The following is a 55,882-nucleotide window of genomic DNA, read 5'->3' on the forward strand; positions in this document are numbered from 1 at the left end:
TCAATGCCCTCGGCACCGCCGAGATCGTCCGCGTGGCCTGAACCGGAAGGGGCAAGGGGAAGTCATGCCTCAAGCCACCTTTATGCAACAACGCCTCCCACGGGCCATCGGCCTTGACCGCCTCCATGAAGGCGTCGCTCACCAGCACCGAGAGGTTGAAGTTGCGCAGCCGCGCCGGATCCTGCTTGGCAGTGATGAAGGCCTCGATATCCGGATGGTCGCAGCGCATCGTGGCCATCATCGCGCCCCGGCGGCTGCCCGCGGACATGATGGTGCGGCACATCGCGTCCCACACGTCCATGAAGGACAGCGGCCCCGAGGCGTCGGCCCCCACCCCCAGCACGTCCGCCCCCCTGGGACGGATCGTCGAGAAGTCGTAGCCGATGCCACCGCCTTGCTGCATCGTCAGCGCGGCTTCCTTCAGCGCCTCGAAGATGCCGCCCATGCTGTCGGGAATCGTCCCCATGACGAAGCAGTTGAACAGCGTCACCGCACGGCCCGTGCCCGCCCCGGCGGTGATCCGGCCCGCGGGGAGGAAGCGGAAATCCTCAAGCGCGGAATAGAACCGCTCTTCCCAGCCGGCCTTGTCCTGCTCCGGCTCTGCCAGCGCGCGCGCGATGCGGCGCCAGGTGTCTTCCACCGTCAGATCCACCGGCGTGCCGTCGGCCTTCTTCAGGCGGTACTTCATGTCCCAGATCTGGTCGGCGATGGGGGCGGAGAAACGGCTCATCTTGGGTGTCCTCGGGGGCTCGGGGAAGGGTGTCAAGAATAGGATGTCGCCTTGAACTCCGCAACAACTAGACTAAGCTTGACGTCCATCAACAGGATCTTGGGGCACAGCATGGCGGGCGGCCACGTCAATCTGGTGAAGCTCTGCGTCGGGGCCGAGCGGGTCGAGGACCTGATCGACTGGCAGAAGACGGCGCGCGCCAAGGGCCCTGACGGGCTGCCCCGCCACGTCACCCGGATGTGGCCGAAACGGGTGGACGAGCTCTTGGCGGGCGGCTCGCTCTACTGGGTGTTCAAGGGCGTGATCCTCGCGCGCCAGCGGATCGTCCGGCTTGACCAGGTGACCGGGGCGGATGGAATCGACCGCTGCGGGATCGTGCTGGACCCGGCGGTCCTGCGGACCGAGGCTATGCCGAAACGGCCCTTCCAGGGCTGGCGCTACCTGCGGGCGGCGGACGCGCCGCGCGACCTGCCCGAGGGCCGCGCGCAGGAGGACGACCTGCCGCCCCGCCTGATGGCGGCGCTGGCCGAGATCGGGGTAAGGTAAGGCGCAGGGGCCGGGCGCCACGTCTTGGGCACCATGCCCCGTCGAAAATGCCCGGCGTCCCTCAGGCGTCCAGCCCCAGACGCGCGGCCAGCGCGCGAAAACTGTCACGCGCCGCATCGTCCCACATGGCCTCGCGCGACTTGAACAGCGTCGCCTGGCTGCGGTGGATCAGCCCGTCCGACAGGATTTTCAGGTGGTTGGCGCGCAGCGTCTCGCCGGTCGAGGTGATGTCGGCGATCGCCTCGGCGGTCAGGTTCTTCACCGTGCCCTCGGTCGCGCCCTGGCTGTCGACCAGCTGGTAATCGGCCACACCGGCCTCGCGCAGGAAATCCCGCACCAGCCGGTGGTATTTCGTGGCGACCCGCAGCCGGTGCCCGTGCGCCGCCCGGAACGCCGCCGCCGCCGCGTCGAGATCGTCCAGCGTGTCGACATCGGCCCAGCAGCGCGGCACCGCGATCACCAGGTCGGCAAAGCCGAAGCCCATCGGCTCCAGCGCCACGACCCGGCTTTCCCAGTCGGCGATCCGTTCCTGCACCAGGTCCGACCCCGTGACGCCAAGGTGAATCCGCCCCGCCGCCAGTTCGCGCGGGATCTCACCCGCCGACAGCAGCACGAGTTCCATGCCCTCGACGCCCTCGACCGCGCCCGAATATTCGCGCTCGGACCCGGTGCGGCGGATGTTGACCCCGTGACCGGCGAACCAGTCGAAGGTCTTTTCCATCAGCCGCCCCTTGGACGGCACCCCCAGCTTCAGCGTCATTGCCCGCCCTCCCGGGTCAGCGCCAGCACCAGTTCGGGGCGGATCACGCCGCCGACCGCGGGCACCGCGCGGCCCTGCCCCAGGATGCGGGTCAGCGCGTCATAGCGCCCGCCCGAGGCCACCGGCGGCAGGTCGGGCCGGGTCTCGGCGAAAAAGCCGAAGACGAAGCCGTCGTAGTATTCCATCGTGGTGCGCCCGTAGCTGGCCTCGAACTCCAGCAGGTCCACGTCGATCCCCAGCGCCGCAAGCGCGTCCAGCCGCGCCTCCATCAGGTCGAGGGCGGGGGCGATGGCGGGCAGGTCCACGGCGATGTCGCGCATGTGGGCCAGCGCGTTCGGGCAGGTTTCGCGGATCGACAGCATGTCGTCCAGCAGTTCGACCTCGGCGGGCGAGATCGGCGGCTCGGCCGCGTCCTGCGCCAGGGCATCAAGCCGCGCGGCCACATCCGCGCGCGAGCGCAGGCCGATCTCGGGACCGGCGGCATCCAGGATCGCCTCGGCCCCCTTCGCCTCCATCTCGGCCAGCAGGCGCCTGCGGGGCTCGGGCACCGGGGCGCGGCCGCCGAACCGGTCAAGCAGCGCCCGGAACCGGCGCGGCCGCCAGACATGGCGCCGCAGCGCCGCCTTGCGCCGGGGCGTCATCGAAAGCCCCCCGACAGCCGCCAGCAAGAGCCCGATATCACCGGTCGCCGCGCGCAGCCCCAGCGGCGACAACACCTCGGAGAACAGCGCAAAGACCTCGGCATCGGCCTCGGCCGGATTCTCGCTGCCGAAAAGCTCGTAGCCCACCTGGATATATTCGTTCGGACGGCTCGGATCGCGTTCCTGCCGGCGGAAGACCTCGCCGCAATAGGTATAACGCGCCGGGTCGCCGCCGGCCTCCATGTGCATCTGCACCACGGGCACGGTAAAGTCCGGGCGCAGCATCTGTTCGCCCCTGAGCGCGTCCGAGGTCACATAGGCGCGCGCGCGGATATCCTCGCCGTAAAGGTCAAGCAGCGTCCCGGCCGGCTGCAGGATCGCGGTCTGCACCGGCGCGGCGCCCGCATCGCGAAAGAAGGCGTGCAGCCGTTCGGCCTGCGCCAGCACCTCGGCCTTGGACGCCATGCGTTCAGTCCCCGTTCTGGGCCAGCAGCCGTTTCACCTGCGCCACCAGTTCGGCGCGCGGGGCCTCGAACTGGGCGGGCTGGGATTTCCATTCCTCGAGGCTGGCGCTTTCGGCGATCCGGGCGCCGAGGACCAGGTCCTTGATCTGCACGACACCGCGCGCGGCCTCGTCCCCGCCCTGGATGACGGCGATGGGTGAATTGCGCTTGTCGGCGTATTTCAACTGGTTGCCGAAATTCTTGGGGTTGCCCAGGTAGACCTCGGCGCGGACGCCCGCGGCGCGCAACTCGCCCACCATCGTCTGATAGTCGGCCATGCGGTCGCGGTCCATCACGGTGACAATGACGGGGCCCTGCAAGCTCTGCCCCGCCCGGCCCTTCGCGCGCAGCGCGGCGAGCAGCCGGTCGACGCCGATGGACACACCCGTCGCGGGCACCTTCTGGCCGGTAAAGCGTTCCACGAGGCCATCGTACCGCCCGCCCCCCGCGACCGAGCCGAACTGCCGCGGCCGGCCCTTTTCGTCGAGGATCTCGAAGGTCAGTTCGGCCTCGTAGACCGGGCCGGTGTAATAGCCGAGGCCGCGGACAACGGAGGGGTCGATCACGATACGGTCGGGGCCGTAGCCTTGGGCGGCTAACTGGCTGCCGACTTCCAGCAGTTCGGCAACTCCGTCTTGGCCAGTTTTCGATCCAGTTACGAGGTCACCCAGATACTCAACTACCGCGTCATTCCACAGACCATATTCGGGCCATTCAGTAAAATCTTTGCCCAGAACCTGCTGAAACTGACGATCTGTTGCATCGGCGGCAATCAGAAACTTCGCCGTACTATTTTTGTCGACGCGCCCGGCCCAGCGCGCGAAGTTGTCTTTGACACTTCGCTTTGCCGAGACGAAGCGCATCACAACCTCGGCCTGCGCGTTCGATAGCTTGGCCCCTTGTGTGAAATCCCCAGAATCGTCTTTGCGGCCTTCGCCCAAGAGCTCCCGAATGCCATCCTCACCAAGCCGGTCCAGCTTGTCGATGGCGCGCAGGACGATGCCGCGTTCGTGCTCGTGTTTCTCGGGGTCGGCGGGATCGAGGATGCCCGCGACCTCCATCACGCCGTTCAGGACCTTGCGGTTGTTCACCCGCACGATGTAGTCGCCGCGCGGGATGCCGACCTCTTCCAGCGCGTCGGCCAGCATCGCGCAGATCTCGGCGTCGGCGGCCACCGAGGCCGCGCCCACCGTGTCGGCATCGCATTGATAGAACTGGCGGAACCGGCCCGGGCCGGGTTTCTCGTTGCGCCAGACCGGCCCCATCGCGTAGCGCCGATAGGGCGTGGGCAACTCGTTGCGGTATTGCGCGGCGACGCGGGCGAGCGGCGCGGTCAGGTCATAGCGCAGCGCCAGCCAGTCGCCGTCCTCCTCCTGCCAGCCGAAGACGCCGGCATTGGGGCGGTCGACATCGGGCAGGTACTTGCCCAGCGCGTCCAGCGTTTCGACCGCCGAGGTTTCCAGCGGATCGAAGCCGTAGCGGTCATAGACCGCGGCGATCCTGTCCAGCATCGCCTTGCGCTCGGTCACGTCTGCGCCGAAATAGTCGCGAAAGCCCTTGGGCGTTTCGGCCCGGGGGCGCCGGGGTTTGGTATCCTTGGCCATGCGCGTCTCGCCGCCTGCCTCTCGCTGTCCGCGCGGGGTCTAGCGGATGGGGGGACGCGGGGCAAGGTGGCGCGGGAGAGCAGGCATGACCATGGACACGGAACTGACGGCGCTGGAAGAGCGGATCGCCCGGCTGATCGCCGAGGCCGAAGACCTGTCCGACGAGGTCGCGCGGCAGGGCCGCGAGATCGCGGTGCTGCGCCGCCAGGTGGACATGCTGCTGGGGCGCGAGGCCCAGCGGGAATACGAGGATGGCGGATCGGTGCCGCTGGCCGATCAGAAACCGCCGCACTGGTAGCGTCGGGCGCGACGGTCAGAAATCGTCTACCATCGCCACGCCCGGCAGCGACTTGATCGCGCCCTTGACCTGCGGCGTGACCGGATAGCGGCCGCCCAGCCCGAGGCAGCAATCGCGCACCTGCATCGCGCCATCCACGTCAAGTTCAAGGTTCAGCACCCGCAGCCGGATCGGCCCGCCCGTCCGGCCGCGCGGCACCGCGCCGATCTGGTCCAGCAGCTTGCGCACGCCCTGCACCGCCTCTGGCGTCTCGACCGTGATCTCCAGCCCGGCGGGACCGGCATCTGCGATCGAGGCATCCATCGGAACGATCCCGCGAATCATCGGGTCGAACTGCCCTTCGTTGAAGCGCCCCTCGATCGTCGCCACCACCTTGTCGGTCGTCTCGAAGACCTTGCGGGCCGCGATCAGGTCGGCCTCTTCGCGCGGGAACATGGCGACGCCGGACAACTGGCCGGTGGGGTCGGACAGCTCCATGCGGAAATAGCGGGTGCCCTTGGCGCTTTTCATCTCGCGCAGGCCCGAGACGAGAACGCCCACCTTCATCACCGCCGCGCCGCTGCGTTCGGCCGCCTCGCGCGCCCCCGCGATGCTGAGCACGCCCTTGCGTTTCAGCGCCGAAAGGTAGTCGTCCAGCGGATGGCCCGAAAGGTAGAAGCCGATCGCCTTGTGCTCTTCGGCCAGCCGCTCGGCCGGCAGCCAGTCGGCGGCGGGGGCAAGCCGCGGCTCGGGCAGGTCGTCGCCCGCCTCGCCGAACAGCGACACCTGCGCCGAGGCACGTTGTTCGTGGACCGCGGCCGACCATGCGGCCAGCGCGTCGAGGCTGGCCATCACCCGCGCCCGGTTCGGATCGAGCTGATCGAAGGCGCCGGCGCGGGCCAGCATTTCCAGCGGCCGCTTGCCGATCCGCTTGAGGTCCACCCGCCGGGCAAGATCGAACAGCGTGGCGAAGGGGCGATCCCCCCTGCCCTCGACGATCAGCCGCATCGCCTCGACTCCGACATTCTTGAGCGCGCCCAGCGCATAGACCAGCTTGCCGTCCCTGACGTCGAAAGCGGCCTGCGAGCGGTTCACGCAGGGGGGCACGATCTCGATCTCCAGCCCGCGCCGCACCTCTTCGGCATAGATCGCCAGCTTGTCGGTCAGGTGGATATCGCAGTTCATCACACCGGCCATGAACTCGACCGGGTGATTGGCCTTGAGCCAGGCAGTCTGGTAGCTGACCACCGCATAGGCCGCTGCGTGCGACTTGTTGAAACCGTAATTGGCGAATTTCTCCAGCAGGTCGAAGACCTCGCCCGCCTTCTTCGCGTCGACGCCATGGGTGGCCTTGGCGCCCTCGATGAACTTGGGCCGTTCCTTGGCCATTTCCTCGGCGATCTTCTTGCCCATGGCCCGGCGCAACAGGTCCGCGCCGCCCAAGGAATAGCCCGCCATAACCTGCGCGATCTGCATCACCTGTTCCTGGTAGACGATGATGCCCTGGGTCTCGGCCAGGATGTGGTCGATCGTGGGGTGGATCGATTCCAGCGGCTTCAGCCCGTGTTTCACCTCGCAATAGGTCGGGATGTTCTCCATCGGCCCGGGGCGATACAGCGCCACCAGCGCCACGATGTCCTCGATGCAGGTCGGTTTCATGCGGCGCAGCGCATCCATCATGCCCGAGCTTTCCACCTGGAACACCGCGACCGTGCGCGCGCTGGCGTAAAGGTCATAGGTCCTGGCGTCGTCCAGCGGGATATGCCCGATGTCGTTCGCCGCGCCGGGCGCGGGATCGTAAAGCCGCGTGCCGTCCGCCGCCTCGTGCAGCTGACGCCCGCCCGCGCGGATCAGGTCGATCGCGTTCTGGATCACCGTCAGCGTCTTGAGGCCGAGGAAGTCGAACTTGACCAAGCCCGCCGCCTCGACCCATTTCATGTTGAACTGGGTGGCGGGCATGTCGGACCGCGGATCCTGGTAAAGCGGCACCAGCTCGTCCAAGGGCCGGTCGCCGATCACCACCCCCGCGGCATGGGTGGAGGCGTTGCGCAGCAGCCCCTCGACCTGCTGGCCATAGGTCAGCAGACGGTCCACCACCTCTTCGGCCCGGGCGGCGTCGCGCAGGCGCGGCTCGTCGGCCAGCGCCTTCTCGATCGAGACGGGCTTGACCCCCTCGACCGGGATCAGCTTCGACAGCTTGTCGACCTGACCATAGGGCATCTGAAGCACCCGGCCCACGTCGCGCACCGCGGCCTTGGACAACAGCGCGCCGAAGGTGATGATCTGCGCCACCTTCTCGCGGCCATAACGCTCCTGCACGTAGTGGATCACCTCTTCGCGGCGGTCCATGCAGAAGTCGATGTCGAAGTCGGGCATCGACACCCGCTCGGGGTTCAGGAAGCGTTCGAACAGCAGCGAATAGCGCAAGGGATCGAGGTCGGTGATCGTCAGCGCATAGGCCACGAGGCTGCCCGCCCCCGAGCCCCGCCCCGGCCCCACGGGGATGCCGTGATCCTTGGCCCATTTGATGAAATCGGCGACGATCAGGAAATAGCCGGGGAAGCCCATCCCCTCGATGATCCCGAGTTCGAAATCGAGCCTTTTCTCGTACTCCTCCACCGAGGCGGCATGCGGAATGACGGCCAGCCGCGCGGCCAGCCCCTCGCGCGCCTGACGGCGCAGTTCCTCCACCTCGTCCTCGGCAAAGCGCGGCAGGATGGGTTTCCGCTTCTCGGCCTTGACCGCGCAGCGCCGGGCGATCTCGACGGTGTTCTCGACGGCCTCGGGCAGGTCGGCGAACAGCGCGGCCATCTCCTCGGGCGACTTGAAGTAATGCTGCGGCGTCAGGCGGCGGCGGCCCTGCGCTTGGTCGACATAGGCGCCCTCGGCGATGCAGATCAGCGCGTCATGCGCCTCGTACATGTCGGACTTGGGAAAGTAGACGTCGTTGGTGGCAACAAGCGGCAGGTCCATCCCATAGGCGATCTCGACATGGCCGCGTTCCGTCGCGGCTTCGGCCTCGGTGACCTGCCCGCCCTCACCCGGGTGGCGCTGCAACTCGACGTAAAGCCGGGCCGGAAAGGCCGCGGCGAGCCGCGCGACCAGCGCCTCGGCCTTCGCCCGCTGGCCCGACTGCAACAGCCGGCCCACCGGCCCGTCGGGCCCGCCGGTCAGGCAGATCAGCCCCTCGGCATGGGCCTCCAGTTCCTCGGGCGTGACCTGCGGCAGTTGCCCCTCCTTGCCCAGGTAGAGGCAGGAGTTGAGTTTCATCAGGTTACCGTAGCCCGCAGCGTTCTGCGCCAGCAGGACCACCGGCGCAGGTTGGCGCGGGCGTTCACCGGGCGCGGCGGGATCGTAGGCCAGATCCAGTTGGCAACCGATGATCGGCTGCACCCCCGCCCCTGCCGCCAGAACCGAAAATTCCAGCGCGCAGAACATGTTGTTGGTGTCGGTCACGGCCACGGCGGGAACGCCGGCCGCGCGGCACAGATCGGGCAGTTTCTTGACCCGCACCGCCCCTTCGAGCAGCGAGTATTCGGTGTGCAGGCGAAGATGGATGAATCGGGGCGCGGCCATGGCGCCGACTCTAGCCCGGCACGCGGACCGGGGGAAAGGGCCTGATGGCCGCCCGAACCGCGCGGGCGAACTGCCCCCTTTTCGGGCAGATGCCCGCAGACCGGGCGCAATCTGCCCCTGCATCCGCCCGAGACCGTTGCAGCTTGCCGCGGCACCGGGCTACTAAGCAGGGAATCCACGAACAGGCCGCGGGGGACGCCGCCGGGTGACAGCACTTTTGACAGTCGAGGGCCTGACCAAGGCCTATCCCGGGGTGGTCGCCAACGATCGCGTCAGCTTTGATATCGCCGAGGGCGAGGTCCATGCACTGTTGGGCGAGAACGGCGCCGGCAAGTCCACGCTGGTCAAGATGATCTACGGGCTGGTGCAGCCCGATGCGGGCCAGATGACGCTGCGGGGCACGGCCTATGCGCCTTCCGAGCCCAGCGCTGCGCGGGCTGCGGGCGTTGCGATGGTTTTCCAGCATTTCTCGCTGTTCGACGCGCTGAACGTGGCCGAGAACATCGCGCTGGGAATGGAGCACCCGCCGCCGATGCGCCGTCTCGCCGCCCGCATCCGCGAGGTCAGCGAGACCTATGGCCTGCCGCTGAAGCCCGGCCGCCTGGTGGGCGATCTCTCGGCCGGAGAACGCCAGAGGGTCGAGATCATCCGCTGCCTGCTGCAGGATCCGAAACTCCTGATCATGGACGAGCCGACCTCGGTGCTGACGCCCCAGGAGGTCGGCATCCTCTTCGCCACATTGCGGAAACTGGCGGCCGAGGGCACCGCGATCCTCTACATCTCGCACAAGCTGGAAGAGATCCGCACGCTCTGCGACCGCGCGACGATCCTGCGCCGGGGCCGCGTCGTCGACAGCTGCAACCCGCGCGAAAAGTCCGCCGCGGAACTGGCCGAGATGATGGTGGGCGCAAAACTGACCGCCCCTTCCCGGGCAGGCGTCAGCCCGGGCGAGGTGGTGCTTGAGGTGTCGGAACTGTCCCTGCCATCGGCCAACCCCTTCGGCACCTCGCTGCGCGACATCTCGTTCTCCGTGCGGGCGGGCGAAATCCTGGGGGTGGGCGGCGTCGCGGGGAACGGACAGGACGAGTTGCTGGCCGCGCTGTCGGGCGAGGCGCCTGTGGCGCCCGGCGCGGTCAGGCTCAAGGGCCAGCCCATCGGGTCGCTGGGCCCCAGCCCGCGGCGGCGCATCGCGGTGCTGGCCGCGCCCGAGGAACGGCTGGGCCACGCCGCCGCCCCGGACATGAGCCTGACCGAAAACGCCCTGCTGACCGCCGCGATCCGCGAGGGGCTGGCGGCGCGCGGCTTCCTGAAATGGCCCGCGGCGAAAGCCTTTGCCGAGAAGGTGATCGAGGCCTTCGACGTGCGCACCCCCGGCCCAGGCAATGCCGCGCGTTCGCTTTCGGGCGGAAACCTGCAGAAATTCGTCATCGGCCGCGAGGTGCTGCAACGCCCCGAGGTACTGGTGGTGAACCAACCGACTTGGGGCGTCGACGCGTCCGCCGCCGCGTCGATCCGGCAGGCGCTGCTGGACCTTGCGGAATCAGGCACGGCGGTCATCGTCATCAGCCAGGATCTGGACGAACTGATGGAAATCTCGGACCGCTTCGCCGCGCTGAACGAGGGCCGCCTGTCGTCCCCGCGCCCCGCCAAGGGGCTGACGCTGGAAGAGATCGGGCTGATGATGGGCGGGGCCCATGACATGGAGGTCGCCCATGTGGCCGAGTGAGGGGCGCCCATGATCCGACTTGAAAAACGCCCCCAGCCCTCGCGCGCCTGGACCGTTGCGGCGCCCCTGCTCGCTGTGGCGTTGACCATGGTGGCGGGCGGGCTGATGTTTGCCCTGCTAGGCAAGAACCCGGTCGACGCAATCCGCACCATCTTCTGGGATCCGCTCTTCAACCAACAGTTCGCCAGCTATTCGCGCCCGCAATTGCTTGTGAAGGCGGGGCCCTTGATCCTGATCGCGATCGGCCTGTCGCTGGGCTTCCGCGCCGGCATCTGGAACATCGGCGCGGAAGGCCAGTACATCATGGGCGCTCTGGCGGGCGCAGGCGTGGCGCTGGCGCTTTACCCGCTGGATACGTGGATCCTGTTCCCGCTGATGGTTCTGGCCGGGGCGCTCGGCGGCTGGGCCTGGGCAATGATCCCGGCGCTGTTGAAAACGCGGTTCCGAACCAACGAGATCCTCGTTTCGCTGCTGCTCGTCTATGTCGCGCAACAGGTTCTGGCCTCGATGTCGCTGGGACTGATGCGCAACCCCGAGGGGGGCGGCTTTCCGGGCAGCCGGAACCTGCAGCAATACCCCGCCGCCGCCAATCCCGAGCTTTTCGAGGGCACCGGCATGCATTGGGGCGTGGTCGCAGCCTTCATCGCGGTGATCGCGGCCTATGTCCTTCTGAACCGCCACATGCTGGGCTTTCAGATCCGGCTGACCGGCCAGTCGCCCCGGGCCGCGCGATTCGCCGGCGTCGACACGAACGCCCTGGTCCTGTTCTGTCTCGGCACGTCCGGGGCGCTGGCGGGCCTTGCGGGACTGTTCGAGGTCTCGGGCCCCGCCGGTCAGGTCAATATCGACTTCAATGTCGGCTACGGCTTCACCGCGATCATCGTGGCGTTTCTCGGCCGACTGCATCCGGTTGGAATCCTGCTGGCGGGGCTCTTGATGGCGCTGACCTATATCGGTGGCGAACTTGCACAATTCATGCTTGGCATCCCGGCAGCCGCCATCCAGGCCTTTCAGGGCATGCTGCTTTTCTTCCTGCTGGGGGTCGACGTCTTGTCCAATTACAACATTCGGCTTGGCCGGAGGGAGATCGCCTGATGGATTTCGGCGCGATCAACCCTGTGGTGCTGTTCGCCTCGTTGATGGTGGCGTCGACACCAATCCTGCTGGCTGCGATCGGGGAACTGGTGGTCGAGAAATCCGGCGTTCTGAACCTTGGCGTCGAGGGGATGATGATCACCGGCGCGATCTGCGGCTTTGCCATCGCGGTCGAGACCGGCAGCCCCACGCTGGGGTTCATCGCGGCCATGGCGGGCGGCGCGGCGCTGTCCCTGGTCTTCGGCTTTCTCACGCAGGTACTGATGTCGAACCAGGTGGCAACAGGGCTGGCACTGACGCTGTTCGGACTCGGTTTCTCGGCACTCATCGGGCAAGGCTATGTCGGCACAAAGCCGCCCGCGACGGACCGGCTGAACCTCGGGGTCCTTTCGGACATCCCCATCCTCGGGCGCATGCTGTTTTCCCACGACCTGATCGTCTATCTCAGCCTCGCGCTGGTCGCCACGGTCTGGGCCTTCCTGCGCTTCACGCGGGCGGGGCTGATCCTGCGCGCGGTGGGCGAGAACCACGACGCGGCGCATGCGCTGGGCTACAAGGTCGTGCGCATCCGTCTTGCGGCCATCGCCTTTGGCGGCGCCTGCGCAGGGCTGGGTGGGGCCTATCTCAGCCTGGTGCGCGTGCCGCAATGGACCGAGGGCATGACCTCGGGTGCGGGCTGGATCGCGCTGGCCATCGTGGTCTTTGCCAGCTGGCGCGCGGGGCGGGTCTTGCTGGGTGCCTATCTTTTCGGCGGGGTCGCGGTGCTGCAGTTGAACCTGCAGGCCGCGGGGCTTGCCGTTCCGGTCGAGCTCTTGTCGGCCTCGCCCTATCTGGTAACGATCCTCGTGCTCGTCATCATGTCGGCCGACCGGGGCCGCGCCGCGCTGAACGCGCCCGCCTCGCTCGGCCGGGTCTTCCACGCCTCGACCTGAGGCTCTGCCAACCGGCGGCCATGCGGCCCGCCACCAACAGGGGATAGAACCATGAACCGCAGAACGCTTCTCGCCTCCGCCGCGCTGGCGCTGGGCCTGGCCGGGACCGCCCTTGCCCAGGACAAGACCAAGGTCGGCTTCGTCTTCGTCGGGCCGATCGGCGATGGCGGCTGGACCTATGAACACAACCAGGGCCGGCTCGCCGTGGAAGAACATTTCGGCGACGCGGTCGAGACCGTCTACCAGGAAAGCGTGCCCGAGGGCGCGGATGCCGAACGCGTCCTGACGCAGATGGCGCTGTCCGGCGCCGACCTGATCTTCACCACGTCCTTCGGCTACATGGATCCCACGATCAACGTCGCCCAGAAATTCCCGAACGTGAAATTCGAGCACGCCACCGGCTACAAGCGCGCGGACAATGTCGGCACCTATTCCGCCCGCTTCTACGAGGGCCGCGCGGTGCAGGGGCTGATCGCCGGGCACATGACGGAATCGAACATCATCGGCTATATCGCCTCCTACCCGATCCCCGAGGTCATCCGCGGCATCAACTCGGCCTATATCCATGCAAGAAAGGTGAATCCGGACGTCCAGTTCAAGGTGATCTGGGCCTATACCTGGTTCGACCCGGCCAAGGAAGCAGACGCCGCAACAGCACTTATCGAACAAGGCGCCGATGTGATCCTGCAGCACACGGATTCGACCGCGCCGCAAGCCGCGGCCGAGAAGGCGGGAAATGTCTATACCTTCGGGCAGGCCTCGGACATGGCGGAATACGCCCCGAAGCCGCGGATTTCCTCGATCATCGACAACTGGACGCCCTACTACATCGACCGGGTGCAGGCGGTGATCGACGGCGCCTGGACAAGCGACGACACCTGGGATGGGATCGGCGCGGGCATGGTCAAGATCGGCGAGATCACCGACGCGGTGCCCGCCGAGGTCAAGGCCGAGGCCGAGGCGCTGATCGAGGCGATCGGGAGCGGGGCCTATCATCCGTTCACCGGCCCCTTGAACAAGCAGGATGGCTCGGTCTGGCTGGCCGAGGGCGAGACCGCCGATGACGGCACGCTCCTGGGCATGAACTTCTATGTCGAGGGGTTGACCGGCGAGATTCCGCAATAACGCAGGCCGGGGTCGGGGCGCGGCGCCGCCCCGGCGTCGCACGGACAGGAAATGGGCGCGCGGCGGGGCTTTCCCTTGGCCGCGCGCTCTGGTTATGTCGGGCGCATGGAGACGGATTTTCTGGTCATCGGTGGCGGCATCGCCGGGGTCTCGGTCGGGGCAAGACTGTCGCATCTGGGGCGGGTCGCACTGCTGGAGGCCGAGGCGGGGCTTGGCTACCATGCCTCGGGGCGGTCGGCGGCGCTGTTCGACGAGTGTCTCGGCGCGGCGCCCATCGTGGAACTGAACCGGGCCAGCCATGCCTATCATGCGACGGCGAATGGCGGCGTGCTGTCGCCGCGCGGGCTGATGGTGGTAGGGCGCGCCGAGGATGCGGCGGCCTTCGAGCATGACGTCGCGCATATGCGGCTGTCCCGCCTGACGGTCGACGAGGCGCGGGCGCGGATGCCCATCCTGAACCCCGATGCCGTCGCCTTTGCGGGCTATCATGGCGACGCCTGGGATCTCGACACTGACCGGCTGATCCAGGACTTCGCCCGCGACATCCGGGCCAATGGCGGCACGGTCGCGACCGGCACGCGGGTCACGGCAATTACCCGAACCGGGACAGGCTGGCGGGTCGAGACCGGCAGAGAAACCGTCGCGGCGCGGGTGCTGGTCAATGCCGCGGGGGCCTGGGCCGACGAGGTGGCGCGGATGGCCGGGGTGGCGCCCCTGGGGATGACACCGATGCGGCGGTCGATGGCGCGGCTACCCGCACCGGGGGGGCAGGATATCCGGGCCTGGCCGATGGCCGTGGGCGCAGGCGAGCGGTGGTATTGCAAACCCGATGCCGGCAAGCTGCTGGTCTCTCCCGCCGAGGAACATCCGATGCCGCCGCACGACGCCTTTGCCGACGACATGGTGCTGGCCGAGGGGCTTGCCCGCTACGAGGAGATGGTGACCGAGCCGGTCACCCGGGTCGAGACGAACTGGGCGGGGCTGAGGACCTTTGCGCCGGACCGTCTGCTGGTCATCGGGTTCGATCCGCTTGACCCCGCCTTCTTCTGGCATGCCGGTCAGGGGGGCGTGGGGTTTCAGACCGCGCCAGCCGCAAGCCAGCTGGCCGCCGACATCGTCGCCGGGCGGCCGCCCGAGATCGGCGCGGCGCTGGCTGCCGCGTTTTCGCCTGCGAGGTTCGCGACATGTCCCGCCGCCTGAGCTTGCCGGACACCGCCTCGGTGGCGATCCCCGGCGCAGACGGGCGGATGCACGCGCCCTCGGCGCTGCGCAATGCCGAAGCGATCTGCGCGGTCATCCGCGAACGGGGCCCGGCGGCCGGTCGCGCACTGGAGATCGCGTCGGGCACCGGCGAACACGCGGTCCGTATCGCGGCCTGCCAGCCCGGGCTGGACTGGCAACCCTCGGACATCGACGCGGACCGGCGCGCCAGCATCGACGCCTGGACCGCGCATGCGGGCCTGCCCAACATCCGGCCCGCGATCGCGCTTGATGCCTGCGCACCCGGCTGGGGGGCGGTACAGGACGGCTATGACCTGATCTTTGCCAGCAACATCCTGCATCTGGTGAGTGTCGACGAGGCACAGACGCTGATCCGCGAGGCGGCGCGCGCGCTCGCCCCCGCAGGGGTGTTGATGATCTACGGACCGTTCCGGCGCGGCGACAGGTTTGCCAGCGAGGGCGACGCGACATTCCACACCAGCCTCGTCGCACAGGATTCCGCGATCGGCTACAAATCGGCCGAAGAGGTCGAAGGCTGGATGCGCGCAGCCGGCCTGGTCGCCGAACCGCCAGCGGAGATGCCCGCGAACAACCTGACCGTGGTTGCCCGAAAGCCCGCCGCACCTTGACCCGCATCAAGGCAGGCACCCAAGAAAACTGGTGTTTCCGACTCGAATTTCGATCTCAAAGGAGAAAAGAATGGACTGGACCGCGAAACGTGACGCGACCAAGGATCAGCTGCGGCGCCTGAACAAGGCGATCCCCGAGCCGGCCAAGGCGTTCAGCGGCCTCGGCAAGGCCGTGAAGGAGGGCGGCGAGCTTGACTTCAAGACCAAGGAGCTGATCGCGATGGGCATGGCGATCACCCTGCGCTGCGAGGCCTGCATCGTGCTGCACATGGAGGCGCTGGTGCGCGTCGGCGCCACCCGCGAAGAGGTCGGCGACGTGCTGGCAATGTCGATCCAGATGGGCGGCGGGCCCGCGATGATGTATGCCGCCGCGGCGATGGAATGCTACGATCAACTGATGGAAGAGAAGGCGGCCGCGGCCGAGTAACGCGGCCCCCGGGCGTGCCGTCCCGCGGCGGCACGCGCTTCCGCGGCCAAAGGCTGTGCGGCATGGGCAGAGGCCCGCTGTTGCCTGAATCGCGCCACCGTCCTATTCCTTGTGGGCTGAACGCCCTCGAAGGATCTGTCCCATGCTCCGTATCGTCCCGGCTGCCCTTGTCCTTGCCCTTCTGGCCACCGCCGCCCACGCGGGCAGCTATTCGGGTATGCCCGGCAGCGTCTTCGAGGAACGGTTCGTTGCCGAATGGGACCGGAACGGTGATGGCGTCATCACCCGAGCCGAGATCATGCGCATGCCCGAGGCGGTCTTTGCCCGGTTCGACCGCGACGGCGATGGCCTTCTCGACCCGCACGAAACGGCCCGCTTCGATGCAGCGCGGCAGGCCGACCTGCGCAATCTGGGCGGCCGGTATCGCGCCGAGGTCGCGCGGATGGCCGGGGGCGTGACGCTCCGGCGCAATGACATCGACGGCAACGGGCGGATCAGCCGGGCGGAATTCCGGCTGGGCGGCGCCGACTGGCTGGCGCTGCTGGACCGCGACGGGAACGGCGCGGTCAGTGCCGTGGATTTCGCCGCCCGCTGACGGCTCAACCGTCCGCGCGGATGCGGGCGTTCGTGGGGTCGTGCGGGCTCTCCTCGACGATCTCGGCGGGCCAGCGCCGGTCCAGCATCTTGACCTGGAGTTTCGTGCCCGGGACAGCGAGTTCGGGCCGGACATAGCCCATGCCGATCGACCGGCCAAAGACCACCGAATACCCGCCCGAGGTCAGCCGCCCGACCCGCGTCTCGCCATCATAAAGCGCCTCGCGGCCCCAGGGATCGGCATCCTCGGGCCCATCGATCAAGAGCGTCACGCATTTGCTGCGGATACCGGTCTGCTCCATCGCCGCCTTGCCGTGGAAGTCCTTGGACAGGTCGACGAACCGGTCCAGCCCGGCCTCCAGCGGCGTCGCGTCGCGGCCAAGTTCCGTGCCGAAGGCGCGATAGGATTTCTCCTGCCTGAGCCAGTTCTGCGCCCGGGCGCCGACCAGTGCCATACCGTGCCGTTCGCCCGCGCCCATCAGCAGATCCCACAGGTAGGTCTGCATCTCGATCGGGTGATGCAGCTCCCAGCCAAGTTCCCCGGTATAGGCCACGCGCAGGGCGCGCACCGGGCACATGCCCAGCTCGATGTCGCGCGCGGACAGCCACGGGAAGCGCTTGTTGGACAGCACCGTCGCCGGGTCGGCGTCCTTGACCACATCGTTCAGGATCGCGCGCGCGTTCGGCCCCGCCAACGCGAACACACCCCATTGGGTCGAGACGTCGTGGATGTCGATCCAGCCGAATTCTTCGCGCTTGTCCTCGGCGGCCTTGACCAGGAAATCGTGGTCATAGGCCGCCCACGCCCCGGCCGAGACAAGGTAGTATTCGTGCTCGGCCAGCCGCACGATGGTGTATTCCGTGCGCACCGTGCCCGCCGAGCTCAGCGCATAGGTCAGGTTGACCCGGCCGACCTTGGGCAGCGCGTTGCAGGTGAACCAGTCGAGGAACGCGGTCGCCCCCGGCCCCCGAACAAGATGCTTGGTGAAGGCGGTTGCGTCGATCAGCCCGGCGCGTTCGCGGATCGCACGGGCCTCGTATTCCGCATGCGGCCACCAGCCGCCCCGGCGGAAGCTGCGCGCATCGTGGTCGAAACTGTCGGGCGCGTCCTCGGGGCCGTAATAGTTCGGCCGCTCCCACCCGTTCACCTGCCCGAACTGCGCGCCAAGCCGCCGCTGCCGGTCATAGGCCGGCGAGGTCCGCAGCGGGCGGCAGGCGGGACGCTCCTCGTCGGGGTGGTGCAGGATGTAGACGTGTTCATAGGCCTCCTCGTTCTTGCGGGCGGCGTATTCGGTCGTCATCCAGTCGCCATAGCGGCGGGGGTCGAGCGAGCCCATGTCGATCTCGGCCTCGCCGTCCACCATCAGTTGCGCAAGGTAATGTCCGGTGCCCCCGGCCGCCGTGATGCCGAAGCTGAACCCCTCGGCCAGCCACATGTTCCTTAGGCCCGGCGCAGGACCGAGCAGCGGGTTGCCGTCGGGCGTGTAGCAGATCGGACCGTTGAAATCGTCCTTCAGACCCACCTGTTCCGAAGACGGGATCCGGTGGATCATGCTCATGTATTCCTCTTCGATCCGCTCCAGATCCAGCGGGAAGAGGTCGGCGCGGAAGCTGTCGGGGCAGCCATACTCGAACCGCGCGGGCGCGCCGCGCTCATAGGGGCCAAGGATCCAGCCGCCGCGTTCCTCGCGGACATACCACTTGGCGTCGGCGTCGCGCAGGACCGGGTGCTGGGGATTGCCCGCGTCGCGCCACGCGACCAGCGCGGGGTCGGGCTCGGTCACGATGAACTGGTGCTCGACCGGGATCGCCGGGATCTTGATGCCCAGCAGCCGCGCGGTGCGCTGGGCGTGGTTGCCTGTGGCGGTGACGACATGTTCGGCGGTGATGACGGCCTGCTCGTCGGTGGCGACGAGGTTCCCGCCCTTCTCGGCCATCTTCGTGACCGTGACGCGCCATTCGGACCCGGTCCATTCGTAGCCGTCCACCTGCCACTTGCGTTCGATGGTCGCACCGAACTGGCGCGCGCCCTTGGCCATCGCCTGCGTGACGTCGGCGGGGTTGATATAGCCGTCGGTCGGGTGGAACAGCGCGCCCTTCAGGTCGTCGGTCCGAACCAGCGGCCAGCGCGCCTTGATCTCGTCGGGGGTCAGCCATTCGTAGGGCACGCCGCAGGTCTCGGCGGTTGTGGCGTAAAGCCGGTATTCGTCCATCCGCGCGTCGGTCTGCGCCATCCGCAGGTTGCCCACCACGAAGAAGCCGGGGTTCAATCCCGTCTCGGCCTCAAGCCCCTTGTAGAACCTGATCGAGTAGTCGTGGATGTGGGTCGTGGCGTAGGACATGTTGAAATAGGGCAAAAGGCCCGCCGCATGCCATGTGCTGCCCGAGGTCAACTCGTCGCGTTCCAGCAGCATCGTGTCCCATCCGCGCTTCGCCAGGTGATAGGCGATCGAGGTGCCGACGGCACCGCCGCCGACGACAAGGGCTTTGACATGGGTCTTCATGGGCCGCGACTCCGCGTTGAGCGTCCGTTTCGCGCCCAGTTACGCAAAATCGGCCACGCGGGGCGAGGGTCATCCGACTTCACGTGACACGAAAGCGACCTCTGGCCGCTGAGCCCGAAGCCACCGACACCCCGGAAGCCGCAGGATTTCAGGACGCGATGAGGGCGGCGATCTGCGTCAACCTCGGCAGCATCGGCATCGGGCAGGTCTTCGGCGCGCGGGGCTCGCCCGTGCCCACCCCGTCACAGCATCGCCGGTACCACCAGATCGGGCGGCCGGTGGCCGTCGGCGAAGGTCTTGATGTTGATGATGACCTTCTCGCCCATCTCGACCCGACCCTCCACCGTGGCCGAGCCCATATGCGGCAGCAGCACCACGTTCGGCAGTTCGCGCAGGCGGGGGTTGATCTCGTGGCCATGCTCGAACACGTCAAGCCCCGCGCCGCCCAGTTCGCCCGCCCGCAGCATCCGGGTAAGCGCATTCTCGTCGATCACCTCGCCGCGCGAGGTATTCACGATCACGGCGTCGGGCTTCATCAGCTTCAGCCGCCTTGCGTTCATCAGGTGGAAGGTCGAGGGCGTGTGCGGGCAGTTGATGGACAGGACATCCATGCGCGACACCATCTGGTCAAGACTGTCCCACCAGGTCGCTTCCAGGTCCTCCTCGATCTCGGGGCGCAGACGCTTGCGGTTGTGATAGTGGATCTGCATGCCGAAGACACGCGCCCGCCGCGCCACCGCCTGTCCGATCCGTCCCATCCCGAGGATCCCCAGCCGCCGCCCGCCGATCCGCCCGCCCATGAAGGCCGTGGGCGCCCAGCCCTTCCAATGGCCCGTCTGCATGACATGCAACCCTTCGGGGATGCGGCGCGTGACCGCCAGCATCAGCGCGATGGTCATGTCGGCGGTGTCCTCGGTCACCACGCCCGGCGTGTTCGACACCAGAATCCCCCGCTGCCGCGCTGTCTGGATGTCCAGATGGTCGATCCCGGCCCCGTAATTCGCGATCAGCTTCAGCCGGTCGCCTGCGGCGGCCAGCATCGCCTGGTCGATCTGGTCGGTCACGCAGGGCACGATCACGTCGGCCCGCTGCATCGCGTCGACCAGTTCCTCCCGGCTCATCTTGACGTCGGCTTCGTTCAGCTCGACGTTGAAAAGCTCCTTCATCCGGGTCTCGACCGGCTCGGGCAGGCGTCGCGTCACGACAACACTCAGGCGTTGAGCGGGCATCCCGGGGCCTCCTCCTGCTTTCCAACCCGTTCCGTCAGTGGCAAACTGTCCGAGATCGGGGCGCGGCACAAGACCCCGGGGCGTGAACGGGCAGAACAGAGATGGCGCAACGGGCAGCCGGGCGGACCGCAAGGATGGCCTTGGCGTTTTTTCTTTGCATGGCGACACTTTCCGCGCCCCTCCACGGGGCCGAGCGGGGGCAGGTCACGAACCTGCCGCTGCCGCGTTACGTGTCGCTCAAGGCCGCCGAGGGCAATGTGCGCCGCGGCCCCAGCCTCAGCCACCGGGTGGACTGGGTCTATACCCGCCGCGGCATGCCCTTGCAGATCACCGCCGAATACGGCCACTGGCGCCGGGTGCAGGACCGCGACGGCGCGGGCGGCTGGATGCACTATTCGCTGCTGTCGGGCGTGCGCACGGTCATTGTCGACGAGGACATGCTGCCCCTGCGCCGTCAGCCCGACGCGAACGCCCAGGTGCTGGCCCAGGCCGAGCGCGGCGTGATCGCCCGGCTTGGCGAATGTCGCCCCGACTGGTGCCGGATCGCGGCCGAGCGACAATCCGGCTGGGTGCCCAAGGCCGCGCTTTGGGGCGTCGACCCGGGCGAAACGCGCGAGTAAGCTTGCGGCCCCGGCACCAGCCTTGCTAGTCCGGGGCCGAACCGCGCCAAGGGATCCGCCAATGCCGACCGCGACCCGCCTGAACCTTTCCGCCGGGATCGCCTCGGTTGTCACCGCGTTGCTGCTGGTGGCGCTGAAGCTCTGGGCGCTGGGCGAGACGCAGTCCCTGTCGGTCGCGGCTTCGCTTGCGGACAGCGCGCTTGACCTGATGATGTCGCTCGGCGCGCTGGCCGCGATCCTTTACGCCGCACGCCCGCCCGACGATGACCACGCCTTCGGACATACCGCGGCCGAGGATCTTGCGGCGCTGGGCCAGGCGGTATTCATCCTCGCCTCGGCCGGTGTGATCGCGTTCGCCGCCATCGGACGGCTGACCGCCGCCGATCCCGTTCCGCTGGCGGCCGAGGGGCGGGGGATCGTGGCCATGACGCTTTCGATCATCCTGACGCTGGCGCTGGTGCTCTGGCAGCGCGGGGTGGCGGCACGGACAGGAAACCGGGTGGTCCGCGCCGACTCGCTACACTATCTTGGTGATCTGCTGCCGAATCTTGGCGCGATCCTGGCGCTCTGGGCCTCGGCGCAGTTCGGGCTTGTCCGCCTTGATGCCGCGATCGCGCTGGCGGCCGCCTGCATGCTGGCCGTGGGGGCGGCGGGCATCGGCAAGGATGCCTGGGACGCGCTGATGGACCGCGCCGCCGCCCCCGAGGTGATCGCCCGGATCGAGACCCTCGCCCGCACCCAGCCCGGCATCCACGGCTTTCACGACCTCAAGACCCGCCGCTCGGGCAGCCGTCTGTTCATCAATCTTCATGTCGAGCTTGACGGCGCGCAAAGCCTGGACGCGGCCCATGCCATCGGCGCCGCGCTGAAACACGCGATCCTTGCCGAGTTCCCGGGCACCGACATCATCATCCATTTCGACCCGGTGCGGGACAGCGGCGATCACCGCTGAACGGTCTCGCTGGCCTGGGTGCGTTTCGGTGGATGGCGCGCAGGGCGCCCTCAGCCCCGCCCGCAGACCGGACAGCCCGGCCGCCGCTTGAGCGCGATCACCCGCGTGTCTGCGTAAAGCGCGTCATAGATCAGCATCCGCCCGCGCAGCCCCTCGCCCGCCCCGGTCAGCGCCTTGATCGCCTCGACCGCCATCATCGTCCCCATGACACCGGGCAGCGGCCCGACCACGCCCGCCTCGGCGCAGGAGGGCGCCAGCCCCGGCGCGGGGGCCTCGGGAAAGATGCAGGCATAGCAGGGCGTGCCGCGGGCGGGATCATATAGGCTGATCTGTCCTTCCCATTGGGCGATGGCGGCAGCGACAAGCGGCGTGCCTGTTTCCACCGCGACCCGGTTCACCAGATAGCGCGTCTCGAAATTGTCCGACCCGTCGAGGATCAGGTCATACTCGGCAAACAGCAACCGCGCCGTCGTCTCGTCCAGCCGCCGGTTATAGGGCCGGACCTCGACGAAGGGGTTCTGCCCGAGGATCGCCTCCTTGGCCGAAAACACCTTGGGCAGGCCGATCCGTGCATCGGTATGGATCACCTGGCGCTGGAGGTTCGAGTTCGACACGATGTCGTCATCGACCACCCCCAGCGTGCCTACGCCGGCGGCCCCCAGATACATCAGCGCCGGCGAGCCGAGCCCGCCTGCACCGATCACCAGCACCTTCGCCTGTTTCAGCCGCTTCTGTCCCGGACCGCCGATCTCGCGCAGCACGATGTGGCGGGCATAGCGGTCAAGCTCGGTGGCGCGGAACGGACCCGACGCCACGGGCGCCTGCCTGGACGCATGCCGCGCTGCCCGACGCCGCAGCGCGCGCAGGCCCGCACGGTAACCCAGCACCGCGGCCACCGCGCCCCCCAGAGCGAGCCAGCCTTCGGGCGATCCACCAATCGCGCGTTTCAGGGGATGGGGTGCGGGCAATGCCAGTTGAACCGCCAGAACAGCGGCGTACAGCGCCGCGATCATCGCCCAGCGCCCCGGTGGCGGCACCTTCATCAGCGCGCCAATCGCCCAGAGCGCCAGCGCGAGCCCCAGGACCAGCCCCATCAGCCCCGCCCCGTCGAGCCGAAGCCGCCCTCTCCCCGACCGGTCGGATCCAGCGTGTCGACCACCGCGAAGGCGGCCTGCACCACGGGGGCCACGATCATCTGCGCGATCCGGTCGCCGTGGTGGATGGTGTAGGGCTCGGCTCCGAGATTCACCAGCAGCACGCCCAGCGGCCCGCGATAGTCGCTGTCGATGGTGCCGGGCGTGTTGGGCAGGGTGATCCCATGCTTCAGCGCCAGCCCCGACCGCGGCCTGATCTGCACCTCGAAACCGGGGGGGAAGGCCATGCGGAACCCTGTCGGCGCGATCCGGCGCTGCATCGGTTGCAGGGTGAAGCCAGCCGCGCGAATGTCGGGCGGCAGGTTGGCGCGAATGTCCGCGCCAGCCGCCCCCGCGGTCTCGTACGAGGGCAGCGGCAGGTCGCGGTCGGCCCAGTCCTCCCACAGGATGCGCAAGGTGGGTCTCATGCCAGCGCCTCGGCGATCCGCTGGGCAAGGCGCTGGGCGACCTCGTGCTTGGTCAGCCGCGGCCAGGTCTCGGCGCCCTCGGCGGTGATCAGCGTCACCTCGTTCTCGGCCCCGCCCATGATCCCGGTCGCGGGCGAGACATCGTTTGCCACGATCCAGTCGCACCCCTTTCGGCCGCGCTTGGCGCGGGCATGGGCCTCGACGTCATGCGTTTCGGCCGCGAAACCGACCACCAGCCGCGGGCGGCCCTTGGACAGCCCCGCGACGGTCGCGAGGATGTCAGGGTTCTCGGCGAACTCCAGCGCCGGGGCCCTTCCCGACCCGTCCTTCTTCATCTTCTGCCCGGCCGCGTTCGCCACGCGCCAGTCGGCCACGGCAGCGGCAAAGACCGCCGCCTCGGCGGGCAGCGCGGCCTGCACGGCCTCCAGCATCTCGCGTGCGGTCTCGACCCGCACCACCTGGACGCCCGCGGGCGGGGCCACGGTCGCGGGGCCGGTCACGAACACGACCTCGGCGCCCAGCCCCGCCAGCGCCCGGGCAATCGCCGTGCCCTGCGCGCCCGAGGACCGGTTGGCAATGTAACGCACCGGGTCGATGGGCTCATGCGTCGGCCCCGAGGTCACGACGATGCGCCGCCCCTTCAGCGGCCCATCGGCCAGCGCCGCCTCGATGGCGGCGAGGATCTCGGGCACCTCGGCCATGCGCCCGGGCCCGAACTCGCCACAGGCCATGTCGCCCTCGTTCGGGCCGACGACGCGGACGCCATCGCCGCGCAAGGTCGCAAGGTTCCGCCGCGTCGCCGGATGCTGCCACATCCGCACGTTCATCGCGGGCGCGACCAGGACGGGCGTGTCGGTGGCCAGCAGCAGCGTGGAGGCCAGGTCGTCGGCATGCCCGCCCGCCATCCTGGCCATCAGGTCTGCCGTTGCAGGCGCCACCACCACCAGATCGGCCGAGCGCGAGAGCTGGATATGCCCCATTTCGGCCTCGTCGGTCAGGTCGAACAAGTCACGAAAGACCTTTTCCCCCGCCAGTGCCGACAGCGACAGGGGGGTGACGAATTCCGCCGCGGCCCGCGTCATCACCGGGGTGACCGCCGCCCCCCGCTCGCGCAGGCGGCGGATCAGGTCCAGAACCTTGTAGGCGGCGATGCCGCCCGAGACGATCAGCAGAATACGTTTGCCGGACAGCATGGGATCCGCCCTCGGATTAGCGCCTGCCAGACTGTCTAGGCCGCAGCCGGGGTCGAGACAAGCTCAGTTGCCCCTCAGGCCTTCGCACGGGTCGGGCCGCTCGGCGGGATCGGTCACCAGCCACAGGTCGAAGGGCGGGGTCTCGCCGGGGGGCGCCTCGAGCTGGCCGATGGCAAGCACCCGCGCCCCGGGCGCGACACGGGCCAGCGCCCGGCCCATGCCCCAGTCGGTGCGCGCATGGCCGTTGCCGGTGATGACCGCGACCGGGCCACCGGTGTCGTCCAGTGCGGCCCGCGCGGCGCGGGCGAGCGCGGCGTCGCGCAACCGCTGCGCCTCGACCATGCCGCCCATCATCTCGGCGGGCATGGCGTTGCAATGGGCCTCCATCTGGCCCGCTTCGCGGGCGGCCTGCTCGTCCCCGGGCAGGGGATCGGCCAGCCCATAGGCCGACGCCTCGTCGCCAAAGACCACCGCGGCCCCCTCGCCCACGGACCGGCGCACCTCGCCGCGGGGCAGCGCCGCACCGTAGACGGCCGCCCCGGGCGCGGCGGTGAAGATCGGGTGGTACATCGCGAAATCAGGCCAGCCGGACTCTGCCCAGCCCAGCGCCGCGCCCAGCGCCGATGCATCGCCACGGATATCTGGTGTTACCCGCGCCGCCTGCTCGGGCGTCAGCATCTCGAAGACCAGCGCAGCGGGCCGGATCGCCGCAACGGCGGCGGCCTGGTTTGCATGGTGAATCGGGTTGTCGTGAATCTCGCCCAGGATGACCACATCGGCAGGCGGAAGATCGGAAAGAGACGCCGGGGCGATCTGCTCGGCCCCGGCGGCGGTGGCGAAGGACAATGCGGCAAGCGCGGATCGGAAACAGAGGTATCTCACAAGAGGAAGTGATGCACCTCGGGCGATTGGGTTTCAAGGCTCTTGCGCATCTTGCCGAACGCCGCCGCCTCAAGCTGGCGCACACGCTCCTTGGAAAGGCCCAACTCGTTGCCGAGACTTTCAAGCGTCCGGGGCTCTTCGCGGAGCTTGCGTTCCTGCACGATGAAGCGTTCGCGCTCGTTCAGTTCCGACAACGCATTGACCAGCCAGCCGCGCAACTGCGCCCGGTCGCGCCCGGTCTCGACGATGTCGGCGGCCTGAACCGAGTCGTCTTCGATCGTCTCGATCCACTCGCGGCCCTCGTCGTCGGTCGACTGGGTGGCGTTCAGCGAGAAATCAGAGCCTGCAAGGCGCCCCTCCATCATCTCGACATCGGCGAGCGGAACGCCCACCTCGGTCGCGATCATCTGGCGCAACTGGTGACGGTCGGGCAACTCGCCGCGCGCGCTTGCCTCGCGTTCCAGGCGCGCCTGAACGCGGCGCATGTTGAAGAAGAGCGACTTCTGCGACGAGGTCGACCCGGTGCGCACCATCGACCAGTTGCGCATCACGTAGTCCTGGATCGACGCCTTGATCCACCAGACCGCATAGGTCGAGAAACGCACACCCCGGTCGGGGTCGAACTTGTCCGCGGCCTTCATCAGGCCAAGGCTTGCCTCTTGAATCAGGTCGTTCATCGGCGCGCCATAGCGCTTGAACTTGGCCGCCATGGAAATCGCCAGCCGCATGTAGGCGGTGATCAACCGGTGCAGGGCTGCCTCGTCGCGCTGATCGCGCCATGCATAGGCAAGCGCCAGTTCGGTTTCCGCATCCAGCAGTTCGGCCTTCATGGCCTTCCGTGAAAGCGCCGTCGAGTCGTATCCATCGAGAGCCATGCTAACCCTCCCCGTTCTGGCTATGTGGTCTTCGGTTCCCGGATCGTTTTTGTTTCGTTTACGCAGCAGATTTCGAATTGGATCACAGAAGATTTGATTCCTTCCAGATCGACACGCAGGACTTGTGTGCACAAACGCACACATTTGCGTGAGGCAGCGACCGCCGGGCGGTCTTGCACAATGCGGCGGTACCGCGTGAAGCGCCGTTCTGGTGGCCTGTTCGCCGGGCTGTGGAAAAACCGTCGCGCCGCACACCGGCGTTTACCATTCGGTAACCATGCGGGCGTAGCCGTTAACCATTCCTGAGTGCGGGAGCGGGTGATGGTGTCGCGGGCCTATACGGTTGCCTTCGAAGGGATCGAGGCGAGGGTGGTCGAGGTGCAATGCTCGGTCTCGGCCGGCCTGCCCGCCTTTTCCATCGTCGGGCTGCCCGACAAGGCCGTCAGCGAGGCGCGCGACCGTCTGCGCGCGGCGCTGGTAGCGATGGGCGTGGCACTGCCGTCGAAACGGATCACGGTGAACCTGTCGCCCGCCGACCTGCCCAAGGAGGGGTCGCATTTCGACCTGCCGATCGCTGTGGCGTTGCTGGCCGCGCTGGACGTCATCCCGCGGGATGCGGCCGAGGGCACCGTTTCGCTGGGCGAGTTGTCGCTCGACGGGCGGCTGGTGCCGGTCGTGGGCGCCCTGCCCGCCGCGATGGCCGCCGCCGAGGAGGACCGCGCGCTGCTCTGCCCGCGCGCCTGCGGGGCCGAGGCCGCCTGGGTCGGCGGCACGCAGGTTCTGGCCGCCCCTGACCTGACCGCGGTTGTGCGCCATTTCACCGGCCAGGCCCCGCTGGCCCCGGCCGAGCCGGGCGAGGTGCGCACCGAGGCGCTGTCCCGCGACCTGTCGGACGTCAAGGGCCAGGAACGCGCCAAGCGCGCGCTGGAAATCGCGGCGGCCGGGCGGCATCACATGCTGATGGTGGGCGCACCGGGGTCGGGCAAGTCGATGCTGGCCGCCCGTATGCCGGGTATCCTGCCGCCGCTCTCGCCGGTCGAGGCGCTGGAAACCTCGATGATCCATTCCCTCGCGGGGCTTCTGGACGAGGGCGGCATCTCGCGCCACCGGCCCTTTCGCGAGCCGCACCACACCGCGTCGATGGCCGCCATCGTCGGCGGCGGGCGGGGGGCGAAACCGGGCGAGATCAGCCTCGCCCACAATGGCGTGCTTTTCATGGACGAGTTCCCCGAATTTCCCCGCGCCGTTCTTGAAACCCTGCGCCAGCCGATCGAGACCGGCGAGGTCGTGGTGGCCCGCGCCAACGCGCACATGCGCTATCCCTGCCGCTTCCTGCTGGTCGCGGCCGCCAATCCCTGCAAATGCGGCTATCTGGCGGATCCGGCGCGCGCCTGCGCCCGCGTGCCCCAATGCGGCGAGGACTATCTCGGGCGCATCTCGGGGCCGCTGATGGACCGGTTCGACCTGCGCGTCGAGGTGCCGCCGGTCGCCTATTCCGATCTCGACCTGCCCGCCACCGGCGAGCGGTCGGCAACGGTCGCGGACCGCGTTGCCGCCGCCCGCGCGACCCAGACAGCCCGCTTCGAAGGCCACCCCGGCGTGCGTGTCAACGCCGAGGCCGAAGGTGCCCTGCTGGAGCAGATCGCGACGCCCGATCCCGAGGGCCGCGCACTGCTGGCCAAGGTGGCCGAACGGTTCGGTCTGTCTGCGCGCGGCTATCACCGGGTACTGCGGGTTGCCCGCACAATCGCCGACCTCGATGGCGCCGCGACCGTCGCCCGCCCGCACGTGGCCGAGGCGGTCAGCTTCCGGCTGTCGGTGGGCGACGCCTGAAGGCGTCAGGCGTACCCCATCAGTCGGAACGGCGGGGCCGCAGCGTCTCGCCCAAGGCCGCCATAAGCGCCGCGTCGGGAAACACCGTCGCGATCTCGTCCAGCGCATGCTCGACCGTCGTGCCCCGTTCGGCAAGCCTCGCGGCAGCCTGGTCGGCCGCGTGCCGATCGCCGCCAAGCCGCGCTGCAGCCAGCGCCAGCACCAGCCCGCGCGTGTCGCCGCTCTCGACGATGCGCCGGGCCTCGGCGGCAAAGTCCGGTGCATCGCCCCGCTGGAACGCCCCAAGGGCAAGCGGGATGCGATACCACCCCGGTGCGACCGGGAAATCCGCCAGCACCGCGCGGATCTCGGCCTCGCCCCCGGCCCAGTCGCCGGTCAGGCAGTCGAGCCAGCCACGCTTGACCCGGATCACCCGGTCTGACGGGTTCAGGTTCGCCGCCCGCGCCAACGCCCTTCCCGCCTCGTCAAAGCGCCCGAGCGCAGTCAGGATGGAGCCGAGCGACTCGTAGCCGTCCGCCCCTGTGGGATCGAGGAACACCGCCCGGTTCGCGGCCTCGAGCGCGGCGTCGATGGCGGCGCGCGACCGGGTCGGCCCGGCCTCCGACCAGTCGAGGAAACGCATGAAGGCCGCCGCCGCCCAGATCTGGCCCACACCGCTGGCCTGTGCCGTCAGCGCGTCCAGGCAGTCGCGTGCCCGTTCCCGCTCGCGCGCGGACTTCGTCAGGTCGAAGCTTTGCCATATCAGGTAGCACTGGAACTCGGAGACGCGGCCACGGCGCCAGTCGAGGCGGCTTGCCTCGAGCCGCGCCCGGCCCTCGGAATCGATCGCGCCCAGCGGTCCGGCGATCCGCACGACCAGATCGTCAAGCTGGGCGTGCAGCGCCTCGGCACCCAGCATGTCGTCCTCGCTGAGCGTCACGCGGGACGCCCACAGGATGCTTTCGTCCTCTCCCCGAACAAGGTGCAGGTTCAGCATGCTTCCGCCCTCGGCCGGCTCAAGCGTCCCGGCCAGACGGAAATCCGCCTGCCGCCCGACGCCCTGCCCCGCGGCATCCGGAAGGAATACTCGAAAGCTGCGGAAATGCGACAGCTCGGCGCCGAGAAACCCCGATATACCGACAGCGGGATAAACGCTTTCGGTGGCGGGGCGGTGGTCCTCGATCGGCTCCAGCCGGACGAGAGGATACTCGCCGCCCGGCACGTTCCGCAGGAGCGGCAGCGCCAGCACCAGCGCGACCACGCCCGCCGCGGCAAACGCGACCAGACCGCTTGCAGCCCGGCCGAGACGCCCGAACGCGGGACGCTGTCCCGGCGTTGCGGGCACCACCTCGATTTCGTATTGGCCGCGCGGAATCCGGATTGCCAGGGAGTCGTTCCTGCCCGGTCCGTCGAAATAGGCGTCGAGGGTCTTGCGCAGCCGGGCGATCTCGACGCGGACGATCCCGTCAGAGGCGGGATCAAAATCCGCGGGGCGCCCCAGAACGTCGACCGCGACCGCGTACTCCTTGAGCTTCGTCCCCGGCGCAGTCGAGAGATGATGCGCCACGAGGTAGTCGAGCAGCCTGTGCCGCCGCGACCCCCGGTCAAGAACGCCCGCGCGAAGCAGACGCTCGACCTGCGCCGGAAGACCGTCCGTCGCGCATGCTCCGTCTGGATCGGGTCTGTCGGGGGAACCGGGCAAATGGGACATCGCACAAAAGGGACAAGACTATCTGAAACCAAGGATAGCTTGGCCCCGTGCAAAGCGGCAAGGCGACAGATGGGCAGGTTCAGCCCCGCGATCCGGTCCTTCCCCGCCCGGCCGTCAGGTCCGAGAAGATGCGCAACGCCTCGAGCGCAAAGCTGTCGAAATGGTGGTGCGCCGCGGGATTGTCCGACAGACCCGACACTTCGATGGTCTGGTCGAGCAGGCGCAGCAGGCGATCGAGGGCCTCCAGCGTCTCGGTACCCAGGTCGACGGGCGGGGCGGCAAGCGGGCGCGGCAGTGGAATCACCGTCGCCACCCCGCCGCCCGGCCTTGCCGCGGACCCGTCCGCACCCGCGGCAGGCCCAAATCTTTTCATGCATGCGCCATCCATACTGTTCACTCCGTCCAATCGGTCCGCATATTCTTCTTCGCGCTGCCACGCGAAGCGGCCTATCCGAAAGGTCGGGTTTCGCAACGTACGTGCGGGTACTTGCGGTACAATGCGCACCCGGCGTGCAGGCGGGCGGACCGCGTCAGGCGCGCCTTGCCTCGATCCGCTCCCAAAGATGGGCGGCCAGGTTTTTCTGGTCGAAGCGTTCCAGTTCCTGCAGGCCGGTCGGTGAGGTGACGTTGATCTCGGTCAGCCAGTCGCCGATCACGTCGATACCGACGAACATCTGGCCGTGCTCGCGCAGCGTCGGGCCGATCGCTGCGCAGATTTCCAGATCGCGCGCGGTCAGCGCCGCGCGTTCGGCGCGCCCGCCCACGTGCAGGTTCGACCGCGTCTCGCCCTCGGCGGGCACGCGGTTGATCGCGCCCACCGGTTCGCCGTCGATCAGGATCACCCGCTTGTCGCCCTTCTCGACCGCGGGCAGGAACTTCTGCGCGATCAGCGGCTCGCGGCTCATGCCGGTGAACAGCTCGTGCAGCGAGGCGAGGTTGCGGTCGCCATGCTCCAGCCGGAACACCCCCGCCCCCCCGTTGCCGTAAAGCGGTTTCAGGATGATGTCGCCATGCAGCGCCTTGAAGGCACGCAGCGTGGCGAGGTCGCGCGCGATGATCGTGGGCGGGATCAGCGCGGGGAACTTCAGCACCAGCAGCTTTTCGGGAAAGTTGCGCACCCAGAACGGATCGTTCAGCACCAGCGTGCCGGGGCTCAGGTGCTCCAGCAAGTGGGTCGTGGTGATGTAGCCCATGTCGAAGGGTGGATCCTGGCGCAGCCAGACCACGTCGTAGCCGCCCAGATCGACGTCCTGTTCCGGCCCCAGCGTGTAATGGTCGCCCACCACCCGGCGCAGTTCCAGCGGCCAGCCGCGCGCCATCACCCGCCCGTCGTTCCAGTAAAGCCGGTCGGGCGTGTAGTAGAACAGGCTGTGGCCGCGCGCCTGCGCCTCTTCGCCGATCCGGAACGTGGTGTCGGCGGCGATGTCGATGGGCCCGATCGGGTCCATCTGGATGGCGACCTTCAGCGGCATGGGCGACCTCTTTCTGTTCGGCCCCTTCATGGCCGAGGCCGCCGGGCTTTGCAACGCCGCTCAACCCGCGAAGGCGTTCTCGACGATCTCGACCCGGCCCACCCCGTCGACGAGGGCCACGTCGAAGCGGATGTCGGTCAACTGGCCCCGCGGCTCGCCGTCGAGGAATTCCTGCGCGGCGGCCATGATGCGCGCGGCCTGACGCGGCGTAATCCGCTCGGCGGCGCGGGCAAAGCTGCGGCTGGCCTTGACCTCGACGAAGACCACCGTCGCGCCCTCGCGCAGGATCAGGTCGATCTCGCCGCCCTGCCCGCGCCAGCGCCGCGCGGCGAGGGTGGCGCCGCGGGCCGCGTAATGCCGCGCGACGATGTCCTCGGCCGAGGCGCCCGCGTGATAGCCCGTGGCCCCGGTCATTCGCCCGCCTCCAGCTTCAGCGCCGCCTGGTAGACCTGCCGCCGCGGCAGGCCCAGCGCCGCGGCGACCTCGGCCACCGCATCCTTGACCGAGACCCGTGCCAGCGCCGAGCGGAGCGCGGCCTCGACCTCGTCTTCGCCCGCCGCCGCGGCCACGCCGCGGCCGACCAGCACCACGATCTCGCCCTTCACCTCGCGGTCCGCGAAGGCGCGCGCCAGTTCCCCCAGCGTGCCCCGCGCGACCTCCTCGAAGCGCTTGGTCAGTTCGCGGCAGACCGCGGCGGGGCGGTCCGGCCCCAGCGCCGCGGCCAGGTCGGCGAGGAACCGCGCCACGCGCTTGGGCGATTCGTAGAACACCAGCGTCGCGGCAAGGCCCGCGACCTCGTCGAACATCGCCTTGCGCGCCGCGCCCTGCTGCGGCGGAAACCCTGCGAACAGCACCCGGTCGCTGGGCAGCCCGGCCACCATCAGCGCGGCCAGCATCGCCGACGGCCCCGGCGCGGTATGGACCGGAACCCCGGCCGCGATGGCGTCGCGGGCCAGCGGAAAGCCCGGATCGGCGACCATGGGCGTGCCCGCCTCGCTGACGCAGGCGACCGACCTGCCTTCGGCGGCCAGCGCAATCAGCCGCGCGCGCACGCCCGGGCCGGAATGGTCGTGATAGGCGATCAGCGGACGGTCGCCCAGCGCGATGCCGTGGATCTGCATCAGGTGGCGCGCGGTGCGCGTGTCCTCGGCGGCAATCACATCGGCCGAGGCGAGGATATCCAGTGCCCTGAGCGTGATGTCGCGTGCCGCGCCGATGGGCGTGGCGACGAAATGGATGCCGGGGGGCAGGGGTGTGCGCAGGATGTCCAGGACGGGCCTCTCGGGGAATTGTCTGACGTTTACTTGGGCGGCCGATCCGCATAGGCTCGCCCCGACCCGAGAGACGATGCGAGGAAGCCCAATGATCGCCGTTTTCCGCGCCGCCCGCAAGCGACTGGCCGTCCTGACGGCCGCGCTCGCCATGGTGGCCGCCTGCCAGCCCGTCGGCCTGGGCGGCGGCCCCAGCATCAATGCCAGCCGTCCCGTTCCGGTGGCGCTTCTGGTGCCCGGCGGTTCGGCCGAGGCGGGCGACCAGGTGGTGGCGCGCGCGCTGGAAAACGCCGCGCGGCTTGCGATCGCGGATCTGCAGGGCGTGGCGATCGACCTGCGCGTCTATGACACCGCTGCGCGGCCCGAGCAGGCGGCAGCGGCCGCGAAACAGGCGGTGGCGGACGGCGCCAAGATCATCCTCGGCCCGCTCCACGCGCAATCGGCGAACGCCGCAGGGCTTGCCGTCGCCTCGCGCGGGATCAACGTCCTCAGCTTTTCGAACAATACCGGGATCGCGGGCGGCAACGTGTTCGTCCTGGGGCCGACCTTCGAGAATACCGCGAGCCGGCTGGCAAGCTATGCCGTCGCCCAGGGGCGGCGCAACTTCATGGTGATCCACGACCCGGACGTGTCGGGCCAGACGGGCCGTTCATCCGTCGAGGGCGCGGTCGCGCGCAGCGGCGGACGGATCACGGCCACCGGCACCTACGAGCTTTCGCAGAACGGTGTCGTCCAGGCGATTCCGCAACTTGCGACCAAGGCGCGGAGTTCGGGCAGCGATGCCATCTTCTTCACCGCCTCGACGGCGGGTGCGCTGCCGCTGCTGGCGCAGCTCTTGCCCGAGAACCGCATCGATCCCGAGACCGTGCAGTTCATCGGCCTCACCCGCTGGGACATCCCGCCCTCGACGCTGGCACTGCCGGGACTGCAGGGGGGATGGTTCGCCCTGCCCGACCCCAACCTGACGGCGCAGTTTGCCTCGCGCTACATGTCCGCCTATGGCGAACCCGCGCACCCGCTGGCCGGGCTTGCCTATGATGGCATCGCAGCGATCGGCGCCCTTGTCGGCCAGGGCATGTCCGATGCGCTGACCACGGGTGCGCTGACCCAGCCCTCGGGCTTTGCCGGGGTGAACGGGGTGTTCCGGCTGCGCGCCGACGGCACGAACGACCGCGCGCTGGCCATCGCCGAAATCCAGAACAACCAGGTGATCGTGATTGACCCCGCGCCCAGAAGCTTTGGCGGCGCCGGCCTTTAGCCGCGCCTCCCCCCGACAGGACGACCCGGCGCCGGACAGCCTGATCTGTCCGGCGTCCGATATTTTCGACCGCGCGGGCTTTGCCGCTGAACTCGCCCGCCAGATCGCCGCGGCGGATGGTCCGCGGGCACTGCGCGAGACCATGGTGCGCCACCTGCGCGACGCCCGCAGCCGCGGCCGGGACGCCATCGCCGCCGCCTTTGCCGAACGCCCGTTCGATGCCGGTGCCACCGTGCGCGCCTACACCTGGCTGACCGACTGCCTGGTACGGGCAGCGCTGGAGATCGCCGCAGAGCATCTGCACCCGGGCCCCGGCCCGACCGAGGGCGAGCGGCTGGCGGTCTTTGCCGTCGGTGGCTACGGGCGCGGCGAGATGGCGGCCTATTCCGACGTCGACCTGCTGTTCCTGACCCCCTGGAAGATCACCCCCTGGGCCGAGAGCGTCATCGAGTCGATGCTCTACATGCTGTGGGATCTGCGGCTGAAGGTCGGGCATGCCAGTCGCACGGTGAAGGATTGCGTGCGCCTTGGGCGCGAGGATTACACGATCCGGACCGCGCTTCTGGAAAACCGCTTTCTCGCGGGTCACGAACCGCTGGACCGCGAACTGAACGACGCGCTGTGGGATGATCTCTTCGACGGGACCGAAGCCGATTTCATCGAGGCCAAGCTGGCCGAGCGGTCCGAACGGCACCGCAAGCAGGGTGGTCAGCGCTATGTGCTGGAACCCAATGTCAAGGAGGGCAAGGGGGGCTTGCGCGACCTGCAGTCGCTCTACTGGATTTCGAAATACATCTACCGGGTGGACCGGGCCTCGCAACTGGTCCGGCTGGGCGTGTTCACCGAAGAAGAGTTCAAGGGCTTCCTCAACGCCGAGCGCTTCCTCTGGGCGGTCAGATGCCATCTGCACCTGATCACCGACCGGGCGATGGACCAGTTGACCTTCGACATGCAGGTCGAGGTGGCGGCGGCCATGGGCTATGCCGACCATGGCGGGCGGCGCGCGGTGGAACATTTCATGCAGGAATACTTTCGCCACGCCACGACCGTCGGCGATCTGACGCGCATCTTCCTGACCAAGCTCGAAGCTGCCCATGTCAAGAAGGAACCGATGCTGCTGGGCCTGTTCCGGCGCAAGCGCAAGATGCCAAAGGGCTACGAGATCGCGCAGAACCGGATGAACGTGGCCGACGCCGCGGCGTTCCTGGCCGACAAGGTGAACCTGCTGAGAATCTTCGAAGAGACGCTGAAGACCGGCACGCTCTTGCATCCGGACGCGATGCGGCTGGTCAAGGCCAACCTCCGGCTCGTGGATGACAGCGTGCGCACCGACCCCGAGGCGCAGCGCATCTTCCTGGACCTGATGCTCAAGCACGGCAACCCCGAACGCGCGCTGCGCCGGATGAACGAGCTTGGCGTGCTGGCGGCCTTCATCCCCGAATTCGAGCCGATCGTGGCAATGATGCAGTTCAACGTCTACCACCACTACACGGTGGACGAGCACATCATTCAGTGCATCTCGACGCTGGCCCGGATCGAGCGGGGCGAGCTGGTCGAGGAACTCCCCATAGCCAGCCGCATCCTGAAGGAGGGCGTGAACCGGCGGGTTCTTTACGTGGCGCTGTTGCTGCACGACATCGGCAAGGGCCGGCCCGAGGACCATTCCGTCCTCGGCGCGCAGATCGCCCGCAAGGTCGCCCCGCGTCTGGGGCTGAAGCAGGACGAATGCGAGACGGTGGAATGGCTGGTGCGCTATCACCTGCTGATGTCCGACATGGCGCAGAAACGCGACCTGGCCGACCCGCGGACGGTGCGCGACTTTGCCAAGGCTGTACAGAACAAGAAACGGCTTGACCTGCTGACCGTGCTGACGGTCTGCGACATCATCGGGGTGGGCCCCGGCACCTGGAACAACTGGAAGGCGCAACTGATCCGCAGCCTTTACCGCGAGACGGCGACGGCGCTGGAAAAGGGGCTGGAGGCCGTCAACCGGCGCAACCGCGAGGACCACGCCAAGCGCGCGCTGCGCGAGGCGCTGTCCGACTGGGACAAGAAGGATCTGCGCACCGAGACCCAGCGCCATTACCCGCCCTACTGGTCGGGCCTGCCGACCGAAACGCATGCGATCTTTGCCCGGCTGCTGCACCGGATCGAGGATGACCAGATCCTGATCGACCTGGCGGAGGATGCCGACCACGACGCGACCCGCGCGTGCTTTGCGCTGGCGGACCACCCGGGGATCTTTTCCCGGCTTGCGGGCGCCCTGGCGCTGGTGGGCGCCAATGTGGTCGACGCGCGCACCTACACCACCAAGGACGGCTACGCGACCGCAGTCTTCTGGATCCAGGATGCCGACGGCACCCCCTACGAGGGAGCCCGCCTGCCCCGCCTTCGGCAGATGATCGAAAAGACGCTGGCGGGCGAAATCCGCCCGCGCGAGAAACTGGCCGACCGTGACAAGCTGAAGAAGCGCGAGAAGGGCTTTCGTTTCCCGACCTCGATCACCTTCGACAACGAGGGATCCGAGATTTACACGATCATCGAGGTCGACACCCGCGACCGGCCCGGCCTGCTGTACGACCTGACGCGGGTCTTCGCCGACAGCAACGTCTACATCGCCTCGGCGGTGATCGCGACCTACGGCGCGCAGGTGGTGGACAGCTTCTACGTCAAGGACAGCTTCGGGCTGAAGCTTCATTCCCGCTCGCGCCAGGAATCGCTGGAGAAGAAGCTCCGCGCGGCGATCGAGCGCGGTGCCGAAAGGGCGCACGCGTGACGCAACCGATCCGGCTGGTCTCGGGTTTCCTGACCGTTGGGGTCTGGACGCTGGCCAGCCGCGTCCTGGGCTTCGTGCGCGACATCCTGATCGCGGCCTATCTGGGCGCGGGTCCGGTGGCCGAGGCGTTCCTGATCGCCTTTTCCCTGCCCAACATGTTCCGCCGCTTCTTTGCCGAGGGCGCGTTCAACATGGCCTTCGTGCCGATGTTTGCCAAGAAGGTCGAGGGCGGCGACGATGCCCTGGGATTCGCCCGGGACGCCTTTACCGGTCTTGCGACGATCCTGATCGTCTTTACCCTGATCGCGCAGGTGGCGATGCCGTTTCTGGTGTTTGCCATGGCTTCAGGCTTTGCCGCGGACGAACGCTTCGACATGGCGGTGATCTATGGCCGGATCGCGTTTCCCTACATCCTGTTCATCTCGCTTGCGGCACTTCTGTCGGGCGTGCTGAACGCCACCGGGCGCTTCGTGGCGGCGGCAGCGGCGCCGGTGGTTCTGAACATGCTGTTCGTGGGCGCAATGGTGCTTGCCGGTGCCGCCGGCTGGCCGGTGGGCGATACGCTGGCCTGGACGGTTCCCATCGCCGGGGTGGCGCAACTGGCGCTGGTCTGGTGGGCCGCGTCGCGCGCGGGGTTTCGGCTGACCCTCCGGCGGCCGAAGATGACGCCCGAACTGAAACGGCTGGCCATCATCGCCGCCCCCGCGGCGCTGGCGGGCGGCGTGGTCCAGGTGAACCTTCTGATCGGCCGGCAGGTGGCAAGCTTTTTCGACGGCGCGGTGGCCTGGCTGTCCTATGCCGACCGTCTGTACCAATTGCCGCTCGGCGTCGTCGGGATCGCCATCGGCGTGGTTCTGTTGCCCGACCTGTCGCGCAGGCTTCGTGCCGAGGACACCGACGGCGGGCGTCATGCCTTCAACCGCGCGGGCGAGTTCGCGCTGGCGCTGACCGTGCCTGCCGCGGTGGCGCTGGCCGTCATTCCCGGCCCCATCGTCAACGTGCTGTTCCAGCGCGGCGCCTTCGATTCGGCCGACGCGGCGGCCACGGCGCTGGCGGTCGCGGTCTACGGCGCGGGGTTGCCGGCCTTCGTCATGCAGAAGGTCCTGCAACCGCTGTTCTTCGCGCGCGAGGATACCCGACGGCCGTTCTACTATGCGCTCGGCGCGCTGGCGGTGAACGCGGGCCTCGCTGTCGGGCTGGCACCGCTGCTCGGCTATATCGCAGCGGCCTGGGGCACGACGCTGGCGGGCTGGGCGATGGTCGCGCTGCTCTGGCGCGGCTCACGCCACTATGGCGCGGCGGTCGAGCTTGACGGCCGGTTCACCCGGCGCATCGGCAGGATCGCGGTCGCCTCGGCATTGATGGGTGCGGTGCTCTGGGCGGCGGCCTGGGCGCTGGCCCCGTGGCTCTCGGCCGGGTCTGTCCGCTACACCGCGCTCCTGGCGCTGATCGGCGTCGGAATCGTGGTCTATTTCGGGATCGGCCACCTGATCGGCGCGTTCCACCTGGCCGAGTTCCGCCGCGCGATGCGCCGTCAGCGGTGACGCAACCGCGCCCGGACATGGCCCCAGCCGCCGGGGCTGACCACGAAGGACAGCAGGAACCCGGTCGCAAACCCCGCGAGATCGGCAACCCAGTCATTGCCGCCCCCGAACAGCAACCCGAACACCAGTTGGATGCCCAGCAGGAACCCGATCAGGGTGAAGGCGCGGAACTGGTTCGTACCGGTTCCCGCCAGCCGGACCCACAACAGGAAGGTGAAGGCGCCGATCAGGCCATAGACCGCCGGATAGCCCCCCACCAGCGGCACCGGATCGTTCAGGATCAGACCATAGGCCGCCGCCCCCACGATGGCCGATCCGAAGAACACGGCCAGCACCGCCCAGGCTCGGAACACCTCGCCCACCATCTTGCCAAGCGCCAGGATGAACACCACGACAAAGACGGCGTGCGTCACGCCCGCGTGGAGGAAGGGATAGGTCACGAAGCGCAGCAGTTGTTCGGGCGGAAAGCGCCCGTTCGCCAGCATCCAGTCCAGAACCTGCCCCGAGAACGCATAGTCCTGGAACGCGGCCATCCGCCAGCCTACTGCCGCAGGACCGCCAAGGATCCCCTGTTGTCCGAGGCTCAGGATCGCCTCCATGGCGATGACCGGCAGGACCAGGGCCCAGACGACCCAAGGCAGCGGATTGATCGGATGCGCGTTCGGGTCATAGGACATGCGGCACGGGCCTCGGTTGACGGTGTTGCCCCGCATGGGTAAGCGAGCAGGGCAACGAATTCCAGACGGAGATGACCCCATGGCCGAGGTGGTCCACACACCGCGCGTCTTTTCCGGCATCCAGCCCTCGGGCGGGCTGACGCTGGGCAACTATCTCGGCGCGCTCAAGCGCTTTGCCGAGGCCCAGGACAGGGGCGGCATCGAGACGGTCTATTGCATCGTCGACATGCACGCGATCACCGTCTGGCAGGACCCTGACAAGCTGACCCGCGCGACGCGGGAACTGGCCGCGGGCTTTATCGCCTCGGGCGTCGACCCGGTGCGCTCGATCCTGTTCAACCAGTCCCAGGTGCCCGCGCATGCGCAACTGGGCTGGATCTTCAACTGCGTCGCGCGGCTGGGCTGGATGCAGCGGATGACCCAGTTCAAGGACAAGGCCGGCAAGAACTCGGAAAACGTGTCGCTGGGCCTGTTCGCATATCCGGCGCTGATGGCCGCCGACATCCTGGTCTATCACGCCACCCATGTTCCGGTGGGCGAGGACCAGAAACAGCATGTCGAACTGACCCGCGACATCGCGGCCAAGTTCAACAACGATTACGGCGTGGAGTTCTTCCCCTCGCCCGAGCCCGTGATCGAGGGCGCGGCGACGCGCGTGATGAGCTTGCGCGACGGCACGAAGAAGATGTCGAAATCCGACCCCTCGGACATGAGCCGGATCAACCTGACCGACGACGCGGACACCGTCGCCAAGAAGATCCGCAAGGCCAAGACCGACCCCGAGCCCCTGCCCGAGACCATCGAGGGGCTGGAGGGCCGGCCCGAGGCGCGCAACCTCGTCAACATCTATGCGGCACTGGCGGACCTGACGCCCGAACAGGTGATCGCCGAACATGGCGGCCAGCAATTCGGCAGCTTCAAGCCCTCGCTAGCCGATCTGGCGGTGGCGCGGCTCGCCCCGATCTCGACCGAGATGAGCCGCCTGATGCAGGATCCCGCCGAGATCGACCGCATCCTCGCCGACGGCGCCGAACGCGCCAACGCGATCGCCGCGCCGATCCTGAAACGGACCTGCGAGATCGTGGGGATGGTCGGCGCGCGCTGAGCTGTCGCGCGCGTTTCCCGGGACAGTGGACCAAAGCCATGGCAGGCTTCCGGCAGACCTGCCCGGAGACCTGCCATGCGATTCCGCTACACCATCCTCTACGTGCCCGACGTGCCAGCCACGCTCGACTTCTACGAACGGGCCTTTGGCTGCGAGACCGAATTCCTGCACGAGTCGGGCGCGTATGGGCAATTGCGGACCGGCGACACCCGCCTTGCCTTTTCCTCGACCGAACTGATGACCCAGTTGGGCAAGCGGCCGGGCCGCCCCGATCCCGCCGCGCCGGTCTTCGAGATCGCCTTCGAAACCGATGACGTGCCGGGCGCCATCGCGCGGGCGCGGGCGGCGGGGGCGCGCATCGTGCAGGAGCCCCGCGAAGAGCCCTGGGGCCAGACCACGGCCTATGCAATCGATCCGAACGGCTATCTGGTCGAGATATGCTCGCCTGTGGCGGGTGAAGACTAAACGCACGTCCGATGCGCCCGATCGGCGGCACGGACAGGTTTCACAAAACCGATTCCCGCCGTTCACGAAACGGAGTCGCGGCGCGGGCATCCTCGGTCCACCCGGTCTTGTCCGACCGGTCCCCGGGGAAGCGCCGCGTCCCCAAGTCCGGCGCAGGCCGTCCGCCCGCGCCTGCCCCCGGGTTTTCGGCGGGCCGCCCACGCCCGGGTGGCTTCGCTTTCAGCGCCCCCGGCCGCCCCGCCGGGGGCGCGTCCTTTGTCGTCTGGACGGCCCTGCGCCCCGGGTCTAGGGTGCCGGAGTTTCCACGAGAGGGGTGATCCATGGCCACTGGCAGCAATATCCGGACCTATTTCGAGGGCACCTGGCACCGCACCGACCTGGCCGTGATGCGCGCCGCCGACCACGGCAGCTGGCTTGGCACCACGGTATTCGACGGGGCGCGCTATTTCGAGGGAATCGCCCCCGACCTTCTGGCCCATTGCGACCGGGTGAACCGCTCGGCCGAGGCGCTGATGATCACGCCCACGGTCGGTCCGCAGGAGATGCACGACATCATCTGGGAAGGGCTGAAGACCTATCCCGCCGACGCCGCGGTCTATATCCGGCCGATGTACTGGGCGCTCGAGGGCGATTTCCTGGGCGTGGTGCCGAAACTGGGGGCGACGGGCTTTGCGATCAGCCTCGAGGAAATCCCGATGGCCGCGCCGGGCAGCGCCACGACGCTGACCACCACGCGCTTTCGCCGCCCGACGCTTGATTGCGCGGTGGTGAACGCCAAGGCGGGCTGCCTCTACCCCAACAACGCGCGGATGCTGGCCGAGGCGCGCGCCAAGGGCTTCGGCAACGCGCTGGTGGCCGATGCCCTGGGCAATGTCGCCGAGACCGCCACGGCGAATGTCTTCATGGTGAAGGACGGCGCGATCTTCACCCCCATCGCCAACGGCACCTTCCTGGCCGGCATCACCCGCGCGCGCCACATCGCGAACTTCAGGGCCGAGGGGATCGAGGTGCACGAGAGCGTGCTGAGCTTTGACGATTTCCGCGGGGCGGACGAGGTTTTCCTGTCCGGCAACATGATGAAGGTGACGCCGGTCAAGGCCTTTGACGACGTGCAGTACCAGGCGGGGCCGGTGACCCAGAAAGCGCGCGAGCTTTACTGGGACTGGGCACATTCGGGCGGCTGACAGGGCACTCCCGCCCCCGGCCCGCGCGGGGCTTGCGCCCCGCTTGTCCGGCGTTGGGCCGGGCCGCGCGCTTACGCGCGCGGTGCCTCCGGCGGGAGTATTTGGGCCAAGAAGAATGCCGTATCGGCCAGAAAACCGGACCGGGGGCGCGAACCGGCGGTTGCGGCAACGGCATCGCCGCACGGGAGTTGCCAGCGGGCGGCTGGTCGGTCATGCTCGCGGCGGTTCCAGGGAGGGCGCCCATGCGCAAGTTCCTCGTCGTGCTCGACGACAGCCGCGAATGTCTGAACGCGATGCGCTTTGCCGCGATGCGCGCGGCCAAGACCGGTGGCGGCGTACAGATCCTCTCGGTGATCCCGCCCGACGAATTCAACCACTGGATCGGGGTGGGCGACCTGATGCGCGAGGAGGCGCGCGAGCGGATCGAGGCGCATTTCGAGGTTTTCGCCAAGTGGATGCGCGACCGGCAGGGGATCGACCCCGAACTGGTGATCCGCGAGGGTGAGCCGGTGCCCGAGATCCTTGCCCAGATCCGTGACGACCCGCAGATCGGCGTTCTGGTGCTGGGGGCTGGCGTCGACAAGAAGGGGCCGGGGCCGCTGGTCGCGCAGCTGACGAGGAGTTCGGGCACGCTGCCCGTGCCGATGACCATCGTCCCGGGCGGGCTGTCCAAGGAGGGGTTGGAGGCCGTGTGCTGAGCCGTCTGGAATCAGTCGAAATGTTGACATTGCCGGCGCAGGGGCGCATATCCGACTGCAAAGCTAAGGAATAGACTCATGTTCATCCAGACCGAATCCACGCCGAACCCGGCGACGCTGAAATTCCTGCCCGGCCAGGCGGTCCTGGAGGCGGGCACGGCGGACTTTCCTTCGTCCGAGGGGGCCGAACACTCGCCCCTGGCCAGCCGCATCTTTGCCGTGGAGGGCGTGCGCGCGGTGTTCTTCGGCACGGATTTCGTCACCGTGACCAAGGAAGACGGGGTGGAGTGGGACCACATCAAGCCCGCGATCCTCGGCGCGATCATGGAGCATTTCCAGTCGGGCCAGCCCGCGATGATCGGTGAGGCAGAGGCGGGAGGGCATGCCGACCATGACGGACCAGACGCCGATATCGTGCGCCAGATCAAGCAGTTGCTCGATACTCGCGTGCGCCCGGCCGTGGCGCAGGACGGCGGCGACATCACCTTCCACGGGTTCGACCGGGGCGTCGTGTACCTGCACATGCAGGGCGCATGCGCGGGGTGCCCGTCGTCCACGCTGACGCTGAAGATGGGGATCGAGAACCTGCTGCGCCATTATATCCCCGAGGTCACCGAGGTTCGCCCGGTCGCCGAACAGGTCTGATGGACCCGGCACCGACGATTCTTGCCTTCGACACGTCGGCCGCGCATTGTGCGGCCGCTTTGCTGCATGGCGGCCGGATTGTGGACGAGCGGCACGAGGCGATGGGGCGCGGTCAGGCAGAACGGCTGATGCCGCTGCTGGCAGATATCCTGAAAGATGCCGGGCTTGGCTGGGGCGATCTGGACGGGATCGGCGTCGGCGTCGGACCGGGCAACTTCACCGGCATCCGCATCGCCGTCGCGGCGGCGCGCGGGCTTGCGCTGGGTCTGGGCGTGCCTGCGATCGGCGTGACGGGCTTCGAGGCACTGGCCCATGACGAAGGAGGCCCGGTGCTGGTGGCGCTGCCTGCCCCGCGCGAGACGCTCTACCTCCAGCTTGTCGGCGGCGGCACTGCGCCGCGCCATCTGGCCCCGGACGAGGTTTCAGGCGCGTTCGACCTGCCGCCCGGAACGCGAGTCCTTGGCCATGGGGCCGAGGCGCTGGGCCAGGCGCTCGGTATCATGGCCCTGCCCCGCCCGCTGGCAGGGATCGCCCCCGCCATAGCGCGGATCGCTGCCGACCGGCTTGGGCAGGCACAGCCGCGCCCTGCCCCGCTCTATCTGCGGCCGGCCGATGCCGCGCCCCCGGCCGATCCGCCGCCGGTGATCCTGCCGTGACGCCCGATGCCCTGTCGGCCCTGCATGCGCTTTGCTTCGGTCATCCGCGACCGTGGTCCGGCCCCGAATTCGTGGCACTTCTCGAAAGCCCCGGTGTCTTTCTGGTGGGGGATGGCTCGGCCTTTGCCCTTGGACGGGTCGTGCTCGACGAGGCAGAATTGCTGACGCTGGCGGTCCACCCCGGGGCACGGCGCCGGGGCCTTGGCCGGGCGCGGCTGGGTGCGTTCGAAACCGCGGCGCTGGACCGCGGCGCCGCGCGTACCTTTCTCGAGGTGGCGGCCGACAACGGGCCCGCGCGTGCCCTCTATGCCAGCGCGGGCTATGCCCTGACCGGCCGCCGGCGGGGCTACTACGCGGCCCCCGATGGCCGGCGGATCGACGCGCTTCTGATGTCACGGGCGCTGGCAGGCTAAGCCCGCAAGCCTGCCCAGAATCCGGTTGACGCCTTGTCGGGGCTGCGGCCTTAATCGGGCGGAAGCCAGGCCCTTGCGGGCAGCCCGTGACGATCCGCACCCTGTCCGACGACCAACCGGGAGAGATTTCAATGACGTTCCTTGGGAAAACCCTAGCCGCCAGTGCGGCGCTGGCCCTGATCGCCGGTGCGGCGCTGGCCGAACCCGCGATGGTCTATGACCTTGGCGGCAAGTTCGACAAGTCGTTCAACGAGGCGGCGTTCAACGGCGCCGAACGCTGGAAGGCCGAGACGGGGGGCACCTACCGCGAGATCGAGCTGCAATCCGAGGCCCAGCGCGAACAGGCGCTGCGCCGCTTTGCCGAGGCTGGGCTGAACCCGATCGTGATGGCGGGCTTTGCCTTCGGCGCGGTGCTGGGCGAGGTGGCGGCCGACTATCCCGACACGAAATTCGTCATCATCGACACCAAGGTCGAGGCGCCGAACGTCCGCGCGATCGAATATTCGGAACATCAGGGCAGCTATCTGGTGGGCATGATGGCCGCAATGGCGTCGAGGACCGGCACCGTGGGCTTCATCGGCGGCATGGACATCCCGCTGATCCGCAAATTCGCCTGCGGTTATGCGCAAGGTGTCAAGGCGGTGAACCCCGACGCGACCGTGATCCAGAACATGACCGGCACCACCCCCGCCGCCTGGGCCGACCCGGTGAAGGGGGGCGAACTGGCCCGTGCCCAGATCGCGCAGGGCGCCGACGTGATCTATGCCGCCGCGGGTTCGACCGGCGTGGGCGTGCTTCAGACCGCAGCCGACGAGGGCATATTGTCGATCGGGGTGGACAGCAACCAGAACTACCTGCACCCGGGACAGGTGCTGACCTCGATGATCAAGCGGGTGGATATTGCCGTCTACAATGCCTTCACCGCCGGGGCGGATCTGGAAACCGGGTATTTCGTCCTCGGCCTTGCCGACGACGGCGTGGGCTATGCGCTGGACGAGCACAACGCCGCACTGGTGACCGCCGAGATGCAGGCCGCCGTGGATGCCGCCAAGGCCGGGATCATCGCGGGCGAGATCGTGGTGCATGACTACATGTCAGACAACACCTGCCCGGTGAACTAGGCCCGATGGCGGGGGCAGAGGCCCCGGCAGCGGGGCGGCACCCGGACGCCGCCCCCGCCATCGAACTCAGGGGCATTTCCAAGGCCTTCGGAACGGTGCAGGCGAACCGGGACATCTCGCTCAGGGTGATGCCGGGCACGATCCATGGCATCGTGGGCGAGAACGGCGCGGGCAAGTCCACGCTGATGTCGATTCTCTACGGCTTCTACAAGGCCGATGCGGGCGAGATCCTGGTTGGCGGCCGCCGGGTCACGATCCCCGACAGCCAGGCCGCGATCCGCGCCGGGATCGGCATGGTGTTCCAGCACTTCAAGCTGGTCGAACCCTTCACCGTGCTGGAGAACGTGATCCTCGGGGTCGAGGAAGGGCGGCTGTTGAAGCCCGCGCTCGCCAGGGCGCGGGACACTCTGCAACGGCTGGCCCGGGACTACGAGCTGAACGTCGACCCGGATGCCAGGATCGAGGACCTGGGAGTCGGCATGAGGCAGCGCGTCGAACTCCTCAAGGCGCTGTACCGGCAGGCCGATATCCTTATCCTCGACGAACCCACAGGCGTGCTGACGCCAACCGAGGCCGACCACCTGTTCCGGATATTGAAGAACCTCAAGTCCGAAGGAAAGACGATCATCCTGATCACCCACAAGCTGCGCGAGATCATGGCGATCACCGACACGGTTTCCGTCATGCGGCGCGGCGAGATGACCGCCACTCTTGAGACGGCAAGGACCAGCCCCGAGCAATTGGCCGAGTTGATGGTCGGCCGGAAGGTATTGTTGCGTTTGGACAAGAAACCCGCGACCCCCGACCAGACGATACTTGAAATCGAGAACCTTCGGGTGACGGATGACGACGGGGTCGAGCGGTTGAAAGGCGTGTCGCTGAGCGTGCGCGCCGGAGAAATCCTCGGGATCGCGGGGGTGGCGGGAAACGGGCAGTCGCAGCTGCTGGAGGTGCTGGGGGGCATCACGCCCGCAACGGGCAATGTCCGGGTCAAAGGCGCCGAGATCGACCTGACGGGGCGCCATTCCGACGGCCGGTCGCGGCGCGCGCGCGGCATCGCCCATGTGCCCGAGGACCGCCAGCGCGAGGGGCTCATCATGGATTTCTTCGCGTGGGAGAACCTCGTCTTCGGCTATCACCACGACCCGGCCTGCCAGAGGAACCGCGCACTCATGGACAACGCCGCGATCCGCGCGCGTGCCGCCGAGCAGATGGCCCGGTTCGACGTGCGCCCGCCCGACCCGGACCTTGCAGCCCGCAACTTCTCGGGCGGCAACCAGCAGAAGATCGTGCTGGCCCGCGAGATCGAGCGCAATCCCGACCTGCTGCTGGTCGGCCAGCCCACCCGCGGTGTCGACATCGGCGCAATCGAGTTCATTCACCAGCGCATCCTCGACCTGCGCGATGCAGGCAGCGCGGTGCTGCTGGTCAGCGTCGAGTTGGAGGAGATCCTGTCGCTGTCCGACCGGATCGCCGTGATGTTCGATGGCCGCCTCATGGGCGAGCGGCGGCCGGACCAGACCGACGAGACCGAGCTTGGCCTGATGATGACGGGCATGCGGACGGAGGTGGCCTGATGCGGGACGTGATGCCGCGATGGGCCGATGTGGTGCTGATCCCGCTCATCAGCCTGGTGCTGGCCTTCCTTCTGTCCGCGGTGGTGATCGTCGCCATCGGCGAGGATCCCCTGGCCGCGGTCAGGATGATGGTCACGGGCGCACTGGGATCGACCTATGCCTGGGGCTACACGCTTTATTACGCGACGAATTTCATCTTCACCGGGCTCGCCGTGGCGGTGGCGTTTCACGCGCGGCTGTTCAACATCGGTGGCGAGGGGCAGGCGACGCTGGGCGGCCTTGGCGTGGCGCTGGTCTGTCTGGCGCTGCCCTGGCCGCACTGGGTGCTGGCGCTGCCCGCGGCGGTGCTGGCGGCAGCGCTGTTCGGCGCGGCCTGGGCGGCGATCCCGGCCTGGCTGCAGGCGAAACGCGGCAGCCATATCGTGATCACCACGATCATGTTCAACTTCATCGGCGCGGCGGTGCTGAACTACATGCTGGTGAATGTCATGCGCCCGCAGGGGTCGATGGACCCGGCGACCGAAAGGTTTCCGCCGGGCACCCACCTGCCGACGCTGCACGACCTGCTGGCCCTGGTCGGCATCCCGTTTTCCAAGGCTGCACCCGCCAACATCGCCTTTCTCATCGCGCTGGCCGCCTGCCTGCTGGTCTGGCTGCTGATCTGGCGCACGCGGCTGGGCTATGAAATCCGCGCCTATGGCCATTCCGAACCCGCCGCGATCTATGCCGGCATCCGGCCCGTCCGGGTCGTGATGCTGACGATGCTGGTCTCGGGGGCACTTGCCGGCCTCATGGCGGTCAACACCGTGATGGGCGAGGCCGAGCGGCTGGTGCTGAACTCGGTCGAGGGGGCGGGCTTCATCGGCATCGCGGTGGCGCTGATGGGGCGCAGCCACCCGTTCGGCGTCTTGCTCGCCGCGATCCTGTTCGGTTTTCTCTACCAGGGCGGTGCAGAACTGGCACTCTGGACCGACATCCCGCGCGAGTTGATCGTGGTGATCCAGGCCTTGGTGATCCTGTTCACGGGCGCCCTCGACAACATGGTGCGGATGCCGCTGGAGCGGCTTTTCCTCGCCTTGCGGAAAAGGCGCACATGATGGACTTCGCCACGATCCTGCAGGTCCTCGACTCGACCGTGCGGCTGGCCGCGCCCCTTCTGCTGGCCTGTTTGGCCGGGCTCTTTTCCGAACGCGCAGGCATCTTCGACATCGGGCTCGAAGGCAAGATGCTGATGGCGGCCTTCTTCTCGGCGGCAACCGCGGCGGTCACCGGCTCGGTCTGGCTGGGGCTGGCCGCCGGCATCGCCGCGTCGATGGTGCTGGCCGGGGTCCACGGGCTGGCCTCGATCACCTTTCGCGGCAACCAGCTGATCTCGGGGGTGGCGATCAACTTTCTCGCGGCGGGGCTGACGGTGGTAATCGCCCAGGACTGGTTCGCACAGGGTGGCCGTACGCCCTCGCTGCTGGGCGGCGCACGGTTCGAGGCGATCACCCTGCCCCTTGCCGACACGGTGCGGCCGGTGCCGATCCTTGGCCCGATCTACCACGACCTGATCTCGGGACACACGATCCCGGTCTATTTCGCCTTCTCCATGGTGCCCCTTACCTGGTGGCTTCTTTACCGCACGCGCTTCGGGCTGCGGTTGCGCGCGGTCGGCGAAAGCCCCGAGGCGCTGGACACCGCGGGTGTTTCGGTCGTCGCGACGCGCTATGCGGCGGTGGCGATCTGCGGGGTGCTGTGCGGGATCGCGGGGGCCTATCTTGCCACCGCGCTGCAGGCGGGGTTCACCAAGGACATGACGGCGGGCCGGGGCTATATCGCGCTGGCGGCGCTGATCTTCGCCAAGTGGCGGTCGTGGCACGCGCTGTGGGCCACGCTGCTGTTCGGGCTCTTGCAAGCGATCGCACTGCGCTATCAGAACCTTCAGATCGGTGGCGTGCCGCTGCCGGTGCAACTTATGGATGCGCTGCCCTATATCCTGACCGTAGTGATCCTGGCGGGATTCGTCGGGCGCGCGATCCCGCCGCGTGCAGGGGGCGAGCCCTATGTAAAGGAACGCTGACGGCCGCGCTGCGGCTTGCCAGCCGGGGGCAGAAGGCTCTAGGGACCATATATGCAGATCTACCTGCCCATCGCCGAGGTCTCCGTGAACGCCTTTCTTTTGTTGGGCATCGGCGGCATCGTGGGCATCCTGTCGGGCATGTTCGGGGTGGGCGGCGGGTTCCTGATCACCCCGCTGCTTTTCTTCGTGGGCATCCCTCCGGCCGTGGCGGTGGCGACATCGGCCAACCAGACCGTCGCGTCGTCCTTTTCCGGCGTTCTGGCGCATCTGCGGCGCAAGACCGTCGATTTCAGGATGGGAACCGTGCTGCTGATCGGCGGCCTGATCGGCGCGGCCGCCGGTATCGCGATCTTCAATCTGCTGCGCGCACAGGGCCAGGTCGATCTGCTGGTCAAGCTCTGCTATGTCGTCTTTCTTGGCGTGATCGGCGCGCTGATGCTGGTCGAGAGCCTGCGCGCGATCCGGCGAAGCCGGCGCGGCAAGCCCGCGACCAAGCGGCGCCAGCGCGGCTGGATCCACGCCCTGCCGTTCAAGATGCGGTTCCGCACCTCGGGGCTCTACATCTCGGTGATCCCGCCGCTTCTGGTGGGCGCCGCGGTGGGCATCCTCGCCGCGATCATGGGGGTGGGCGGCGGGTTCATCATGGTGCCCGCCATGATCTATCTGCTGGGGATGCCGACCAAGGTGGTGGTGGGCACCTCGCTGTTCCAGATCATCTTCGTTACCGGCTTTACCACGCTGCTGCATGCCGTGACGAACTACTCCGTCGACCTTGGCCTGGCGCTCGTGCTGCTGATCGGTGGCGTCGTGGGGGCGCAGATAGGCACCCAGATCGGCCTTCGGCTCAAGGCCGAGCAGGTGCGCATCCTGCTGGCGCTGCTGGTGCTGGCCGTCTGCGGCAAGATCGCGCTCGACCTGCTGCTGGAACCGGCCGAGCTTTACTCGATCGCGGAGGCGCAATGAGGCTGGCGACCTTGTTCCTGCTGTGCCTGATCCTTGCCCTGCCTGCCCGGGCCGAACAGGTCGTGGCCGGGCTCAGCCAGACCCGCGTGGCGATCACCACGAATTTCGCGGGCTCGGAGATCCTGATCTTCGGCGCAGTCAAGCGCGAAGCGCCGCTGCCCGACGGGGCGCTGCATGTGGTGGTCACGGTCGCGGGGCCGTCGATGCCTGTCACCGTGCGGCGCAAGGAACGGCGCCTTGGCATCTGGGTGAACACCGAGGCGGTCGGGATTGGCGCGGCCCCCAGCTTTTACGCGGTCGCTGCAACGGCGCCCCTGTCCGAGGCGCTGACCGAGGATCAGGACACGCTTCACAAGGTCTCGATCCCGCGCGCGATCCGCGCCGTCGGCCCGGCCGGCGCGGCCGATGAGGCCAGCGAAGTCGACAGCTTCGTCGAGGCGCTGATCCGCATCCGCAGCCGCAAGGGGCTTTACCAGGATCTGCCCGGCGCAGTGGCACTGTCCGAGGACACGCTGTTCAGCACCTCGATCGCGCTGCCGGCGAACCTGACCGAGGGCGACTATCGCACGCGCATCTTCCTGACCCGGGAAGGCGAGGTAATCGACGCTTTCGAGACCGCGATCGGCGTCCGCAAGGTGGGGCTGGAACGCTGGGTCTTCCTGCTGGCCCACGACCAGCCGCTGATCTACGGCATCCTGTCGCTGGCGGTCGCGATCGCCGCGGGCTGGGGTGCCTCGGCCGTGTTCCGGCTTGTCCGGGGCTGAACCTATACCTCGTCGATCTCGGCGGACAGAGTCAGCGGCGCGGCGGTTGCAACCAGATCGTCGGTCGACAGCGGCCGCGCCGGTCGGGCCAGCCGGTAACGGGTGACCCATATCAGCCGCCTTTCGGCCCGGGTGATCGCGACATAGGCAAGTCGCTTCCACAGCGGTTGGCCGGCCTCGCTACGGCCCGCCCGCGCCGCGGCATAGAGGTCGGGCGCAAAGACCTGCACATCTTCCCATTGTGACCCCTGCGCCTTGTGGATCGTCACCGCCGCCCCGTGCAGGAAGGCCGCGCCCATGGTGGCCGCGAAGGGGATGAAAGGCTCCTCTTCCTCGGGCAGTTCGATCTTGACGATCGAGGCGGCCGAGATCTGCGGCTCTTCCGCCCCGATGACGTGCAGCCGCGAAAACCCGGGTTTGCGGCCGGGCCCCAGATAGATCACCTGCGCCCCCTTGATCAGCCCACGCGCCTCGAGGTCCAGCCGCTTCTTGCGATGCTTCAAGGGCAGTTCGATCCCGTCGCAAACAAGCGGCTCGCCCGGCAACAGCGCGTCCTCGGGCGCCCCGTGGGCCTGGCGGAAGGCGTGGATCAGCCGGATTCGGGTCGCGTTGCGCCAGACCAGCACCGGCGAGCGTGCCATCAGGTCGGAATCGACCCGCGGCGCCACCTGAACCCGGGGATCGCGGGCGGCCGCTGTCTCGATCATCCGTTCGAACGCCTCGAAATCGAGGCCTGGATCGGACAGGGCGTGGGCGAGGTCGAGGATCGGGTTGTCGTCCGCCTGCCGGTGGACCCGGTGCAGCGTCAGCTTGCAGTCGGGTGCCAGGTCGTCGAACACCAGCTTGCCCGACTGGTTCACCGGGGCAAGCTGGGCGGGATCACCGAACAGGACCAGTGTCGGGAACAGTTCCTTCAGGTCCTCGAACTGGCGCTCGTCCAGCATCGAGGCCTCGTCGACGAAACCGATGTCCAGGGGCTCTTCGCGCCGCTTCCAGCCGCGGATGAAATCGCTGCCGCGCAGGCCCGCCGCAGCCAGCGCCCCGGGCACGGACTTGACCCCCTGGTAGAAGGCAAAGGCCCGGTCGAGGGCGGCCTCGGTCAGACCCTCGACCGACGGGCGCGCACCCTCGCCGGTCAGCCACTCGGCAATCTTCTCGTATTCGGGGTCGTAGACCGGGGTATAGATGATCCGGTGAATGGTCGTGGCGGGCACGCCGCGGGTGCGCAGCACGCTCGCCGCCTTGTTGGTCGGCGCGAGGATCGCAAGCGTCCGGCGGTCGCGCCGCCGCCGCCCCTCGTAATCGCCCGAGACGGTCTCGACCCCGGCGTCCGCCAACGCCGCGACGAGGCGTGCCAGCAGCATGGTCTTGCCCGACCCCGCCTTGCCGGTGATGGCAAGCAGTGCCCCTGTTCCGTCCGCCCGAGGGCTCAGACGTCCGGCGTCGATATCGATGCCCACGCCGTGCAGCATCTCGGCAACCCGGTCGTGCGCCTCGGCCTGGTCGTCGGAAAAGGTAAGGGGGGCAAGCGTCATGGGCGGAGCCTACAGGCCCCGCCCGCGGGGTGCCAGCGCGATCAGGCCGCCTCGAGCATGCGCTTTTTTTCGGGTGCGTTCGCCGCGAAAGACGTCCGGAACCAGTCGAGCGAGGTCTCGCGGGTGATCCCCAGCCGCGACAGCGTGCGCGGCCAGGCCTCGGGCTTCATCTCCCACAGACCGACGCCGATCTGGTCCTTGCCCTCGCCCGCTTTGCCGATCACATCGGGTTCGACACCGTAGAGGCGGTAGATGCGCTCCATCCGCGGATCGAACACGCCCACGAAGTGTTCCAGCGCGAAATTCGCCATCAGTTCGCCCGCGCCCAGCACGAGACCCGCGGCGACCTCGCGCCCGGCATCCGGCGACAGGCAGAACCGGGTACATTCCCAGATCAGCGGGCTTTCGATCCGGACACCGTCGGTGGCGAACAGGAAATGCTCGTTCACCATGGTCCGCCCCGTGGTCGGCAGGAAGCGCATCGAACCGCCATGCCGCCCGTCGGGCTGTTCCCAGATGACGTAAAGCGGGTTCAGCGCATCGTACTGGTCGCGCTCTTCGCCCTTGTCGTTCACCGACACGTCCCAGCCCAGACGCTCGTGGAACTGGATGGCCCGATCGCGGAACATCGTGTCGCGCAGAAGGGGATGCTTGTGCAGGTCGGAACCGTAGATGTAACGAAGCATGTGGAGTAGCCTTTTACCAGCCGCTGACAGGCAAGAAACTACGAGGGGGGTGGTTACTATTGCCCTAAATCATCGCGCGCACGAGAACAAAACGTGAAAAAATTGCGATTCGATCTCGGGCGGTTGTCAATCAGAGCACGATCAAGCCGGCACTGAGCGCCCGTGCCACTGCATGGGTCGTGTTCAACGCGCCAAGCTTGTGCCGTGCAGCCTCGATATAGACCCTCAGCGTGTGCTCGGAGATGTCCAGTTGCTCGGCTGCCTGGGCACGGCTCAGTCCTTTGGCAAGCAGCGTCATCGCCGCCAGTTCACGGGGCGAGAGCGCCGCGGTGGGGACCGGGTTGGTCCCCCGCTCGAATTCCAGAGCCTTGCGGTTGAAGTCGTGCGCGACCAGGATCAGATCGCGCTTGTGGGTGGCGATGAACGCCTCCCATTCGGTGTCCGGGCAGGCATGGTTCATTGTGAACAGGGCGAACTGCCCTTTCGGGCCGTGTATCGGGACCGAAAACCCCTGATTGCCAAGCCCGTGGGCGACCGCATCGGCAAAGAAGGCGCGCGCCGATCTGGTCGTCCAGTCCAGTTGCTTCCAGTCGACCGGGTGGAATCGCTGGAAACAGCCAAGGATGACCGGGTCCATCCTGAGATAGTCGCACTCGAGATAGCGGTCGACCCAATCCGTGCTGTATGTGCCTGCCCCGTAGCGTTCTCCGACGCTGTTCACCCAGTGATAGACGACGTGAGAGACGCCGTAATGGTCCCGAAGGTCCTCGGTCGCAAGTTGCAGATGCTCAAGCGTCGTTGCCTGTTGCAAGCGGTCGAGGAACGATTCTAAGACGTCTTTCATCTCCCGACTTCACACCCAACGGCGCCCTGTAGGCACCGCTTCCCCCGACCTCTGCCCAAGCGGGCGCTTCATCCATCGAGGAGATCTCGACCGCCGCCAGCGCCTGGCAGGTAGTGAGTTCCTCGGACAGAGCGGCCAACCCGTTCTTACGGGCATAGTTCCTGAGGTCCCCGAGAATGTCGATCAGCCACTCGTGTTTCATCGTTTTCGTCTCCAAGTGGTTAATGAAACGTAAACACAAGCATAGCACGAGTTAACTTTCCTCGAAATTCGCTGATTTTTTCTCCCCAGAAATGGTGAGGGGGCGGTTTGGCAAGGCCATGATTTGCCGAGCAGCCGACGATTCGGCAAAAGCACCAGGGTGACAGAAGGGCCCGGACCGGGCTTTGCGCCGGTCCGGGCCATCACGATCAGGTGTTGGGGACGGTGAGTCGGGTTCGCGGTTCAGGCGCCCGCGCCTGCCTCGAGCACGTCCTCGAAGGTTCTGAGTCCCGTACGCGGCGCCTGCACCAGCACCGCCATGTTCCCGGGCTTGTGCTCGTTGCGCAGCATCTTGACATGCGCCGCAGGGATCTCGGCCCAGGTAAAGACCTCGGACATGCAGGGATCCAGACGGCGCTGGCACATCAGCCGGTTCGCGGCGGCGGCCTGCTTCAGGTGTGCGAAATGGCTGCCCTGGATGCGCTTCTGGTGCATCCAGACGTAGCGCGCGTCCATCGTCAGGTTGAATCCCGACGTCCCGGCGCAGATCACCACCATGCCGCCGCGCTTGACCACGAAGGTCGAGACCGGAAAGGTCGCCTCGCCCGGATGCTCGAACACCATGTCGACGTTCACGCCCTTGCCGGTGATGTCCCAGATCGCCTTGCCGAACTTGCGCACCTCACCGAACCAGGCCTTGTACTCGTCGGTGTTCACCTTGGGCAGCTGCCCCCAGCACTTGAAGTCCTTGCGGTTGATGACGCCCTTGGCGCCCAGGCCCATGACGAAGTCGCGCTTCGATTCGTCGGAAATCACGGCGATGGCGTTGGCGCCGGCGGTGTTGATCAGCTGGATCGCATAGGATCCCAAGCCCCCCGAGGCGCCCCAGACCAGCACGTTCTGGCCGGGCTTGAGTTCGTGCGGATGGTGGCCGAACAGCATCCGATAGGCCGTGGCCAGCGTCAGCGTGTAGCAGGCCGATTCCTCCCAGGTCAGGTGCTTCGGCCGCGGCAGCAACTGCTGCGCCTGCACGCGGGTGAACTGGGCAAACGATCCGTCCGGCGTCTCGTAACCCCAGATCCGCTGGCTGGGGCTGAACATCGGGTCGCCGCCATTGCATTCCTCGTCGTCGCCGTCGTCCTGGTTGCAGTGGATCACGACCTCGTCGCCCACCTTCCAGTTCTTGACCGCCGAGCCGACCGCCCAGACGATGCCCGAGGCATCGGAGCCGGCGATGTGATAGGGCGCACCGTGGCCGTCGAACGGCGATACGGGAACGCCGAGACCTGCCCAGATGCCGTTGTAGTTGACGCCCGCAGCCATCACCAGGACCAGTACCTCGTGGCTGTCGATCGAGGGAGTTTCCACCACCTCGACCTGAAAGCTCTTGTCGGGCTCGCCGTGGCGCTCGCGGCGGATTGCCCAAGCATACATTCTGGCCGGGACATAGCCCAAGGGCGGCATTTCGCCGACCTCGTACAGATCCTTCTCGGGCGCGTCGTAGGGGACGACGGACGTGTTGGTGTCGAGTGCCATCGGAGCCTCCATGTCGCTCATGTTTTCGCCGCGGCGCAGAATCGCACCCCGCGTCACGGTCAGATAGAATTCAACACGCAACTTTGCAACAGGGAACAGGCCTCTCGGAGCAATTTTATGTCTCTTTCGCTGCGCCGCGTGCCGCAACGCAGCGAATTGACATGGCCAGATTCTTTCCCGTATCACCGCGAGAGCGTAATTTTCTTGCCACCCGACATGCGAGGCGCGCCATGACCGAGACGACCAAGGACAGACCCTGGCTGTTCCGCACCTATGCGGGCCATTCCACCGCCAAGGCGTCGAACGCGCTGTACCGCGGCAACCTCGCAAAGGGCCAGACCGGGCTTTCGGTGGCCTTCGACCTGCCGACCCAGACCGGCTATGACAGCGACCATGAACTGGCACGCGGCGAGGTTGGCAAGGTCGGCGTGCCGGTGGCGCATCTCGGCGACATGCGCACATTGTTCGACGCCATCCCGCTGGAACAGATGAACACCTCGATGACGATCAACGCGCCCGCGCCGTGGCTGTTGGCGCTCTACATCGCGGTGGCCGAGGAACAGGGTGCGGATGTTCGAAAACTGCAAGGCACTGTGCAGAACGACATCATCAAGGAATACCTTTCGCGCGGCACCTATATCTGCCCGCCCAAGCCCAGCCTGCGGATGATAACCGACGTCGCCGCCTATACACGCGAGCACCTG

At 67.9% G+C, this 55,882-nt stretch carries 52 protein-coding genes (1 of these 52 cut by a window edge); 30 read left to right on the forward strand and 22 right to left on the reverse strand.

All coding sequences use genetic code 11. From position 1 onward, the window contains the following. A partial coding sequence (locus EV655_RS00005) for a ribonucleotide reductase N-terminal alpha domain-containing protein (protein ID WP_279389321.1) occupies window positions 1-730 on the reverse strand: 730 nt, incomplete at its 3' end. Between the two features lie 111 nt (window positions 731-841). On the opposite strand from EV655_RS00005, the gene EV655_RS00010 reads away from it, so the two are divergent. Next, window positions 842-1,276 (forward strand): DUF1489 family protein, encoded by a 435-nt coding sequence (locus EV655_RS00010; RefSeq protein ID WP_132539903.1) that lies wholly within the window; start codon window positions 842-844, stop codon window positions 1,274-1,276. Window positions 1,277-1,337: 61 nt separating this feature from the next. On the opposite strand, the gene hisG is transcribed toward EV655_RS00010, so the two are convergent. From hisG to hisS, 3 genes are read right to left on the reverse strand one after another with little or no spacing between them, the layout of a single operon-like run. Continuing rightward, window positions 1,338-2,036, reverse strand: coding sequence for an ATP phosphoribosyltransferase (gene hisG, locus EV655_RS00015; RefSeq protein WP_132539906.1), 699 nt, complete (start codon window positions 2,034-2,036; stop codon window positions 1,338-1,340). Continuing rightward, on the reverse strand, window positions 2,033-3,142 hold the full coding sequence (locus EV655_RS00020) for an ATP phosphoribosyltransferase regulatory subunit (protein ID WP_132539909.1): 1,110 nt from the start codon (window positions 3,140-3,142) through the stop codon (window positions 2,033-2,035). Before EV655_RS00020 ends, hisG begins: the two co-directional genes overlap by 4 nt. A gap of 4 nt (window positions 3,143-3,146) precedes the next feature. Beyond that, complete coding sequence (hisS, locus tag EV655_RS00025) at window positions 3,147-4,784, reverse strand: histidine--tRNA ligase (protein ID WP_132539912.1); 1,638 nt, start codon at window positions 4,782-4,784, stop codon at window positions 3,147-3,149. 85 nt (window positions 4,785-4,869) lie between these two features. Between hisS and EV655_RS00030 the strand changes: the two genes are divergently transcribed. Beyond that, window positions 4,870-5,082, forward strand: coding sequence for a SlyX family protein (locus EV655_RS00030; protein ID WP_132539915.1), 213 nt, complete (start codon window positions 4,870-4,872; stop codon window positions 5,080-5,082). A gap of 15 nt (window positions 5,083-5,097) precedes the next feature. Here the strand turns inward: EV655_RS00030 and dnaE are convergent, their stop codons facing one another. Next, a complete protein-coding gene (dnaE, locus tag EV655_RS00035; protein ID WP_132539918.1) occupies window positions 5,098-8,637 on the reverse strand; it encodes a DNA polymerase III subunit alpha in 3,540 nt (1,179 codons plus the stop codon). 205 nt (window positions 8,638-8,842) lie between these two features. On the opposite strand from dnaE, the gene EV655_RS00040 reads away from it, so the two are divergent. The 8 genes from EV655_RS00040 (at window position 8,843) to EV655_RS00075 (ending at window position 16,387) form a co-directional block, all read left to right on the forward strand. Further along, entirely contained in the window at window positions 8,843-10,363 is a 1,521-nt protein-coding gene (locus EV655_RS00040) for an ABC transporter ATP-binding protein (RefSeq protein WP_132539921.1), read from the forward strand. Window positions 10,364-10,372: 9 nt separating this feature from the next. Next, entirely contained in the window at window positions 10,373-11,458 is a 1,086-nt protein-coding gene (locus tag EV655_RS00045) for an ABC transporter permease (protein WP_132539924.1), read from the forward strand. Further along, window positions 11,458-12,390: an ABC transporter permease gene (locus tag EV655_RS00050; RefSeq protein WP_132539926.1), complete on the forward strand. Its 933-nt coding sequence runs from the start codon at window positions 11,458-11,460 to the stop codon at window positions 12,388-12,390. The genes EV655_RS00045 and EV655_RS00050 overlap by 1 nt, the downstream gene beginning before the upstream one ends. 51 nt (window positions 12,391-12,441) lie before the next feature. Next, window positions 12,442-13,515, forward strand: a complete 1,074-nt coding sequence (locus EV655_RS00055; protein ID WP_132539928.1) for a BMP family ABC transporter substrate-binding protein — start codon at window positions 12,442-12,444, stop codon at window positions 13,513-13,515. Between the two features lie 105 nt (window positions 13,516-13,620). Beyond that, window positions 13,621-14,715 (forward strand): NAD(P)/FAD-dependent oxidoreductase, encoded by a 1,095-nt coding sequence (locus EV655_RS00060; protein WP_132539931.1) that lies wholly within the window; start codon window positions 13,621-13,623, stop codon window positions 14,713-14,715. After that, on the forward strand, window positions 14,700-15,365 hold the full coding sequence (locus EV655_RS00065) for a DUF938 domain-containing protein (RefSeq protein ID WP_132539934.1): 666 nt from the start codon (window positions 14,700-14,702) through the stop codon (window positions 15,363-15,365). Before EV655_RS00060 ends, EV655_RS00065 begins: the two co-directional genes overlap by 16 nt. Before the next feature lie 70 nt (window positions 15,366-15,435). Further along, entirely contained in the window at window positions 15,436-15,792 is a 357-nt protein-coding gene (locus EV655_RS00070; RefSeq protein WP_132539937.1) for a carboxymuconolactone decarboxylase family protein, read from the forward strand. Window positions 15,793-15,934: 142 nt separating this feature from the next. After that, entirely contained in the window at window positions 15,935-16,387 is a 453-nt protein-coding gene (locus EV655_RS00075; RefSeq protein WP_132539940.1) for an EF-hand domain-containing protein, read from the forward strand. Window positions 16,388-16,391: 4 nt separating this feature from the next. Here EV655_RS00075 and EV655_RS00080 read toward each other — a convergent pair whose 3' ends face one another. After that, on the reverse strand, window positions 16,392-18,890 hold the full coding sequence (locus EV655_RS00080) for a GcvT family protein (protein WP_132539943.1): 2,499 nt from the start codon (window positions 18,888-18,890) through the stop codon (window positions 16,392-16,394). 242 nt (window positions 18,891-19,132) lie between these two features. After that, complete coding sequence (locus tag EV655_RS00085) at window positions 19,133-20,119, reverse strand: 2-hydroxyacid dehydrogenase (protein WP_132539946.1); 987 nt, start codon at window positions 20,117-20,119, stop codon at window positions 19,133-19,135. A 158-nt stretch (window positions 20,120-20,277) separates the two neighbouring features. Here EV655_RS00085 and EV655_RS00090 point away from each other — a divergent pair, with 158 nt between their 5' ends. Then, window positions 20,278-20,739, forward strand: a complete 462-nt coding sequence (locus EV655_RS00090) for an SH3 domain-containing protein (RefSeq protein WP_243644929.1) — start codon at window positions 20,278-20,280, stop codon at window positions 20,737-20,739. Window positions 20,740-20,800: 61 nt separating this feature from the next. Beyond that, the gene (locus EV655_RS00095) at window positions 20,801-21,691 is read left to right on the forward strand and encodes a cation diffusion facilitator family transporter (protein WP_132539952.1); all 891 of its coding nucleotides are present in this window, start codon (window positions 20,801-20,803) and stop codon (window positions 21,689-21,691) included. A 50-nt stretch (window positions 21,692-21,741) separates the two neighbouring features. Here the strand turns inward: EV655_RS00095 and EV655_RS00100 are convergent, their stop codons facing one another. The 5 genes from EV655_RS00100 to EV655_RS00120 all read right to left on the reverse strand — a co-directional run bounded on the left by EV655_RS00100 (window position 21,742) and on the right by EV655_RS00120 (window position 26,202). Next, window positions 21,742-22,785, reverse strand: coding sequence for a HesA/MoeB/ThiF family protein (locus EV655_RS00100; RefSeq protein WP_132539955.1), 1,044 nt, complete (start codon window positions 22,783-22,785; stop codon window positions 21,742-21,744). After that, window positions 22,785-23,252: a dUTP diphosphatase gene (gene dut, locus EV655_RS00105; protein WP_132539958.1), complete on the reverse strand. Its 468-nt coding sequence runs from the start codon at window positions 23,250-23,252 to the stop codon at window positions 22,785-22,787. Before dut ends, EV655_RS00100 begins: the two co-directional genes overlap by 1 nt. Next, window positions 23,249-24,445, reverse strand: a complete 1,197-nt coding sequence (coaBC, locus tag EV655_RS00110; protein WP_132539961.1) for a bifunctional phosphopantothenoylcysteine decarboxylase/phosphopantothenate--cysteine ligase CoaBC — start codon at window positions 24,443-24,445, stop codon at window positions 23,249-23,251. The genes dut and coaBC overlap by 4 nt, the downstream gene beginning before the upstream one ends. A 63-nt stretch (window positions 24,446-24,508) precedes the next feature. Next, the gene (locus EV655_RS00115; RefSeq protein WP_132541085.1) at window positions 24,509-25,291 is read right to left on the reverse strand and encodes a ChaN family lipoprotein; all 783 of its coding nucleotides are present in this window, start codon (window positions 25,289-25,291) and stop codon (window positions 24,509-24,511) included. 32 nt (window positions 25,292-25,323) lie between these two features. Then, entirely contained in the window at window positions 25,324-26,202 is an 879-nt protein-coding gene (locus tag EV655_RS00120; RefSeq protein ID WP_132539964.1) for an RNA polymerase factor sigma-32, read from the reverse strand. Between the two features lie 321 nt (window positions 26,203-26,523). Between EV655_RS00120 and EV655_RS00125 the strand changes: the two genes are divergently transcribed. Beyond that, a complete protein-coding gene (locus EV655_RS00125; RefSeq protein WP_132539967.1) occupies window positions 26,524-28,035 on the forward strand; it encodes a YifB family Mg chelatase-like AAA ATPase in 1,512 nt (503 codons plus the stop codon). Window positions 28,036-28,054: 19 nt separating this feature from the next. Here EV655_RS00125 and EV655_RS00130 read toward each other — a convergent pair whose 3' ends face one another. The 5 genes from EV655_RS00130 to rsmI all read right to left on the reverse strand — a co-directional run bounded on the left by EV655_RS00130 (window position 28,055) and on the right by rsmI (window position 32,588). After that, complete coding sequence (locus EV655_RS00130) at window positions 28,055-29,725, reverse strand: tetratricopeptide repeat protein (protein ID WP_165905221.1); 1,671 nt, start codon at window positions 29,723-29,725, stop codon at window positions 28,055-28,057. A gap of 79 nt (window positions 29,726-29,804) precedes the next feature. After that, on the reverse strand, window positions 29,805-30,098 hold the full coding sequence (locus EV655_RS00135; RefSeq protein WP_132539972.1) for a hypothetical protein: 294 nt from the start codon (window positions 30,096-30,098) through the stop codon (window positions 29,805-29,807). Window positions 30,099-30,255: 157 nt separating this feature from the next. After that, on the reverse strand, window positions 30,256-31,197 hold the full coding sequence (gene gshB, locus EV655_RS00140) for a glutathione synthase (RefSeq protein ID WP_132539975.1): 942 nt from the start codon (window positions 31,195-31,197) through the stop codon (window positions 30,256-30,258). Between the two features lie 60 nt (window positions 31,198-31,257). Further along, window positions 31,258-31,611, reverse strand: coding sequence for a YraN family protein (locus EV655_RS00145; protein WP_132539978.1), 354 nt, complete (start codon window positions 31,609-31,611; stop codon window positions 31,258-31,260). Next, a complete protein-coding gene (gene rsmI, locus EV655_RS00150; RefSeq protein ID WP_243644930.1) occupies window positions 31,608-32,588 on the reverse strand; it encodes a 16S rRNA (cytidine(1402)-2'-O)-methyltransferase in 981 nt (326 codons plus the stop codon). Before rsmI ends, EV655_RS00145 begins: the two co-directional genes overlap by 4 nt. Here rsmI and EV655_RS00155 point away from each other — a divergent pair. From EV655_RS00155 to murJ, 3 genes are read left to right on the forward strand one after another with little or no spacing between them, the layout of a single operon-like run. Next, the gene (locus EV655_RS00155) at window positions 32,560-33,726 is read left to right on the forward strand and encodes a penicillin-binding protein activator (RefSeq protein WP_132539984.1); all 1,167 of its coding nucleotides are present in this window, start codon (window positions 32,560-32,562) and stop codon (window positions 33,724-33,726) included. The genes rsmI and EV655_RS00155 overlap by 29 nt on opposite strands. Next, window positions 33,686-36,502 carry a [protein-PII] uridylyltransferase gene (locus EV655_RS00160; RefSeq protein ID WP_132539987.1) on the forward strand — a complete coding sequence of 939 codons (2,817 nt, stop codon included), beginning with the start codon at window positions 33,686-33,688 and terminating at the stop codon, window positions 36,500-36,502. Before EV655_RS00155 ends, EV655_RS00160 begins: the two co-directional genes overlap by 41 nt. Beyond that, on the forward strand, window positions 36,499-38,046 hold the full coding sequence (gene murJ / locus EV655_RS00165) for a murein biosynthesis integral membrane protein MurJ (protein WP_132539990.1): 1,548 nt from the start codon (window positions 36,499-36,501) through the stop codon (window positions 38,044-38,046). The genes EV655_RS00160 and murJ overlap by 4 nt, the downstream gene beginning before the upstream one ends. Here murJ and EV655_RS00170 read toward each other — a convergent pair. Further along, window positions 38,037-38,723, reverse strand: coding sequence for a rhomboid family intramembrane serine protease (locus EV655_RS00170; protein WP_132539993.1), 687 nt, complete (start codon window positions 38,721-38,723; stop codon window positions 38,037-38,039). The genes murJ and EV655_RS00170 overlap by 10 nt on opposite strands. A gap of 79 nt (window positions 38,724-38,802) precedes the next feature. Here EV655_RS00170 and trpS point away from each other — a divergent pair, with 79 nt between their 5' ends. The 13 genes from trpS to EV655_RS00235 all read left to right on the forward strand — a co-directional run bounded on the left by trpS (window position 38,803) and on the right by EV655_RS00235 (window position 50,376). Beyond that, window positions 38,803-39,828 carry a tryptophan--tRNA ligase gene (gene trpS, locus EV655_RS00175; protein WP_132539996.1) on the forward strand — a complete coding sequence of 342 codons (1,026 nt, stop codon included), beginning with the start codon at window positions 38,803-38,805 and terminating at the stop codon, window positions 39,826-39,828. A gap of 75 nt (window positions 39,829-39,903) precedes the next feature. Further along, entirely contained in the window at window positions 39,904-40,293 is a 390-nt protein-coding gene (locus EV655_RS00180; protein WP_132539999.1) for a VOC family protein, read from the forward strand. A 320-nt stretch (window positions 40,294-40,613) separates the two neighbouring features. Next, window positions 40,614-41,477 (forward strand): branched-chain amino acid aminotransferase, encoded by an 864-nt coding sequence (locus EV655_RS00185; protein WP_132540002.1) that lies wholly within the window; start codon window positions 40,614-40,616, stop codon window positions 41,475-41,477. 242 nt (window positions 41,478-41,719) lie between these two features. Then, a complete protein-coding gene (locus tag EV655_RS00190) occupies window positions 41,720-42,175 on the forward strand; it encodes a universal stress protein (RefSeq protein WP_132540005.1) in 456 nt (151 codons plus the stop codon). Between the two features lie 78 nt (window positions 42,176-42,253). Further along, complete coding sequence (locus EV655_RS00195; RefSeq protein WP_132540008.1) at window positions 42,254-42,820, forward strand: NifU family protein; 567 nt, start codon at window positions 42,254-42,256, stop codon at window positions 42,818-42,820. After that, on the forward strand, window positions 42,820-43,476 hold the full coding sequence (gene tsaB, locus EV655_RS00200; protein ID WP_132540011.1) for a tRNA (adenosine(37)-N6)-threonylcarbamoyltransferase complex dimerization subunit type 1 TsaB: 657 nt from the start codon (window positions 42,820-42,822) through the stop codon (window positions 43,474-43,476). The genes EV655_RS00195 and tsaB overlap by 1 nt, the downstream gene beginning before the upstream one ends. After that, the gene (locus tag EV655_RS00205) at window positions 43,473-43,889 is read left to right on the forward strand and encodes a GNAT family N-acetyltransferase (protein WP_132540014.1); all 417 of its coding nucleotides are present in this window, start codon (window positions 43,473-43,475) and stop codon (window positions 43,887-43,889) included. Before tsaB ends, EV655_RS00205 begins: the two co-directional genes overlap by 4 nt. Before the next feature lie 131 nt (window positions 43,890-44,020). After that, on the forward strand, window positions 44,021-45,010 hold the full coding sequence (locus EV655_RS00210; RefSeq protein ID WP_132540017.1) for a BMP family lipoprotein: 990 nt from the start codon (window positions 44,021-44,023) through the stop codon (window positions 45,008-45,010). Between the two features lie 5 nt (window positions 45,011-45,015). Continuing rightward, window positions 45,016-46,587 (forward strand): ABC transporter ATP-binding protein, encoded by a 1,572-nt coding sequence (locus EV655_RS00215; RefSeq protein ID WP_132540019.1) that lies wholly within the window; start codon window positions 45,016-45,018, stop codon window positions 46,585-46,587. Next, entirely contained in the window at window positions 46,587-47,684 is a 1,098-nt protein-coding gene (locus EV655_RS00220; protein WP_132540022.1) for an ABC transporter permease, read from the forward strand. The genes EV655_RS00215 and EV655_RS00220 overlap by 1 nt, the downstream gene beginning before the upstream one ends. Beyond that, window positions 47,684-48,649 (forward strand): ABC transporter permease, encoded by a 966-nt coding sequence (locus EV655_RS00225; protein ID WP_132541088.1) that lies wholly within the window; start codon window positions 47,684-47,686, stop codon window positions 48,647-48,649. The genes EV655_RS00220 and EV655_RS00225 overlap by 1 nt, the downstream gene beginning before the upstream one ends. Window positions 48,650-48,700: 51 nt before the next feature. Continuing rightward, on the forward strand, window positions 48,701-49,612 hold the full coding sequence (locus EV655_RS00230; RefSeq protein ID WP_132540025.1) for a sulfite exporter TauE/SafE family protein: 912 nt from the start codon (window positions 48,701-48,703) through the stop codon (window positions 49,610-49,612). Next, window positions 49,609-50,376, forward strand: coding sequence for a TIGR02186 family protein (locus EV655_RS00235; RefSeq protein ID WP_132540028.1), 768 nt, complete (start codon window positions 49,609-49,611; stop codon window positions 50,374-50,376). The genes EV655_RS00230 and EV655_RS00235 overlap by 4 nt, the downstream gene beginning before the upstream one ends. 2 nt (window positions 50,377-50,378) lie before the next feature. On the opposite strand, the gene EV655_RS00240 is transcribed toward EV655_RS00235, so the two are convergent. From EV655_RS00240 to ccrA, 4 genes are all read right to left on the reverse strand, one after another. Continuing rightward, window positions 50,379-51,911, reverse strand: a complete 1,533-nt coding sequence (locus EV655_RS00240; RefSeq protein WP_132540030.1) for an AAA family ATPase — start codon at window positions 51,909-51,911, stop codon at window positions 50,379-50,381. A 41-nt stretch (window positions 51,912-51,952) separates the two neighbouring features. Beyond that, entirely contained in the window at window positions 51,953-52,597 is a 645-nt protein-coding gene (locus EV655_RS00245; protein ID WP_132540033.1) for an acyl-homoserine-lactone synthase, read from the reverse strand. Between the two features lie 130 nt (window positions 52,598-52,727). After that, window positions 52,728-53,441: a helix-turn-helix transcriptional regulator gene (locus EV655_RS00250; RefSeq protein WP_132540036.1), complete on the reverse strand. Its 714-nt coding sequence runs from the start codon at window positions 53,439-53,441 to the stop codon at window positions 52,728-52,730. Between the two features lie 444 nt (window positions 53,442-53,885). Beyond that, window positions 53,886-55,178: a crotonyl-CoA carboxylase/reductase gene (gene ccrA, locus EV655_RS00255; RefSeq protein WP_132540039.1), complete on the reverse strand. Its 1,293-nt coding sequence runs from the start codon at window positions 55,176-55,178 to the stop codon at window positions 53,886-53,888. 230 nt (window positions 55,179-55,408) lie between these two features. Between ccrA and EV655_RS00260 the strand changes: the two genes are divergently transcribed. Continuing rightward, window positions 55,409-55,882, forward strand: the 5' portion of a protein-coding gene (locus EV655_RS00260) for a protein meaA (protein ID WP_132540042.1). The gene runs 1,494 nt beyond the window's last position; the window shows 474 of its 1,968 coding nt (coding positions 1-474); its start codon is at window positions 55,409-55,411; its stop codon lies off the right edge, out of view.

The organism is Rhodovulum euryhalinum, assembly GCF_004342445.1.
In the GTDB taxonomy this organism is placed as follows: Bacteria; Pseudomonadota; Alphaproteobacteria; order Rhodobacterales; family Rhodobacteraceae; genus Rhodovulum; species Rhodovulum euryhalinum.

What these genes read in the sequence shown, in the direction of transcription:
- EV655_RS00010 (WP_132539903.1), top strand. Translation starts at nt 842, where the DNA reads ATGGCGGGCGGCCACGTCAATCTGGTGAAGCTCTGCGTCGGGGCCGAG.
- hisG (WP_132539906.1), bottom strand. Translation starts at nt 2,036, where the DNA reads ATGACGCTGAAGCTGGGGGTGCCGTCCAAGGGGCGGCTGATGGAAAAG.
- EV655_RS00020 (WP_132539909.1), bottom strand. Translation starts at nt 3,142, where the DNA reads ATGGCGTCCAAGGCCGAGGTGCTGGCGCAGGCCGAACGGCTGCACGCC.
- hisS (WP_132539912.1), bottom strand. Translation starts at nt 4,784, where the DNA reads ATGGCCAAGGATACCAAACCCCGGCGCCCCCGGGCCGAAACGCCCAAG.
- EV655_RS00030 (WP_132539915.1), top strand. Translation starts at nt 4,870, where the DNA reads ATGACCATGGACACGGAACTGACGGCGCTGGAAGAGCGGATCGCCCGG.
- dnaE (WP_132539918.1), bottom strand. Translation starts at nt 8,637, where the DNA reads ATGGCCGCGCCCCGATTCATCCATCTTCGCCTGCACACCGAATACTCG.
- EV655_RS00045 (WP_132539924.1), top strand. Translation starts at nt 10,373, where the DNA reads ATGATCCGACTTGAAAAACGCCCCCAGCCCTCGCGCGCCTGGACCGTT.
- EV655_RS00050 (WP_132539926.1), top strand. Translation starts at nt 11,458, where the DNA reads ATGGATTTCGGCGCGATCAACCCTGTGGTGCTGTTCGCCTCGTTGATG.
- EV655_RS00055 (WP_132539928.1), top strand. Translation starts at nt 12,442, where the DNA reads ATGAACCGCAGAACGCTTCTCGCCTCCGCCGCGCTGGCGCTGGGCCTG.
- EV655_RS00060 (WP_132539931.1), top strand. Translation starts at nt 13,621, where the DNA reads ATGGAGACGGATTTTCTGGTCATCGGTGGCGGCATCGCCGGGGTCTCG.
- EV655_RS00065 (WP_132539934.1), top strand. Translation starts at nt 14,700, where the DNA reads ATGTCCCGCCGCCTGAGCTTGCCGGACACCGCCTCGGTGGCGATCCCC.
- EV655_RS00070 (WP_132539937.1), top strand. Translation starts at nt 15,436, where the DNA reads ATGGACTGGACCGCGAAACGTGACGCGACCAAGGATCAGCTGCGGCGC.
- EV655_RS00075 (WP_132539940.1), top strand. Translation starts at nt 15,935, where the DNA reads ATGCTCCGTATCGTCCCGGCTGCCCTTGTCCTTGCCCTTCTGGCCACC.
- EV655_RS00080 (WP_132539943.1), bottom strand. Translation starts at nt 18,890, where the DNA reads ATGAAGACCCATGTCAAAGCCCTTGTCGTCGGCGGCGGTGCCGTCGGC.
- EV655_RS00085 (WP_132539946.1), bottom strand. Translation starts at nt 20,119, where the DNA reads ATGCCCGCTCAACGCCTGAGTGTTGTCGTGACGCGACGCCTGCCCGAG.
- EV655_RS00090 (WP_243644929.1), top strand. Translation starts at nt 20,278, where the DNA reads ATGGCGACACTTTCCGCGCCCCTCCACGGGGCCGAGCGGGGGCAGGTC.
- EV655_RS00095 (WP_132539952.1), top strand. Translation starts at nt 20,801, where the DNA reads ATGCCGACCGCGACCCGCCTGAACCTTTCCGCCGGGATCGCCTCGGTT.
- EV655_RS00100 (WP_132539955.1), bottom strand. Translation starts at nt 22,785, where the DNA reads ATGGGGCTGGTCCTGGGGCTCGCGCTGGCGCTCTGGGCGATTGGCGCG.
- dut (WP_132539958.1), bottom strand. Translation starts at nt 23,252, where the DNA reads ATGAGACCCACCTTGCGCATCCTGTGGGAGGACTGGGCCGACCGCGAC.
- coaBC (WP_132539961.1), bottom strand. Translation starts at nt 24,445, where the DNA reads ATGCTGTCCGGCAAACGTATTCTGCTGATCGTCTCGGGCGGCATCGCC.
- EV655_RS00120 (WP_132539964.1), bottom strand. Translation starts at nt 26,202, where the DNA reads ATGGCTCTCGATGGATACGACTCGACGGCGCTTTCACGGAAGGCCATG.
- EV655_RS00125 (WP_132539967.1), top strand. Translation starts at nt 26,524, where the DNA reads ATGGTGTCGCGGGCCTATACGGTTGCCTTCGAAGGGATCGAGGCGAGG.
- EV655_RS00130 (WP_165905221.1), bottom strand. Translation starts at nt 29,725, where the DNA reads ATGTCCCATTTGCCCGGTTCCCCCGACAGACCCGATCCAGACGGAGCA.
- EV655_RS00135 (WP_132539972.1), bottom strand. Translation starts at nt 30,098, where the DNA reads ATGAAAAGATTTGGGCCTGCCGCGGGTGCGGACGGGTCCGCGGCAAGG.
- gshB (WP_132539975.1), bottom strand. Translation starts at nt 31,197, where the DNA reads ATGCCGCTGAAGGTCGCCATCCAGATGGACCCGATCGGGCCCATCGAC.
- EV655_RS00145 (WP_132539978.1), bottom strand. Translation starts at nt 31,611, where the DNA reads ATGACCGGGGCCACGGGCTATCACGCGGGCGCCTCGGCCGAGGACATC.
- EV655_RS00155 (WP_132539984.1), top strand. Translation starts at nt 32,560, where the DNA reads ATGATCGCCGTTTTCCGCGCCGCCCGCAAGCGACTGGCCGTCCTGACG.
- EV655_RS00170 (WP_132539993.1), bottom strand. Translation starts at nt 38,723, where the DNA reads ATGTCCTATGACCCGAACGCGCATCCGATCAATCCGCTGCCTTGGGTC.
- trpS (WP_132539996.1), top strand. Translation starts at nt 38,803, where the DNA reads ATGGCCGAGGTGGTCCACACACCGCGCGTCTTTTCCGGCATCCAGCCC.
- EV655_RS00180 (WP_132539999.1), top strand. Translation starts at nt 39,904, where the DNA reads ATGCGATTCCGCTACACCATCCTCTACGTGCCCGACGTGCCAGCCACG.
- EV655_RS00185 (WP_132540002.1), top strand. Translation starts at nt 40,614, where the DNA reads ATGGCCACTGGCAGCAATATCCGGACCTATTTCGAGGGCACCTGGCAC.
- EV655_RS00190 (WP_132540005.1), top strand. Translation starts at nt 41,720, where the DNA reads ATGCGCAAGTTCCTCGTCGTGCTCGACGACAGCCGCGAATGTCTGAAC.
- EV655_RS00195 (WP_132540008.1), top strand. Translation starts at nt 42,254, where the DNA reads ATGTTCATCCAGACCGAATCCACGCCGAACCCGGCGACGCTGAAATTC.
- tsaB (WP_132540011.1), top strand. Translation starts at nt 42,820, where the DNA reads ATGGACCCGGCACCGACGATTCTTGCCTTCGACACGTCGGCCGCGCAT.
- EV655_RS00210 (WP_132540017.1), top strand. Translation starts at nt 44,021, where the DNA reads ATGACGTTCCTTGGGAAAACCCTAGCCGCCAGTGCGGCGCTGGCCCTG.
- EV655_RS00215 (WP_132540019.1), top strand. Translation starts at nt 45,016, where the DNA reads ATGGCGGGGGCAGAGGCCCCGGCAGCGGGGCGGCACCCGGACGCCGCC.
- EV655_RS00220 (WP_132540022.1), top strand. Translation starts at nt 46,587, where the DNA reads ATGCGGGACGTGATGCCGCGATGGGCCGATGTGGTGCTGATCCCGCTC.
- EV655_RS00225 (WP_132541088.1), top strand. Translation starts at nt 47,684, where the DNA reads ATGGACTTCGCCACGATCCTGCAGGTCCTCGACTCGACCGTGCGGCTG.
- EV655_RS00230 (WP_132540025.1), top strand. Translation starts at nt 48,701, where the DNA reads ATGCAGATCTACCTGCCCATCGCCGAGGTCTCCGTGAACGCCTTTCTT.
- EV655_RS00235 (WP_132540028.1), top strand. Translation starts at nt 49,609, where the DNA reads ATGAGGCTGGCGACCTTGTTCCTGCTGTGCCTGATCCTTGCCCTGCCT.
- EV655_RS00240 (WP_132540030.1), bottom strand. Translation starts at nt 51,911, where the DNA reads ATGACGCTTGCCCCCCTTACCTTTTCCGACGACCAGGCCGAGGCGCAC.
- EV655_RS00245 (WP_132540033.1), bottom strand. Translation starts at nt 52,597, where the DNA reads ATGCTTCGTTACATCTACGGTTCCGACCTGCACAAGCATCCCCTTCTG.
- EV655_RS00250 (WP_132540036.1), bottom strand. Translation starts at nt 53,441, where the DNA reads ATGAAAGACGTCTTAGAATCGTTCCTCGACCGCTTGCAACAGGCAACG.
- ccrA (WP_132540039.1), bottom strand. Translation starts at nt 55,178, where the DNA reads ATGGCACTCGACACCAACACGTCCGTCGTCCCCTACGACGCGCCCGAG.